Below are 56,798 nucleotides of genomic sequence, written 5' to 3' on the forward strand. Positions count from 1 at the left end.
GCGCAATGTGAACCCAATTCGGTTGCCGATAGCGCCCATTGCAACGGTGTCCCAGTCATCTTCAATGGGGCGTGCAACCGATGCGCTGGCCCCCACGGAGTCTGCTCCACCATCACCCCCTGATCCTGCTCATCTTCCGCACGTAACGCTTCAATCGTCCCCGGCCCATGCTCGATCAACAACCTCGCCGTGCGCGCCAACGACAATCGCGCCGAGCCTCCCGTGCCGTCATTCAACCGCAGCGCCAACAACCTGATCGCACTGGCCGCCATCAAGTACCCGGTAGCGTGATCGAGGGCTTGCACCGGCAGTGGCGTCGGCTTGTCCGCCTGCTTCCAGCGCATGCCCGCTTCGGCAATGCCACTGCTCATCTGCACCAGGCTGTCGAAGCCCCGTCGGTTTTGCCAAGGGCCGCTCCAGCCATAGGCGTTGAGGCAAACATCGATCAGGTCGGGGTTCAGTTGCCGGCGTTCATCCATGCCCAGACCAAGTCGCTCCAGCGCATCGGCGCGATAGCCGTGGAGCAGAATGTCGGCGTCCTTGAGCAGACACTCGAATACAGCGCGATCGGAGCTGTCGTTCAGATCAAGACGCGCGCAACGTTTTCCCAAGGTGACCTCCGGTACCACCCCGGGCTCGTTCCAGGTCGGCGGATCGATGCGCAAGACATCGGCGCCCAGGCCTGCCAGAAAGCGACTGGCGATGGGACCTGCCAGTACTCGGGTCAAGTCCAGCACCTTGATGCCGGCCAGCGGGCGAGCCACTGAACCAGTCCAGGGTTTGCGGCTCTGGATTGGATGGTTGGCGAACAGAACCAAGGGTTCGGCATTCACTGCCTGGCCTTGAGGATGGACCTGCCATTGTTCCCAGGTGCGCATTTCGGCAGCGCAACCACCGGCATTGACCACCGCCTGCTCCAGCTCGCTGTTCGCCCATCGAGCCACTTTGTCGGCCATCGCTGCGCGGTCGATACAGTGGCCGAGCACGCTTTCGGCAGCGGCGCGGTGATGGGGTGCGTTGGTGTGCAGGCGAATCCAGCCATCGCGGGTGGCGTAGTCACCGGCCACCGGGTCCCACAACGGCGGAATGCTCCAGCCAAGCGGACGAATCGAGGTTGCGAACCAGAATGATGCGAGGCGTCGGTCGACCTCAAGGTCGGGCAGGTGCCCGGTTTGCTGGTGCAGCAGTTCGCTGACGGCCTGGCCTGCGGCAGCGATGCCGGCGCAGGCCAGATCCGTAACGGCAAACGCCGAGGGCAGGGCGCCGCTGGACGTGAATGGAATCGGGGTGTGAGGCAAACCGAGTGCGGCTTGAACGGACGTGAGCAGATCAGTCATCGAAGGGCCCTCCGGAGCGAGAGCCCGATCTTAGATCAAATCAGGTGACAAGCCCGCTCCCACATTTATCGGTGGTGCTTCCTAAACGCGGAACTGATCCATCAACTTCATCTGGTGGGTGGTCAGGGCGTTGAGTTGGCTGCTGATCTGCGCCGACTCGGTGGCCTGGCCGGTCAGGGTTTCGGTGACGGTGCGGATCGCCGAGACATTGCGGTTGACCTCTTCGGCGACGGCGCTTTGCTGTTCGGCGGCGCTGGCGATTTGCAGGTTCATGTCGCTGATCACGGTGACCGCGTCGCTGATCTTGCCCAAGGCCTGGACCGCCTGCTGGATCTGTCCGGCGTTGCTGTGGGCCTGGGTCTGGCTTGAGTGCATGGTGGCGACCACGCCGCGGGTGCCGGACTGGATGCGTTCGATCACCAGGCGAATTTCTTCCACCGAGTCCTGGGTACGCTTGGCCAGGTTGCGCACTTCATCGGCGACCACCGCGAATCCCCGGCCGCTTTCACCGGCACGGGCGGCTTCGATGGCGGCGTTGAGCGCCAGCAGGTTGGTTTGTTCGGCGATACTGCGAATCACCTCCAGCACCGAACCGATCTGCTCGCTGTTGACCGCGAGGGCTTCGACTTCGGTCACGGCCTTGCTGACCTCTTCGGCCAGTTGATTGATGTCGCGGGTGCTGCGTTCGATGATCGACATGCCGTCGCGGGCCGACTGGTCGGCACCCTTCGCCGCGTTGGCCGCGTTCGAGGCGCTGTTGGCGACGTCGTGGGCGGTGGCGCTCATTTCGTTGGACGCGGTGGCGACCTGGTCGATTTCGCGGAATTGCACCTGCATGCCTTCACTGGTCTGGCGGGCGATTTCCGAAGACTGGTCGGCGGTGCCTCGGGCATCGGTGATGCTTTGCTTGATCTGTGCGATGGTCGGTTGCAGCTTGTCGAGGAAGCGGTTGAACCAGCTCACCAGTTCGCCCAGTTCGTCTTTCTTGCTGTAGTGCAGGCGCTGGGTCAGGTCGCCGTCGCCGCTGGCAATCGCCTTGAGCATGTCGGCCACGCTGTTGATCGGGCGGGTCACGCCGGACGCGGTGAGCCACATCAGCAACAGCCCGAGCAGACCGGCAATCACTGCCACCGACAGCGCCTTGAGCGTGCCGCTTTGCTGGGCATCGTCGAGTACCGCTTGCAGCTTCACCGAGTCGGCCAGCAGCACTTGCCGGGGCAGGTCGATCACCACGGCCCAGGCCTTGGCGTCGGCAATCGGGCTGACCGGGTACACCGCGCGGATCAACTCGCCTTGCTGGAGAATCTTCGGCGCGCCATTGCCGAGCAATTGCAGGATGTCCTTGCCATCGCCGCCCAGGGTGTCGCCGATGTTCTTGCCGACTTTGCCGGCATCGACACTGTAGGCGGCCAGCACGCCAGTGCCGGAAACGATCAGCATGTGCCCGGCACTGTTGAACAGGTCGCGCTGGGAGTCGACCGCCGCCGCTTGCAGGGCGTCGAGGGCGATGTCGATACCGACCACGCCGATGGACTTGCCATCCACCAGCAGCGGTACGGAAATGGTGGTCATCAACATTTCCTTGTTGCCGACCGTATCGGCATAGGGGTCGAGCAGGCAGATGCGCTTGCTGTCCCGCGGACAGGTGTACCAGACGTTGTACGGCGTACCGCTGAGGTTCAGGGTAGTCTTGGTCATGTCCTCTTCGACCATGATCGTGTTGAGGGCATCACCCCCGGCGCGGCTCCAGTACGTGGCGAAACGTCCGATCTCGTTGGATTGGCGGGCGGCGTCATTGACGAACTCGCTGTCCTTGCCATCCAGGCCGTTGGGTTCGAACGCCAGCCAGATCCCCAGCACCTTGCTGTTGCGCTCGAACGCGGTTTTCAGGCTCTGGTTCAACTCTTCACGCAGGGCGCCGGGTTCGAGGGCGCGCTTGGCGGCCAGGTTGCGCATGTCCTGGATCTGGTCCGCGAGAGCGGTCACCACCGTCAGGGTTTCACCGAAGGTCTTTTGCACCCGCACGGCTTGCTCGGCGGCCTTGGCCTGGAGCAGGTCCTGCACACTGGCGGTGAGCATCCTGCTGCTGGAATCGCTGACCAAGTCATCGTTCTGATTGGTCTGATAGATGTTCATGCCCACTATCAAGGCGACTACGCCCAGCAGGCACAGACCGGACAGCAGGACGATTTTCAGGCGGATGGACAGTGAGTCGAACATAGGGCGAGCTCGCGAATGGATGAAGTGTTGGCTGTGGGCCGTCGCGGCTCACTCGCTAAATCCATTTAGCGCCGATCAATGCACATCGGCGTGGCGATGAGGTTACATGAGGGGCATCCCGACGAACGGTAATGGTTGAACGTTTGCGCAGGAAAATGTGCCGAAAATGGGGGTGAAAAGAGGAAAAAAGCGCGGGAGCGTTCAGGGTGGTTACGCCAAGGATTCCGGCTTCGAGCCGCCCTGAGTGAAACTCTCGAAATACATATGTACCGCTTCTCATTAAGGGCAGACCGCTTAAATACGCGGGCCACCTCGGTGGAACGATTGCGGAAGTTTTCGGATCCGGCATCTGACAGAAAATAATGAGAAGGACTTCATGTGTATGACTTGTTTTAAAGGGATAGGGTTTCGCTCGGTAGCATTGTTTTGGGGGATGTTATTGGCGGCAGGGACGGCACCTGCGATGTCTTTTCTGAACTCGGCCGCAGTTTCGGGTATCGCGTCCCAAATAACCCCGGCGGCCACGGTACTGCCGGACAAACTGAACACCCTCAAGGAAAGTCTGGCTGACGAAGCGGATGTGAAACATTACAGCTTCGTGCCTGTGCGGGGCCAAGATGTGTTGATCCATGCGGGTGACACGAAAGGCGGGCCATTGATGTTGGAATACAATCGCAACGGACGCTGGGCTGCTATTCCTTGGGGGGCACCTTTCACGGTGTCTGGCCTGAAGCCGAATGAGGAAGTTCAGGTTCGCATCTCGAAAAAGCCGTCTGCTCCCTTCGTAGCGGGTGATATCTACAAGCTCGAGTTTGGCTCAGCGCCTTACTACACCGACAGTCGTGTCCAGGGCGATACCGGTGATCTGCGGCACTACTGGGCGACTACGCAGGCCTACCGAGTCTTGAGTTGGTCGGTCCGGTTGAGTGATTCGACAGGGCAGCCGGTCGAAGGTGCTACCGCCACTTTGAAGTTGGACAAAGGGGCGGATGAGACCCCATACGACCTTGTAACGGATGTTACCGGTAATGCCGTGGGTGTCGTTCAGTTGGGCGGGTGTTATGGGCAGCTGAAGTCTGAGCCTTTCTGGACCAGCAGTGGCAAGTACCGATATAAGTGGGAAGTTGAATATAACCTGGGACATTGGTTGATCCAGATTCAAGGCAAAGAGGCGTCGGGGGTGGGAGGACACAACGTACCGAATGTTTCATTCGCACATATATGTTATCAGAATATGTTGCGTAACTAAGCCTGTCAGGTCCCCGGCAAAGCGCACATATATGTTCGCTTTGCCGGGTTCTATCGAACGATCAGGCCTCGATGTGCAGGCCCTGTTTTTTCTCGATCGGATTCTTCTCGGCCTTTTTATGCAATTGATCCAGCCAGGAGTCTGGACTTCCCAAGTCCAGCGCACCTTTATTCATCAGTAATCCATAGTCAATCATCTTGTGGAAGTTGCTCAGGTCCAGTTTTACCTTGCCCTCAAACTGTGGCTTATCCAGCTGAGTCAACTCGATTACGGCCTTGGCGTGCTTGAGGGTCAGGGGTTGCAAGCCTTTGGCCTCGTTCAACAGGGTATTCAATATTTCCTCATCCCTGGCAGTCAGGGTGTCGGGGGGCGAAGTGACTTTCAACTGCCCGTCTTCGGCCACGGTGAAGCCCATTACGTTATGGGCCAGACCAGACCATTTGCTTTGCAGGTCTTTTTTGAAGTCGGAGTAAATCCCTTCCATTCTTTTGAGCACCAGATCTGCCTGGAATGCATGATGCCTAATCATTGAATTTCTAAAGCTTTCTATCAGAGGAGGTAGGTCATAGAACCCGCTAAGTGATTCGAGCGAATTCAAAAATTCATCCACCTCATTCAGTTTTTCGCTGCTGAGATTTCTAGCTACACCTTGAGGCGCTCGGAGTTTCTCGATGGTCAACCTTAACCTGTCATCCATTACCGAAATGTCGAATTTCTCAGGCTGGGCTTTTTCCGTGTTCGCTTTCAATGTTTGCGGATACGGAACTTGAAAAGATGCAGCGGCACTTACATTCATGTCAGCTTCTCGTCGTGGGGTTTCATGGTGCTTAACGGCCAACCCCGGAAATGGATGACCTGATAAACACGTAGGAGAAATCCGAACAGGAAGTAGGTACTTTCAAGTGTGCCGTTGTCGGCTGTTACAGGGCGGTTTGAAGAGGCTTCAGGTGACTTGCGGCAGTGATTCCGGCCGTGACCAGATCCACAGGTTGCCCAGCCCCATCCCGGCAATCGCCAGGTAAATCGGCCAGCCGTGATCGAGCATCACCAGCATCAGACCGGCACACAACAGCATGCTGACCGTGGCGCTGACTTTTGCCCGACGCGCGATGATCTTGCCGTTGCGCCAGTTATGGAGGATAGGGCCGAACAGCCGGTGGTTTTCCAGCCAGGCGCTCAGGCGCGGCGAACTGCGGGTCGCGGCCCAGGCGGCCAGCAGGATGAACTCGGTGGTTGGCAGGCCGGGTATGACGATGGCGATCAGGCCGATGCCCAGGCTGACATAGGCCAGCAGGCCGAAGAGGAGGCGGGAGAGTTTTGAAGAGGCAGGCATGGGTTCAAGGCAACACGTGAGGCGAATCGAAATCCTACAGACTTGCTTCGTCCAATGTGGAAGCGGCGGTGCGGCGATCCGACTTGCTCGCGAAGGCGGTCTGACATTCAAAAAACATGTCGACTGATACTCCGCTTTCGTCGGAACGCCGCCCGGAGCAAGCCCGCTCCCATAGGGACAGCGGTGTGTCAGGCGACTTCCGGCGCGCTGGCGTAAGCCTGCTCCAGCAACACGGTAAACCGGTTGAACGCGTCGATGGCGCCTTTTTCCACTTCGGCTTCTTCCTGGGTGCTGAATGCCAGGCCGTCCAGGGTCTGGACGAAGCGCTTCCAACCTTCAGCGCGGCCACCGGCCGGTTCGCCGAGGTGGCGGGCGCCGAAGGTTTCGCTCAGGCCAAGGCCCACGGCACGCTTGATCAGGAACGCCGCACCGAGCTTCGAGCCTTCCGAAACAAAGATCCAGCCGAGGGCTTCAGCCTTGGTCGGGTTCTTCAGTGCGCCGGCCACAGGTGTCGGCACGTCGGTGTCCAGGTCCGCGAGGTCGGCCCTGGCGGCATCGGCACGGCAGCGGGCCGGCAGATCCGGGACGATGGCGGTCAGTTCGGCATCGTTGTACAGCGACACCAGTTCCGACTGGAACAGGTACTGCGCTACCACGAAGCGGGCGAAATTGGCCGGGGTTTCAAACGGGGAGTGGGCCTTGACCAGGGCATCGAGCTTGCTGTGCGGCTCGTTGGTGATCTGGTTCAATCGCTGTGAGCGCAGGTTGGGGCGTTGTTCGGTGGCCTGGGTAGTCATGGCAATTCCTTGGAGAAAGAAGAGGCGCTTGGTAACGAGACGAACAGCAAGGCGCCTGACAGTAAAAAAACCTCACCGGGCGGCTTGATGAAACCGCCCAGCGGGATGTGCGGATCAGATATCCCAGATCAGGTTGACCGCAAAGTTGCGACCCGGCTGGGTCAGGCGATCGAGGTTGGCCGGTTGGGTCACCGAGGCCTCGCCGACGCTGTCGTAGCCGCGCACGTCATCCCACAGCCAGTATTTCTTGTCGGTGAGGTTGTAGACGCCGCCGCTGACGGTCACGTCGTCGGTCACTTTGTAGAACGCGCTCAGGTCCAGAATGCCGAAACCGGGGGTCTTGAACTGGGTGCTGGTGCCGTCCGGGGTCTTGAAGCTGGTGCTGTCGACGCGGTCCTTCTTCTTCACCAGGGTCCAGCTGAGCAAACCGCCGTAGGTATCCTGGTCGTAGCCGAGGCCGAATACACCGGTCAGCGGGTTGACGCTGTTGAGCGGCTCGCCGTTGTCGTCATTGCGACCGTAGGCATAGGCCACCGAGCCCTGGGTGTAGAGGCCTTGCGGCGCGCCGAAGGCGTCGAGGTTCAGGCGGCCCTTGACCTCGGCCCCCTTGATGGTGGCGTGCTTGATGTTGTTGCTCTGGAACGTGGTCTCGGTGTAGCCCGGAGTGATGGCGTTCTCGTTAATGAAGTCGCGGTACTTGTTGTAGAACACCGCCACATCAAACGAGCCCTGCTCGAAGTTGCCGCGCAAACCCGTTTCGTAGCTTTTGCTCTTTTCCGGTTCGAGGTCCGGATTAGGCGCGACCCGATAGCCGCCGGCGATGTTTTCGAAACGACCATACAACGCCTTGGCGGTCGGGGTGCGGAAGCCTTCGGCGTATTGGCCGTACCAGGTGTAGTGATCGTTGAAGCTGTAGGTGGTGCCGAATTTCGGCGACAGGCGATGCCAGGTCTTGGTCTCGTCGCTCACCGTGCCGTTGCCGCTCTGGTCGGCGGTGGCCAGGAACTCGTCGGTGATATGCGGCTTGAGCTGGGTGTAGTCGTAGCGTGCACCGGGCAGGAAGGTCCAGTTGCCCCAGCTGATCTGATCCTGGGCGAACAGGGCGTAGCTATTGATGGTCGGGTCCGGGAAGTCACTGGCGGGTGTCAGCGTGTCGCTGGCGCTAGGGGCGCCAATGACACGGCAGGCACCGGCCACGGTCAGGCAGGTGCCGGTACCGGTACGCAGGCCGGTGACTTTGTCCTGCTTGATGGTGGTGCCATAGGTGACGAAGTGATCGGTATCGGCGATGGCAAACGACTTGTCAGCCTGGGCATCGAATACCCATTGGCGATCCTTGTAAGTCGTATCACGGTTACGCAGCACGGTCCGCGACGGCGGCGCGTAGATCTCTTCGGTGCTCTGGTCGGTCTTGGCGATCTGGTAGTTCAGCGTCCACTTGATGTTGTCAGCCAGAGTGCTGTCCAGACCGAAGCTGTGTTCCAGGCCAAAGCGTTCGCGGGTGATCGTGTCGTTACCGGTACGGGACTTGTAGTAGCCGAACCCGCGTCCGGCATTGAACGGGCCGCCCACTGCGCTCAATTGATTGGTGTCGCGGTCGTCCTTGTAATGCTCGTAGGTCAGGCCAAAACGCGCGTCGTCGGCGTAATTCCAGCCCAGTTTGGCCAGCACGCTGGTGGTGCGCGCGTCCTGGGGGTTGGCCTCCGTGCGGTTCAGACCAGTGCCGCCGGTATCGCCATAGGACTCTGTTTCATGGCCGTTGCGTTGACTCAGATGCAAAAGGCCATCGAACTCGCCGGTGCGGCCGGCGACGGTGCCGGAAGTCAGCCAGCTGTCGTCGGCGGAGCTGTAGCCGGTTTTCAGGCGCGCGCCGACATCCTTGCCTGGCTTGATGATGTCGTCCGGGTCCAGCGTGTAGTAGCTGACCGCACCGCCAATGGCGCTGCTGCCATACAGCACCGACGCCGGGCCCCGGAGGATTTCCACACGCTTGACGATTTCCGGATCGACATAGTTGCGGTTGGTCTGGGCATAGGGGCCGTTGAAGAAACCGTCGGGTACCTGCACGCCATCGACCTGGGTCAGCACGCGGTCGCCATCGATGCCGCGAATGTTGTAACCCGTGATGCCGGCGCGTTGGCCTGAACCACCCACCGAAACACCGGGCTCGTAACGCACCAGTTCCTTGATGGTGTTGACGTTGTTTCGGTCCAGATCTTCGCGAGTGTAGACAGAGACCGTGCTCGGTACGCTGTTCACATCCTGCTCGTTACGGGTGGCGCTGATGGTCACCTGTTGCAGGTTGAGCGTACTGCTGCCACTGCGCTTTTCCAGGACGATGCTGTTGTTGCCCAGTTTGCGATAGCCCAGGTTGGTCCCCACCAACAGGCGATCCAGGGCGTTCTCCGGCGACAGGGAACCGCGGACTCCCGGCGAGGCCACACCTTGTGCCAGCTCCGACGACACGCCGACCTGCCAGCCCGTCACGGCGGTAAAGGCATTGAGTGCCGACACCAGTGATTGCTGGGGAATGGCGAATGCGTAGTCGCCCATTTTGCGGGTCGACTGCTCGGTAGTGGTGGCGGCCATGAGCGGTGCGGTACCGGCCATCAGGATGGCGGCGGTCAGCAGCGACAGCACGCGGGAAGGTGTAGGGGCTTGGCGGGTAAGGCGAGGGGACATCGATAGCGCTCCGTGTCGCACGAATCTTTATAGGTGCTGATTGGCAGGGTTAGATGCGAATCAATTGCATTGGCTATAACGAGACGTACGGGGTTTGGCTATCGAGTAAAAATAATTCTCATTCAGTTCAGGATGACCAGCGCCGGGAATTCCTGGAGCCGGGCCGAGGTGATATGGGCCAGGGAGCGAACCACGTCCAGCGGCTGATCGAGGCGGTAGTTGCCCGTCACGGTGACATCGGCCAACTGCTCGTTGTTGTTGATGATCCAGCCCGGGTAGTAGCGGCGAAGTTCTGCCAGCACCTGGTTCAACGGGCAGTTTTCGAACACCAGACGTCCCTGGACCCACGCCAGGTCGGTGGCGGCATCCAGCTTGGCCGGGCGGTCGAAGCCGTTGGGGCCGATGCGAATGCTTTCCCCGGCGGACAAGCGCACCCGGGCGTCATTGCGGGTGGCGCGCAAGTCGACATCGCCGCGCTGTACCCGCACCTGTGCCACGCCGTCGAGGTAACGCACGGCAAACGCGGTATCGCGAACGCTGGCCGTGACCGGTCCGGCATCGATTTCCAGGGGTTGGCCGCGATTGGCCTGCACTTCGAAAAACGCTTCGCCCTGATACAGACGGGCAACACGTTGCTGGTCGTTGATGGTGCTTGAAAACGCCGAATTGGTATTGAGCAGGACCCTGGAGCCGTCCTCCAATTGCAGGCGCTGGCGCTCGCCGACCACGGTCAGGTGATCGGCCTGCAGGCGCATCGGCAAACTGCTGAAACTGAACAGCCCGAGCAGCAGCACGGCGGCGGTGGCCAGTGGTTTCCAGTGCGGACGCAGACGGGCAATGGCAGTGACTTTCGCGGGGCGCGCAGCCAGGCTTTGCGCGCACTGCGCCACTTGTGGGCCGTCCCAGATCGCCTGGGCCTTGGCGAACGCCTGGGCATTCAACGGATCGGCGTCAAGCCATGCATGGAATTGGCGGGTCTGCTCCTCGTCGGGACTGTCGAGCACGATCAGCCAGTCCAGGGCCTGGTCCATCGCGCTTGCGGGGTCCTGCGCCGATGAAGGCTCTGGGGAGCGGTGGTTGTCCGTCACGGCGTTTCCTCGGCAGTGTCTGTGCACGGCTGTTTTTTTAGTGAAGCGTAGAAAGTGGGCCAAGGGTAGCAAAGCCCGATGATCAGCGCAGTCGGTCCAGATAAGCGCAGGGCCTTGGCGCTCAGTTGGCGTTCATGCGATCGGCAACCCCGATGCAGATCGACATGATCAGTTTGAGTTCTTTCTGCACAGTACTGAGGGACACGTTCAGCTCCTCGGCGATTTCCTGGTAGCTGTGCCCGTGCAGGCGGCTGAGGATGAAAATTCGCTGTTGGCGGGCGCTGAGTTGACCGAGGCTCACGTTCAGGCGCTCCAGCAATTGTTCGGCATGGGCGGCGTCTTCGGCGCTGCTGGTGGGGGCGGCGATGCTGTGCACCAACTCCTGCGGCACGTCATCGACCATGGTGCGCGAATGGATGCGCCGCGCGCGCAAATGGTCCAGCGCCAGGTTGCGTGCCGTCTGGAAGACAAAGGGCTCAAGATGATCGATGGCCCGTTCGCTCAATGCACGGGTCACCCGCAGGTAGGTTTCCTGCAAGAGGTCTTCAGCAGTGCTGTGATTGTTGACCATCCGTTCCAGCGTGCGCAGCAGGGAGGTGCGCTGGGTGAGGAAAACGTGGTTGAAGCGCGACTGACTCACGGGAGAACCTGATCCATTTCGAGTAGATGATAATGCTTATCATCTACTCGAGTGGTCAAGTCCTGATTTGTGAAGCTTTATGCGCGGCCCTGCAAGTAGGTGGCGTAATCGGGAATCCGATGGGGGTGCGCCTGATCCATCAGCGGGCTGCTGAGCAGGTAGTCTGCGCTGCATTCGTTGCACGCCACCGGGATGTTCCACACCGCCGCGACCCGCAGCAACGCCTTGATGTCCGGGTCGTGGGGCTGGGGTTCGAACGGGTCCCAGAAAAACACCAGCATGTCGACCCGCTGCTCGGCGATTTGCGCGCCGAGCTGTTGGTCGCCGCCCAACGGCCCGCTGATCATGCTTTGCACCGGCAGGTCGAGGCGTTGTTGCAACAACAACCCCGTGGTGCCGGTGGCGACCAGATCATGCCGGGCCAGCCTGTCTTTTTGCCGTTCGGCCCAGTCCAGCAAGAACACCTTGCAGTGGTCATGGGCGACCAGGGCGATACGCTTGCGCGCCGCCATGGTCTTTTGCGTAAAGCTGATGCCGATCATGGGGGGCTCCAGGACATGAATACGATGCTGTGCATTGCACACATCTGTAGGAGCTGCCGGAGGCTGCGATCTTTTGATCTTGTTCTTAAAAAGCAAAATCAAAAGATCGCAGCCTCCGGCAGCTCCTACAGTCGTAAGCTTCGCTTACTCGGCGTTGCACAGCGCCAGGCAGTTATCGAGCATGCGGTTGGAGAAACCCCATTCGTTGTCGTACCAGGCCAGTACCTTGAGCAGCTTGCCGCTGGACTTGGTGTGGTTGGCATCGAAGATCGACGACAGCGGGTTGTGGTTGAAGTCGCTGGAAACCAGCGGCAGGGTGTTATAGCCAAGGATCTTAGAGTGCTGGCTGGCTTGCTTGAGCAGCGCGTTGACTTCCTCTGCGCTGGCTTCTTTTTTCAGTTGCACGGTCAGGTCCACCAGCGACACGTTGATCACCGGGACGCGCACCGCCATGCCGGTCAGTTTGCCTGCCAGTTCCGGCAGCACCAGGCCGACCGCTTCGGCGGCACCGGTCTTGCTCGGGATCATGTTCTGGGTGGCCGAACGGGCACGGTACGGGTCAGTGTGGTAGACGTCGGTCAGGTTCTGGTCGTTGGTGTAGGCGTGAATGGTGGTCATCAGACCGCTTTCGATGCCCAACTCGCGATGCAACACCTGGGCCACCGGAGCCAGGCAGTTGGTGGTGCACGACGCGTTGGAAATGATCTGGTGCGATTGGCGCAGAATGTCGTGGTTCACCCCGTAAACGACGGTGGCGTCGGCGCCTTTGGCCGGGGCCGAGATGATCACTTTGCGCGCGCCCGCCGTAATATGCGCGGCGGCCTTGGCCCGGTCGGTGAACAGACCGGTGCATTCGAACACTACATCAATCTTTTCCGCGGCCCAGGGCAGGTCGGCCGGGTTGCGGATGGCACTGACCGAAATGCGGTCGCCGTTGACCGTCAGGCTCTCCTGGTCATGCTGGACATCGGCATCGAACGTGCCGTGAACGGTGTCGTACTTGAGCAGATGAGCATTGATCGCGCTGTCGCCCAGGTCGTTGATGGCGACGATCTGCAGATCCTGACGGTAGCCCTGGGTATAGAGTGCTCGCAGGACATTACGGCCGATGCGGCCAAAACCATTGATTGCGATTCGAAGAGTCATAGTGCGGCGCTACCGTCGTTTTGTTGTTGGAATTACAAGATTATTCGCAAAAAAATAGAAAACAAGCCTTTTTAATGGCAATATTTTGTTCAATCTACAACGAGTGACCTGAATCAACTGGTCCAACCGATCAAGAAAACCGTCTGTCATCCCATCGACACCGGGCTTTGATCAGCATAGACAATCAGGTCGCCACATCCGTTAGCCTGGAGTTCTACACATGCATCCCCGCGTCCTTGAGGTCACCGAACGGCTTATCGCCCGCAGCCGCGCCACGCGTGAGGCTTACCTTGCATTGATTCGCGGTGCGGCCAGCGACGGTCCGATGCGCGGCAAGCTGCAATGCGCCAACTTCGCCCACGGCGTGGCCGGATGCGGCAGCGACGACAAGCACAGCCTGCGGATGATGAACTCCGCCAACATTGCGATTGTTTCGTCATATAACGACATGCTCTCGGCGCACCAGCCGTACGAAGTCTTTCCGGAGATGATCAAAAAGGCTCTGCGCGAGATCGGCTCCGTCGGCCAGTTCGCCGGCGGCACCCCGGCCATGTGCGATGGCGTGACCCAGGGCGAGCCGGGCATGGAACTGAGCCTGCCGAGCCGCGAAGTGATCGCGTTGTCCACGGCCGTGGCGCTGTCCCACAACATGTTCGACGGCGCACTGCTGCTTGGCATCTGCGACAAGATCGTGCCGGGCCTGATGATGGGCGCCCTGCGCTTTGGCCATCTGCCGATGATTTTCGTGCCGGGTGGGCCGATGGTCTCGGGCATTTCCAACAAGCAGAAAGCCGACGTGCGCCAGAAGTACGCCGAAGGCAAGGCAACTCGCGAAGAGTTGCTGGAATCGGAAATGAAGTCCTACCACAGCCCTGGCACTTGCACCTTCTACGGCACCGCCAACACCAACCAGTTGCTGATGGAAGTCATGGGCCTGCACCTGCCGGGCGCGTCCTTCGTCAACCCGAACACGCCGTTGCGCGATGCCTTGACCCGCGAAGCGGCGCATCAGGTCACGCGTTTGACCAAGCAGAACGGTGACTACATCCCGATCGGTGAAATCGTCGATGAGCGTTCGCTGGTCAACTCGATTGTCGCGCTGCACGCCACCGGCGGCTCGACCAACCACACCCTGCACATGCCGGCCATCGCCATGGCAGCGGGCATTCAATTGACCTGGCAGGACATGGCCGACCTCTCCGAAGTCGTGCCGACCCTCAGCCACGTCTACCCGAACGGTAAAGCCGACATCAACCACTTCCAGGCCGCGGGGGGCATGTCGTTCCTGATCCGTGAGCTGCTGGAAGCCGGGTTGCTCCATGAAAACGTCAATACCGTGATGGGCCATGGCCTGAGCCGCTACACCCAGGAGCCGTTCCTCGACAATGGCCAACTGGTCTGGCGCGAAGGCGTGACCGACAGCCTCGATGAAAGCATCCTGCGTCCGGTCGCCCGTGCATTCTCGGCCGAAGGTGGCTTGCGGGTGATGGAAGGTAACCTCGGTCGTGGCGTGATGAAAGTCTCCGCCGTGGCCGTGGAAAACCAGATCGTCGAAGCGCCGGCCATGGTGTTCCAGGATCAGCAGGACCTGGCCGATGCGTTCAAGGCCGGTTTGCTGGAGAAGGATTTTGTCGCGGTGATGCGCTTCCAGGGCCCGCGCTCCAACGGCATGCCGGAGCTGCACAAGATGACGCCGTTCCTCGGCGTGCTGCAGGATCGCGGCTTCAAAGTCGCGCTGGTGACCGACGGGCGCATGTCCGGTGCGTCGGGGAAAATCCCGGCGGCCATTCATGTCAGCCCCGAAGCTTATGTCGGTGGCGCTTTGGCGCGGGTGCAAGAGGGCGATATCATCCGCGTCGATGGCGTCAAAGGCACCCTGGAGCTTATGGTGGACGCCGAAGAATTCGCAGCGCGCACGCCGGCCAAAGGCCTGTTGGGCAACAACATCGGCACCGGTCGCGAGCTGTTCGGTTTCATGCGCATGGCCTTCAGCTCGGCGGAGCAGGGCGCCAGCGCCTTCACTTCTGCCCTGGAGACGCTTAATTGAAACTGGCTTTGGTCGGTGACATCGGTGGGACCAACGCACGTTTCGCGTTGTGGAAAAACCAGCAACTGGAATCGGTCCAGGTACTGGCAACGGCAGATTTCCCCAGCCCTATCGATGCGATCAGCTTCTATTTGAATGGCCTGGGGCTGGCGCCGGGTGCGATCGGTTCGGTGTGCCTGTCGGTGGCAGGCCCGGTGAGCGGTGATGAATTCAAATTCACCAACAATCACTGGCGCCTGAGCCGCAAGGGCTTTTGCCAGACCTTGCAGGTGGATCAGCTGTTGCTGGTCAACGACTTCTCGGCCATGGCCCTGGGCATGACCCGTTTGCAGCCCGGCGAATTCCGCGTGGTCTGCGCGGGCACGCCCGAGCCGTTGCGCCCGGCGGTGGTGATTGGCCCGGGCACCGGCCTGGGCGTCGGCACCTTGCTCGATCTGGGCGAGGGCCGTTTTGCCGCATTGCCGGGGGAGGGTGGTCACGTCGATCTGCCATTGAGCAGTGCACGTGAAACCCAGCTCTGGCAGCACATCTTCAACGAAATCGGCCATGTCAGTGCGGAAACAGCCCTGAGCGGTGGCGGCTTGCCCCGTGTCTATCGGGCGATCTGTGCGGTGGACGGGCACACGCCTGTGCTCGATACGCCGGAAGCGATTACTGCTGCCGGGCTGGCGGGCGACCCGATTGCCGTGGAAGTGCTTGAGCAGTTCTGCTGCTGGCTCGGTCGCGTGGCCGGCAACAACGTGCTGACCACCGGTGGACGCGGTGGCGTGTACATCGTGGGCGGGGTGATTCCGCGGTTTGCCGATTTCTTCCTCGAAAGCGGTTTCGCCCGCTGCTTCGCCGACAAGGGTTGCATGAGCGATTACTTCAAGGGGATTCCGGTGTGGCTGGTGACGGCGCCGTATTCGGGATTGATGGGTGCGGGTGTGGCTTTGGAGCAATCTCTCCCAGCCTGAAATACGATCAAAATGTGGGAGCGGGCTTGCTCGCGAAAGCAGTGTGTCAGTCAACCAATATGTTGAATGTTACGACGCCTTCGCGAGCAAGCCCGCTCCCACAGTTGTTTCTGTGGTGTTTGTAAAATCAGTGCTTAAGGCATAATCCGCCCAATTCAAACAACAAGGACGCCTTCCTGTGAGCTCAGTCAACAAGTCGATTTTGTTGGTCGATGACGATCAAGAGATACGCGAGTTGCTGGATACCTACCTGACCCGCGCCGGATTTCAGGTCCGTACCACGCCCGACGGTGCCGGCTTTCGCCAGGCGCTGAACGAGGCGCCGAGTGATCTGGTGATCCTTGATGTGATGTTGCCCGACGAAGACGGCTTCAGCCTGTGCCGCTGGATTCGCCAGCATCCGCGTCAGGCGCAGGTGCCAATCATCATGCTCACCGCCAGTTCCGATGAAGCCGATCGCGTCATCGGCCTGGAACTGGGTGCCGACGATTACCTCGGCAAGCCCTTCAGCCCACGGGAATTGCAGGCGCGGATCAAGGCGTTGCTGCGCCGCGCGCAGTTCGGTCAGGAGCGCAGTGGCGGTGAGGTGCTGGCCTTCGATGACTGGCGGCTGGACATGGTCAGCCATCGGCTGTTCCACATCGACGGCGAAGAGGTGATTCTCTCGGGCGCCGACTTTGCGCTGCTGAAGTTGTTTCTCGATCACCCGCAGGAAATCCTCGACCGCGACACCATCGGCAACGCCACCCGTGGCCGTGATCTGATGCCCCTGGATCGCATCGTCGACATGGCGGTCAGCCGGTTGCGCCAGCGCCTGCGTGACACCGAGAAACCGCCGCGGCTGATCCGCACCGTGCGTGGCAGCGGTTACCAACTGGCAGCCAACGTGGTTGCCAGCAATGGTCACTGAGACTTTACGCAAGCTCGCCGACAAGGTGCCGATGCCGCGTTCGCTGCTCGGGCGGATGTTGCTGTTGACCCTGCTGGCGGTGTTGTTCGCCCAAGCACTGTCGAGTGTGATCTGGGTGTCGCAACTGCGTGCCACGCAACTCGAGGGCCTGGTCACCAGCGCCCGTAGCCTGGCCCATTCAATGACCGCCAGCGTCAGTTATTTCCGTTCGTTGCCGGTGGCGTTTCGCCCCTTGGTGCTCGATCAGTTGCGCAGCATGGGCGGCACCCGGTTCGTGGTGACGCTCAACGACAAGCCGCTGGGCATGGAAGTGTTACCCATTACTCCACGCAAAGAGGCGGTGCTCAAGGCGGTGGACGAAGTGCTGCGCCAGTCTCTCGGCCAGGACACCGACATCTCGGTGACTTTCGTCAGCCCGCAAGACCTGCGCATCTTCAATGGCGGCCTCAAGCTTGATGAGTTGCCACGCTCCTGGGCGCACTACGCGCTGACCCTGGAGCCGGTGAATCCGCCGGTGCTGGTCACACAGATCCAGATGGCGCCGGGCGAATGGCTGTACATCGCCTCGCTGTTGCCCGAGCCCTACACCAGCCTTGAAGAGCAGGGCCTGCCGGCGCAGCAGGTGTGGTTCATTGTCCTGACCAGCAGCTTTTTGCTGTTGTTCATCGGCCTGCTGGTGCACTGGCAGAGTCGTCCGCTCAAGCGCCTGGCGCGGGCGGCGCGGGACCTGTCGCTGGGGGCCGATGTGGAACCGGTGGCCGAGGGCGGTGGCAGCGAAGTGGTCGAGGTCGGGCGCGCCTTCAACACCATGCGCGAGCGCATCAGTCGTTACCTGACCGAGCGCAGCCAGTTGTTCAGCGCCATTTCCCACGACCTGCGCACGCCGATCACCCGCTTGCGCCTGCGGGTTGAATTGCTCGAAGACGAAACACTGCAAGCCAAGTTCGGGCGCGACCTGGACGAGCTCGAATTGCTGGTCAAGGGTGCGCTGCAATGCGTGAAAGACACCGACATCCACGAGAACATCGAGCCGGTGGACCTCAACCATGTGCTCGATTGCCTGGTGGAACCCTATCTCGCGCCGAACGGCAACGGCCGCGTTACCCAGCAGGGGCGGGCGCTGGCGTCCTATCCGGGCAAGCCGCTGGCGCTCAAGCGCTGCATCGGCAACCTGATCGACAATGCGTTGAAGTACGGGCAGAACGCGCACCTGCACATCGATGACGATGAAAGCGCGTTCATCCTGCATGTCGATGATGAGGGGCCGGGCGTGCCGGAGCAGCGCCTGGAGCAGGTGTTCGAACCGCACTTCCGCCTGGCCGGGCAGCAGCAGGGTTATGGCTTGGGCTTGGGGATTGCCCGCAACATTGCCCATAGCCATGGCGGTGAGGTCAGCTTGCAGAATTTGCGTGAGGGCGGGTTGCGGGTGACCCTGCAGTTACCCCGCTCGATGGATTGAAAGTCAAAAGATCGCAGCCTTCGGCAGCTCCTACATGGATCCCTGTAGGAGCTGCCGAAGGCTGCGATCTTTTGATCTTGCTATGCAATTGTCACAGCCTGGTGACATAACCCACCCCCTTCGTTACAAGCCCGCCTTCGTCCGTTGTTTATGCTGCCCCTCAGTCATAACAACAAAAAAGGTACGCCATGGACACCTTCCAACCGGCCTTCAGCAGTTGGCTGAATGCACCTGCCCATCAGCAATGGCTCGCCACCGAAGGCTTGCGCCTGCTGGCCTTTGCCAAGGCTTCGAAACTGCCTGAAGGCTTCGGCAACCTCGATGAAAAAGGCCGTCTCCCAGCTGATGCGCAAGCCCACACCATGAACACCGCGCGCATGACCCATAGCTTTGCCATGGCCCATATTCAGGGCTTGCCGGGTTTTGCCGAGCTGGTGGATCACGGTGTTGCCGCCCTGCGCGGACCATTGCGTGATGCGCTGCATGGCGGCTGGTTCGCGACTGCCGAACACCGCGACGGCAATACCGGCAAGAATGCCTACCTGCACGCTTTCGTCGCGCTGGCCGCCAGTTCTGCGGTGGTCGCGCAGCGTCCCGGTGCGCAAGCCTTGCTCGATGACTCGATCGATATCATCGACACTTATTTCTGGTGCGAAGAAGAAGGCGCGATGCGCGAGTCTTTCAGGCGCGACTGGAGCGAAGAGGAGGCGTACCGGGGCGCCAACAGCAACATGCACGCCACCGAAGCCTTCCTCGCCCTGGCCGATGTCACCGATGACAACCGCTGGCTGAGCCGCGCCCAACGGATTGTCGAACGAGTGATCCATGGCCACGCCGCCGCCAACGATTACCTGGTGATCGAGCATTTCGACCGCGCCTGGCAGCCACTGCGGGACTACAACCACGACAATCCGGCCGACGGCTTCCGCCCTTACGGCACCACGCCTGGCCATGGTTTCGAGTGGGCGCGGCTGTTGCTGCACCTCGAAGCTTCGCGGGTGAGAGCGGGGATGCTCACGCCGGGCTGGCTGGTCACCGATGCGCAAAAATTGTTCGAGCACAATTGCCTCCACGGCTGGGATATCGATGGCGCGCCGGGCATCGTCTACACCCTGGACTGGGACAACAAAGCGGTGGTCCGCCATCGCCTGCACTGGACCCATTGCGAAGCCAGCGCCGCCGCCAGTGCCTTGCTCAAGCGCACCGGCGATGAACAATACGAACACTGGTACCGACTGTTCTGGGAATTCTCTGACAGTCATTTCATCGACCGCGAAGGCGGCAGCTGGCATCACGAACTCGATCCGCTGAACCGCCCGAGTGCCGATATCTGGCCCGGCAAGCCTGACCTTTACCACGCCTGGCAAGCCGTGCTGATTCCGCGCCTGGCGTTGGCGCCAAGCATGGCTACGGCGCTGGCGCAGTTGTCCCAGAGCGGTTCTATGTAACCATGCGGTGACATTCGCGCATCCCTTCGTTACCTGCGAAGGGATATCCCCTGTTTAGAATCCTATGCAGCGCAAGCAACAGACTTGCATGCATAACAACAAGAAAGGTGCTCCTAGATGAATGCGATTTCTCGCCTCGCTACTGTCATTTCTCTCGCTTCCCTGTCTGCACTTCCCCTCAGTGTCCTGGCCGCCGAATCCAAAGGTTCCGTTGAAGTCGTTCACTGGTGGACTTCCGGTGGTGAAAAAGCAGCGGTCGATGTCCTGAAGGCTCAAGTCGAAAAAGACGGCTTCACCTGGAAGGACGGCGCAGTCGCCGGCGGTGGCGGTTCCACGGCCATGACCGTACTCAAGAGTCGCGCCGTAGCCGGCAACCCGCCGGGCGTTGCACAGATCAAGGGCCCGGATATCCAGGAGTGGGGCAGCACCGGCCTGCTCAGCACCGACGCGTTGAAAGAAGTATCCAAGTCCGAAAACTGGGATGGCCTGCTGTCGAAGAAAGTCTCCGACACCGTGAAGTACGAAGGTGACTACGTCGCCGTGCCGGTGAACATCCACCGCGTCAACTGGCTGTGGATCAACCCGCAGGTGTTCAAGAAAGCCGGGATCGAAAAAGCCCCGACCACCCTCGAAGAATTCTATGCCGCCGGCGACAAGCTCAAGGCCGCCGGCTTCATCGCGCTCGCCCACGGCGGTCAGCCTTGGCAGGACAGCACCGTGTTCGAAGACATCGTGCTCTCGGTCATGGGTGCTGACGGCTACAAGAAAGCCCTGGTGGACCTGGACCAGAAAACCCTGTCCGGCCCGGAGATGACCAAGTCGTTCGCCGAGCTGAAAAAGATCACCGGCTACATGGACCCGAACCGCGCCGGTCGTGACTGGAACATCGCCGCCGCCGACGTCATCAACGGCAAGGCCGGCATGCAGATGATGGGCGACTGGGCGAAAAGCGAGTGGACGGCGGCGAAGAAAGTCGCGGGCAAGGACTACCTGTGCGTAGCGTTCCCGGGCACTGAAAAAGCCTTCACCTACAACATCGACTCCCTGGCGGTGTTCAAGCTCAAGGCCGATCGCAAGGGCGACATCGCTGCCCAGCAAGACCTGGCCAAGGTCGCCTTGGGTACCGATTTCCAGAAAGTCTTCAGCATGAACAAGGGCTCGATCCCGGTGCGTAACGACATGCTGAACGAAATGGACAAGCTCGGCTTCGACGAGTGCGCCCAGAAGTCGGCCAAGGACTTCATCGCGGACGACAAGACCGGCGGCCTGCAACCGAGCATGGCGCACAACATGGCCACTTCCCTGGCGGTGCAAGGCGCGATCTTCGACGTGGTCACCAACTTCATGAACGACAAGGATGCTGACCCGGCCAAGGCCAGCGCCCAACTGGCCTCGGCTGTCAAAGCTGCCCAGTAATTCCCTGGCATCCCCCCTGTAGGAACTGCCGCAGGCTGCGATCTTTTGATTTTGTTTTTTAAAATCAAGATCAAAAGATCGCAGCCTGCGGCAGCTCCTACAAGGGATCGCACTCCGATCCTTACATCTAAACCTGGATTATCCCGATGAGCTCTGTGGCGGTTTTCAGCAAAGCCTCACCGTTCGATGCGCTGCAACGCTGGCTACCCAAGTTGGTACTCGCGCCGAGCATGCTGATCGTGTTGGTTGGTTTCTACGGTTACATCATCTGGACGTTCATTCTGTCCTTCACCAACTCCAGCTTCATGCCGAGCTACAAGTGGGTCGGCCTGCAGCAATACATGCGCTTGATGGACAACGACCGCTGGTGGGTCGCGAGCAAGAACCTCGCGCTGTTCGGCGGCATGTTCATCGGCATCAGCCTGGTGCTGGGCGTGTTCCTCGCGGTGCTGCTGGACCAGCGCATTCGCAAGGAAGGCTTCATCCGCACCGTCTACCTGTACCCGATGGCGCTGTCGATGATCGTCACCGGTACCGCGTGGAAATGGCTGCTCAACCCAGGCCTGGGCCTGGACAAGATGCTGCGTGACTGGGGCTGGGAGGGCTTTCGTCTCGACTGGCTGGTGGATCAGGATCGCGTCGTTTACTGCCTGGTGATCGCCGCCGTGTGGCAAGCCTCCGGGTTTGTCATGGCTATGTTCCTTGCCGGTCTGCGCGGTGTCGATCAATCGATCATCCGTGCCGCGCAAGTCGACGGTGCGAGCCTGCCGACCATCTACCTGAAGATCGTCCTGCCGAGCCTGCGCCCGGTGTTCTTCAGTGCCTTCATGATCCTGGCGCACATCGCGATCAAGAGCTTCGACCTGGTCGCGGCGATGACCGCGGGCGGTCCGGGTTACTCCTCCGACCTGCCGGCAATGTTCATGTATTCCTTCACCTTCAGCCGTGGCCAGATGGGCATCGGTTCGGCCAGCGCCATGCTGATGCTCGGTGCCGTGCTGACCATCCTCGTGCCGTACCTGTACTCCGAGCTGCGAGGCAAACGCCATGACTAATCAACTCGGCAAACCAGCATTGAGCTTCAGCCGCATCGCGATCTACGCCACCCTGCTGTTGGCAGCGGCGGTGTACCTGATTCCGTTGGTGGTGATGCTGCTGACCAGTTTCAAATCCCCGGAAGACATCCGTACCGGCAACCTGTTGAGCTGGCCGACCGTGATCGACGGCATCGGCTGGATCAAGGCCTGGGACGTGGTCGGTGGCTACTTCTGGAACTCGGTGAAGATCACCGTGCCAGCGGTGCTGATTTCCACGTTTATTGGTGCGATGAATGGCTACGTGCTGTCGATGTGGCGCTTCCGTGGTTCACAGCTGTTCTTCGGCCTGCTGCTGTTCGGCTGCTTCCTGCCGTTCCAGACCGTGCTGCTGCCGGCCTCGTTCACCCTCGGCAAGTTCGGCCTGGCCAACACCACCACCGGCCTGGTGCTGGTGCACGTGGTCTACGGCCTGGCGTTCACCACGCTGTTCTTCCGCAACTACTACGTGAGCATTCCGGATGCGCTGGTCAAGGCCGCAAGGCTCGATGGCGCGGGCTTCTTCACGATCTTCCTGAAGATCCTGCTGCCGATGTCGATCCCGATCGTGATGGTCTGCCTGATCTGGCAGTTCACCCAGATCTGGAACGACTTCCTGTTCGGCGTGGTGTTCGCCAGTGGCGACGCCCAGCCAATTACCGTGGCCCTGAACAACCTGGTCAACACCAGCACCGGGGCCAAGGAATACAACGTTGATATGGCCGCCGCGATGATCGCCGGGCTGCCGACACTGCTGGTCTACATATTCGCTGGCAAGTATTTCCTGCGTGGGCTGACGTCCGGCGCGGTCAAGGGGTAGAAACATGGCAACTCTCGAATTACGCAACGTCAACAAGACCTACGGCCCCGGCTTGCCGGACACCCTGAAAAACATCGAACTGAAGATCGATGACGGTGAGTTCCTGATCCTGGTCGGCCCGTCGGGCTGCGGCAAGTCGACCTTGATGAACTGCATCGCCGGCCTGGAAACCATCAGCGGCGGCGCGATCCTGGTGGACGATGCCGATATCAGCGGCATGAGCCCCAAGGATCGCGACATTGCCATGGTGTTCCAGTCCTACGCGCTGTACCCGACCATGAGCGTGCGCGACAACATCGCCTTCGGCCTGAAGATCCGCAAAATGCCGATCGCCGAAATCGACGAAGAAGTCGCTCGGGTTTCCAAGCTGTTGCAGATCGAACACCTGCTCAGCCGCAAGCCCGGCCAGCTCTCCGGCGGCCAGCAACAGCGCGTGGCGATGGGCCGTGCCCTGGCGCGGCGGCCGAAGATCTATCTGTTCGACGAGCCGCTGTCCAACCTCGACGCCAAGCTGCGGGTCGAGATGCGCACCGAAATGAAACTGATGCACCAGCGCCTGAAAACCACCACGGTCTACGTGACCCACGACCAGATCGAAGCCATGACCCTGGGCGACAAAGTGGCGGTGATGAAGGACGGGATCATCCAGCAGTTCGGTACGCCGAAGGACATCTACAACAACCCGGCCAACCTGTTCGTGGCGAGCTTCATCGGTTCGCCGCCGATGAACTTCATCCCACTGCGCCTGCAGCGCAAGGACGGTCGCCTGCTGGCGCTGCTCGACAGCGGCCAGGCCCGTTGCGAGCTGCCGCTGGGCATGCAGGACGCCGGTCTTGAGGACCGCGAAGTGATCCTCGGCATGCGCCCTGAGCAGATCATCCTGGCCAATGGCGAAGCGAATGGCTTGCCGACCATTCGCGCCGAAGTCCAGGTCACCGAACCGACCGGGCCGGACACCCTGGTCTTCGTCAACCTCAACGACACCAAGGTCTGCTGCCGCCTGGCACCGGATGTGGCGCCAGCGGTGGGCGAGACCCTGACCCTGCAATTCGATCCGGCGAAAGTGCTGCTGTTCGATGCGAAAACGGGTGAGCGACTGGGGGTCGCTGGCGTAGCGAAAACCGAATCACACGCTGCCAACGTCGCACAGTTCAAAGGCCGCTGAAGATCAAGAAATGTGGGAGCGGGCTTGCTCGCGAAAGCGGTGGATCAGTCGACATCTGCGTTGAATGGCACACCGCATTCGCGAGCAAGCCCGCTCCCACAGGGGAATCCGTGGTGCGCGGCCTGTCGTGCATCGCAACTGATGTAACCGCGTTAAAGAAGAAAAGTTAATAACAATAAAACGAGGAAGTAGGGATGAAGATGAAGAACAAGGCCCGGTTGATCTGCCAGGTTTCAGCAGCGGCAGCACTGGTTCTGGCCGGCAATGCGATGGCCGATGAAGCGTTCAGCTCAGACTCCAAATGGATGACGGGCGACTGGGGTGGCGAGCGTACCAAGCTGATCGAGCAGGGTATCGACATAAAGATGGACTACGTTGGTGAAGTCGGTGGCAACCTGCATGGCGGGTTCAACGATGACAAGACCGCGCGCTATGCCGACCAGTTTGGCCTGGGCGCGGCGCTGGACCTGGAGAAACTGTTCGGCTGGGATAACACCCAGGCCAAGATCCAGCTCACCAACCGTAACGGTGAAAACATCTCCAACGACCGTATTGGCGATCCACGTGCCGGCACCTTGAGTTCCTCCCAGGAAGTCTATGGTCGCGGCCACATGGTCCGTCTGACCCAGCTGTGGATTCAGCACCAGTTCTTCGACAACAAGCTGGACGTCAAGGCCGGTTACTTCGGTGAAGGTGAAGACTTCAACACCTTCCCGTGCGAATTCCAGAACCTGGCGTTCTGCGGATCCCAGGTCGGTAACTGGGCCACCAACATCTGGTACAACTGGCCGGTCAGCCAGGCGGCGATCCGCGTGAAGTACAACATCAATGACGAGCTCTACGCTCAGATTGGTGCGTACAACCAGAACCCGACGCAACTGGAACACGGTAACGGTTTCAAACTCAGCGGCAGTGGCACTGAGGGCACCGTGTTGCCGGTCGAACTGGTCTGGTCGCCGAGGGTCAACAACCTGCCGGGCGAGTACCGTGTCGGTTACTACAAAAGCACAGCCCCGGCAGACGACGTTCTCGAAGACGACAACGGCCAGAACGCAGCGACCAGCGGCAACCCTTATCGCGTCCACGATAGCAAGCACGGCTACTGGTTCGTCGCGCAGCAGCAACTCACCAGCCACAATGGCGATGCTTCCCGTGGTCTGAACATCGCGGCCAACGCCACGTTCCACGACAAGGACACCAACTTCATCGACAACTACCAGTCGCTGATGTTCGTGTACAAGGGCCCGTTCGACGCGCGTCCGAAGGATGACGTGGGCATCGGTTTCGCCCGTATCCATGTCAACGATGATGTGAAGAAAAACGCCGAGCTGACCAACGTGGCCAACGGTGTTTCGGAATACGACAATCCGCTGTTCTCGCCGATTCGTGAAACCGAATACAACTACGAGATCAACTACGGCTTCCACGTCACCAACTGGCTGACCGTACGTCCCAACCTGCAATACGTCACGCACCCGGGTGGTGTGGATGAAGTCGACAACGCGCTGGTGGCCGGCCTGAAAATTCAGTCGGTGTTCTAACGCGTCTGCGATAAGCTTCTCTCCATGTGCGCATATTTGCGGACAGCCATGGCTGTCCGCTTTTTTTTGCGGGCCGCGCACCCCGGTGACAGTTGATTTCAGGACCGTGGCACATGCTTGAGCATCCGCTACAACGCTTCTTCAAATCCTTGCGCGAACGTCCGGTGTTCGCGTGGGAGCGCTATCAGACGCGCGACGTGCTGGTGATCGACCATCCGCTGTGTCAGGCGGTGTTCAGCCGTCAGGGCGCGCAGTTGCTGCACTTCCAGCCCAAGGGCCAGAAACCCTGGCTGTGGTGCGCGGCAAAGTGGCCGCAGGTCGGCGCCATTCGTGGCGGCGTGCCGGTGTGTTGGCCCTGGTATGGCCGGCATCCGAGCGAGAACGCCTGGCCGTCCCATGGCTGGGCGCGGTTGCTCGACTGGAAGCTGCTCGACAGCAACAGTGACGACGATGGCGTGCGATTGCACTGGCAACTGAAGCTGTGCGACTGGCAGGTGGACCTGCACGCGCACCTGGGTGAACGCATGGAACTGCGCCTGAGCACCGAGCATCAGGACGACATGCCGTGCCAGTTGAGCCAGGCTTTGCACGCTTACTGGCGTATTGGCGATGTCAGTGAGATAGCGCTGTCTGGGCTCGAAGGCGCGCAGGGTTACGACCAGCTGAGCCGGCAGGTTTGTCAGCAGGAAGGCGAGTTACGCGTGGACGGCGGATGCCAGCGGGTGTTCCAGCACGACGGCGAATTGCAGTTGAACGACCATGCCTGGGACCGGGCGTTGTGCATCGATACCGGGGATACGGCCGACACCGTGGTGTGGCATCCCGGTTCACGTCCGCTGCTCGGCGTGACCTGGAACGAGATATCCGAATTTGTCTGTGTGGAAGCGGCGAGTGGAGGCACCGACAGCCTGTGCCTGAAACCGGGGGAGCGGGCGCATTTGAGTTTGCAGGCGCGGGTGGGGGGGTGTAAAGAAGATCAAAAGATCGCAGCCTTCGGCAGCTCCTACACAAGCGCGTATACCTGTAGGAGCTGACGAGTGAAACGAGGCTGCGATCTTTTGCGCGAAGCGTCCTAATTAAACTCGTCACCCACCGGATACCGGCTGGCGTTCAAGCTCTCCTTGATCTTGCGCAAATGCGGCTGGAAATCCACCCCGCGACGCAAGGTCATGCCCGTGGCGAGCACGTCGAGCACGGTCAGCTGGATGATCCGCGACGTCATCGGCATGTAGATGTCGGTGTCTTCCGGCAGCGGGATATTCAGGCTCAGGGTACTGGCCTTGGCCAGTGGTGAGTTCTCGGCGGTTAGCCCAAGCACCGAGGCGCCGTTTTCCCGGGCGATGCGCGCCACTTCCACCAGTTCGCGGGTGCGGCCGGTGTAGGAAATGATCACGAACAACTCGCCGGTATGGGCCACCGAGGCAATCATGCGCTGCATCAGCACATCCGCGTGGGCCGTGACGGCGAGGTTGAAACGGAAGAACTTGTGCTGCGCATCCAGTGCCACCGGGGCCGAGGCGCCGAGGCCGAAGAAGTGGATTTGCCGCGCCTGGATCAGCAGGTCGACGGCACGGCTGATCAGGTTCGGGTCCAGTGCCTGGCAGGCGCTGTCCAGGGAGGCGATGGCGCTGCCGAAGATCTTCTGGGTGTAGGCCTCCGGATTGTCATCGGCCTCCACCGCGCGGCTGACATAGGCGGCGCCACTGGCCAGGCTCTGGGCCAGTTGCAGTTTGAGCTCGGGGTAGCCGCTGACGCCGAACGAACGGCAGAAACGGTTGACCGTCGGTTCGCTGACCGAAGCGGCCTGGGCGAGGGCGGCGATGCTGAAGCGGGTGGCCTGCTGCGGGTTGAGCAGGATCACCTCGGCGACTTTGCGTTCGGCCTTGTTCAGCTCTTCAAGGCGATTCTGGATTTGCTCCAGTAAATTTCGCACGCGGTCCATATAAGTTTCCTTGATTCACCGGCGCCGATAAGCGCGCGGCTAATGCAAAAAGGGCCTTTGGTGAGGCCCGTAACGGTGGCCTATCCTACTGATGGCTCCGACCGACCACCACTCGGAATCTGTATTTTGCGAAAATGTTGTGGTTATTACTACATTTTCCCTTGAGTGATGCCTTGAAAAAAGGTATTTGTAGCTTAACTTGATAAAAGAACAAACATCATGCTCTCGATTACGGTTGAACCGTGCACCTTTGCCTTGTTCGGCGCTCTTGGCGATCTCGCCCTGCGCAAGCTGTTTCCTGCCCTCTATCAACTCGATGGTGCAGGCCTCCTGCACGAGGATACGCGGATCATCGCGCTGGCCCGTGAGCCGGGCAGCGAGCAGGAACACCTGGCGTTCATCACCTCCGAGCTGCGCCGCTATGTGGGCGCCAAAGAGCTGGACGAAGCCGTGGTCGAGCGTTTTCTGGCGCGCCTGAGCTACCTGCACGTCGACTTCCTCAATCCCGATGATTATGTGGCCCTGGCCGAATCCGCCGGCAGTTCGCAGCGGGTCATCGCCTACTTTGCGACCCCGGCCGCCGTGTACGGCGCAATTTGCGAGAACCTGGCCAAGGTCGGCCTGGCGGAAAACACCCGCGTGGTGTTGGAAAAACCCATCGGTTCGGACCTGGAATCCTCGCGCAAGGTCAACGACGCCGTGGCACAGTTCTTCCCGGAGAACCGCACCTATCGCATCGACCACTATCTGGGTAAAGAGACCGTCCAGAACCTGATCGCCTTGCGTTTCGCCAACAGTCTGTTCGAAACCCAGTGGAACCAGAACTACATCTCCCACGTGGAAATCACTGTGGCCGAGAAGGTCGGTATTGAAGGCCGCTGGGGTTACTTCGACAAGGCCGGCCAGCTGCGGGACATGATCCAGAACCACCTGCTGCAACTGCTCTGCCTGATCGCCATGGACCCGCCGGCCGACCTGTCCGCCGACAGCATCCGCGACGAGAAGGTCAAAGTGCTCAAGGCCCTGGCGCCGATCAGCCCGGAAGGCCTGACCACCCAGGTGGTGCGCGGCCAATACATCGCTGGCTACAGCGAAGGCAAAGCGGTGCCGGGGTACCTGGAAGAACCCAATTCCAACACCCAGAGCGACACCGAAACCTTTGTCGCCCTGCGTGCCGACATCCGCAACTGGCGCTGGGCCGGCGTGCCGTTTTACCTGCGTACCGGCAAGCGCATGCCGCAGAAGCTGTCGCAGATCGTCATCCATTTCAAGGAACCGTCGCACTACATCTTCGCTCCCGAGCAGCGCCTGCAAATCAGCAACAAGCTGATTATCCGCCTGCAGCCGGACGAAGGCATTTCCTTGCGTGTCATGACCAAAGACCAAGGCCTGGACAAGGGCATGCAGCTGCGCAGCGGTCCGTTGCAGCTGAATTTTTCCGACACCTGGAGCAGCGCACGGATTCCCGATGCCTACGAGCGGTTGTTGCTGGAAGTGATGCGCGGCAATCAGAACCTGTTTGTCCGTAAAGATGAAATCGAAGCCGCGTGGAAGTGGTGTGACCAGTTGATCGCCGGGTGGAAAAAATCCGGTGATGCGCCCAAGCCGTACGCGGCCGGGTCCTGGGGGCCGATGAGCTCCATTGCTCTGATCACGCGGGACGGGAGGTCGTGGTATGGCGATATCTGATTTGAAACTGCCCCAGGGCGTCAGCGCCCATGGGTTCAAGAGCCCGGTGCTGCTGGCTGAAAGCCTGGCACTGAACGTGGCGAAACAACTGAGCGATGCGATCGACGCCCAGGGCACTGCGACCCTGGTGGTGTCCGGTGGCCGCAGCCCGGTGGCGTTTTTCCAGCACCTGGCCAAGCAGACGCTGGACTGGTCGAACGTGGTGATCAGCCTGGCCGACGAGCGCTGGGTACCGGTGGAGCACGCCGACAGCAACGCCGGCCTGATCAAGCGCTATCTGTTGCAAGGCCCGGCGGCCAAGGCGCAGTTCCTGAGCCTGTACAGCGCCAGTGCCAACCTGGAACAGGCGGCCGAGCAGGCCGACCGCTTGCTGTCGGAGTTGCCGGTGATCGACGTGCTGATTCTCGGCATGGGCGATGACGGCCACACCGCGTCGCTGTTCCCCAACAGCCCGAACCTTGCCGAGGCATTGCAGGCCGATGGCGTTCGTCGCTGCTGGCCGATGCTGGCGCCGACCGTGCCGCATCAGCGCCTGACCATGAGCCGCGCGCTGCTGGCCTCGGCCAAGCACAAGGTTCTATCGATTTCCGGTCAGTCCAAGCTGACCACCCTGAGTACCGCACTGGCCGGTGATGATGTCGCCGCAATGCCGATTCGCGCGTTTCTGCAACCCACGTTAGAGATTTACTGGTGCCCATGAGCCAAGGAACAGCCGCTATGACAAACCCATCCCCGACCGTTTCCATGGCGGATAAAGTTGCCCTGATCGACAGCATCTGTGCGAAAGCGCGGATCCTGCCGGTGATCACCATCGCCCGCGAGCAAGACGTTCTGCCGCTGGCCGACGCCCTTGCGGCCGGTGGCCTGACAGCCCTGGAAGTGACCCTGCGTTCGCAATTGGGCCTCAAGGCCATCCAGATTCTGCGCGAGCAGCGTCCGGAGCTGGTGACCGGTGCCGGCACCGTGCTGGATCGCCATATGCTGGTGGCGGCGGAAGCGGCCGGCTCGCAATTCATCGTCACCCCAGGCATCACCCGTGACCTGCTGGAAGCCAGCGTCGCCAGCCCGATTCCACTGTTGCCAGGCATCAGCAATGCCTCGGGCATCATGGAAGGCTACGGCCTGGGTTATCGCCGCTTCAAGCTGTTCCCGGCGGAAGTCAGCGGCGGCGTCGCGGCCATCAAGGCTTTGGGCGGTCCGTTCGGCGAAGTGAAATTCTGCCCGACCGGCGGCGTCGGACCTGCCAACATCAAGAGCTACATGGCGTTGAAAAACGTCATGTGCGTGGGCGGTAGCTGGATGCTTGATCCGGAGTGGATCAAGAACGGCGACTGGGCCCGCATTCAGGAGTGCACCGCCGAGGCTTTGGCGCTGCTGGACTGATCGCTTCACCCTACACCTCGTTGTGTGTTCTACGGCTTTACGGTGCGCTTGGTCGGTGCACCGTTTTTTTTTGCCTGAAGAAAGTTGCCTGGATCGACTCATATCCCCACAGGGACAAGGACATCCTGCGATACATAGTTACCGCATAACGAAAATTGACCGGTGCTAGCCTGCGTTCATCTTATGGAAGAGAGAACGTCATGGACGCCAACACCTCAGTTGCACCCCCGGCACCGGTCTGCCTGCTGTCTCCCGAGCAGATTGCCGGCCCGTATTTCCGCAACCCCAAACTGATCCGCAGGAACATCAGCGAAGGCGCCGAAGGCGTTCCGTTGGTATTGCGGTTGACCATTGTCGATGCCATGACCGGTGAGCCGGTCCCCGATGCGTTGGTGGACATCTGGCACTGCAATGCCCGCGGTGCCTATTCGGGCTGGAGCAAGATCAACCCGGACGTCGAGGTCGATACCGGAGACATCGGCGCCGTGCCGCGCACCGATGACGATACCTACCTGCGCGGCGGGCAGTTCACCGACAAGTCGGGCATCGTGCGCTTCATCACGATCTATCCGGGTTTTTACGCCGGCCGCGCCTTGCACATTCACGTCGCCGTGCGCATCACGGCCGGCAACAACTATCTGCAAGAACGGCATGTCGCCTGGGTCGGGCAGCTTTACCTGCCTGAGGTAGCCTCGCGCTCGGTACTCGGCAGTCGCCCGTACAGCGGCCGAACGGTGCCGGTCCTGGCCAACGACCAGGACTTTATCTATACAACCATGGGCGGTGAAAAATCGACCTTGAGCGTGCACACCCTGGGGCGGGATTCGGCTGAAGACGGCTACTTCGGGCAGATGACCATCGGCATCGACACGTTCGCCGTGTCGACACAGATCAGGCCCGAGGACTTTGACAAATACACCGTCTGACGTCAGCCCAGTTCGGTCAGTGCCCTGGCCAGCACATCCATGTCAGATGCGGTGGTGGTAAGCCCCGGTGTAATGCGGATGCACGGACCGCATGCGGCGCCACTGCGGGCCACGGTGAACAGGTTGTATTCATTGAGCAGGCGCTCGACCATGAGTTGCTGGTCGGCATGCCGGGTAAAACGCATCGAAGTGATGCCGCAATACAGGCGCGGATCATCCGGTGTCAGGACTTCGACACCCGGCAACTGCCGCGCCGCCGCGACCCAGCGGTTGCGCAGATAGTTAAGCCGCGCGCCCTTGGCCGCGGCACCCCCCATCGCCCAATGTTCTTCAAGCACCAGCGGTAGAGTCATCAGCGCCGGGATATTGGGGGTGCTGTACGAGGTACGGGCGCGAATGTCAGTGGGCGGAAAATGCATCTCGCCCATGTCCGGATCGATGTCGGCCAGGCGTTCGGGGGCGATGTAGATAAAACCCAGGGTCAGCGGTGCGCCGATCCACTTGTGCAGATTGAAGCCGGCGAAGGCGATACCGAGCTCGGTCAGGTCGAATTCAAGCTGGCCGAGGGCATGGGCACCGTCGAGGATGACGTCGATGCCATGCTCCTTCGCAGCCGCTGCAATCGCCTGCACCGGCATCACCAGGCCCGTGCGATGGGTGACGTGGGTCAGGGCCATCAGCTTGAGCCGCGGATACCGCGCGAAGGCTTGCCGATAGGTATCGAGCAGGCTGTCGAAGGTGGCCGGGTGTGCGTGTTCGATCTCGATCACTTCAACGCCGCGACTACGCGCCAGCCAGCGCATGGCGCCTTTGACCGTGTCGTATTCCAGATCGCAAATCAGTACCTGATCGCCGGGCTGCAGCCGGTTGTAGTTGCGGATCAGTGACTGCAAACCTTCCGAGGCGTTACGGGTCAGGGCGATGCTGTCGGCGGGGACGCCAATCAACCTGGCCAGTTGCGCACGGATCTTCAGGCTGTCGCCTTGTTCGAAACGCTGGCGCACGTACACCGAATTGCTGCGGTTGATCAGCTCGATGTTGCGCTGGTATTCCTCGACCACCGTGCGCGACATGCGTGCGAAGTAACCGTTCTCCAGGTTGAGCGGGCCGGGTTCGACATCGTAGCGGTCGGCAAAGGTTTGCCAGAAGGCTTCATCACGGGCGCGGCGGGTGTTGTCGGGCATGGGGGACTCGGTAGGTGTTCAGTGGCGCGGGGCAGGTTTGCCGTGTTTGGCGCGCAGCGGTTCGAGCAAGTCCGACAAACCGTTGTGGTCGATCTCCTGCATCAGGGCCAGCAGGCCACCCAGCTCGCCATGGGGAAAGCCTTCCCGGGCGAACCAGTTCAGGTAAGGGCCGGGCAGGTCGGCAATGATTCGACCCTTGTACTTGCCAAAGGGCATTTCGCGGGTGATCAGCAGTTCGAGCTTTTCAGGATTCATCAATCGGTCGTCTTGATTCAGTCAGTCTGGAAAATACAGGCATTCTGCATGCAGGCCAAATGACAGATCATGCAAATAAAACGGATACAGATTTTCTGATAATGGCTAACTGATTGAAAAATAATGAATAAGTAAACAGTTCCAGGCTGGCATGCAGGGTGCACGACTCATTGCATCTTTCATCAACCGCGAGGAACTGAAAATGACCGACATGAATAAAGAAGCGATTTCTGTACTCAACGACCTGATTGAAACCAGCAAGGACGGTCAGGCCGGTTTCAAGACTTGCGCTGAAGACATCAAGCACCCTGAACTCAAGAGCCTGTTCATCAAGCGTTCGGCCGATTGTGCGACAGCCGCTGCGGAATTGCAGTCTGCCGTACGCTCGATGGGTGGCGATCCGGAAACCTCCACCAGTGTCAGCGGTGACCTGCATCGTCGTTGGGTCGACGTGAAGTCGATGTTCACCGGCAAGGGCGAGGAGGCTGTACTCAATGAAGCCGAGCGCGGTGAAGACCATGCGCTGAAGGCTTACCGGGACGCCATGGAGAAAATCAACAAGCACAACCTGGTGGGCATTCGCGATCTGGTTGAGCGTCAGTACCACGGCGCGCAACGAAATCACGATCAGGTCAAGGCTCTGCGTAACCAGGCGCGTGCGCGTTCGTAATGCCTGGTTGAAACAACTGTAGGAGCGAGCTTGCTTGCGATAGCGCCAGTTCAGTCAACATCAATGTTGAATGTCAGGCCCTCATCGCGAGCAAGCTCGCTCCCACAGTGTTTGTTTTTGCCCCGTCAATCAGCCGATGCTGATGGCCGGCAGTTCCGTCAACGTCACGCTCTGTTGCTTGCGTGGCGCGAGGATCTCCGCCTCGCCATCGACCACCAGTTCATCTCGCTGGTTGAACACGCGAGTGGCAATGCGCACGCGAAACTTCGGCAGTTTTTCGAGGATCTCCAGGCGCACGGTCAGGGTGTCGCCGATCTTCACCGGCTTCTGAAAGCTCATTTGCTGGCCGATATAGATGGTCCCCGGCCCAGGCAATTCGCAGGCGACCGCAGCGCTGATCAACGCACCGCTGAACATGCCGTGGGCGATGCGCTCCTTGAACATGGTGCTGGCGGCGTAATCGGCATCCAGGTGTACCGGGTTGTGGTCGCCGGACATCGCAGCGAACAACTGGATGTCGCGCTCTTCGACCGTCTTGCTGAAACTGGCGGTCTGGCCGACTTCGAGGGCTTCGTAAGGGGTGTTGGTAACCTGGGTCATCTGTCTCAATTCCTGTGACGAATTAAAAAATCCACAAAAAAACTATTCGGACCGGTGCGGCCGGGGAGCGCTCAAGGCCTGTGCGATCCAGTTCAGCACATCGGCGATGATTTCATCGCGATTGCTCTCATTGAACAGTTCGTGCCGCGCCTGCGGGTAAACGGTCAGTTGCAGGTGCTGGCTGCCGGCCGCCCGCAACGCGTCGGCCAGATCCTTGAGACGTTTGCCTTCGCTCACCGGATCACATTCGCCGCCAATCACCAGCAACGGCAGGCCCGGGTCGATCTGCGCGAGATTGGACGCTTTGCTGATTTGCTGCAAGCCGCCGAGCAAATCGATCCACAGTTGATTGGTGCAGCGAAAGCCGCAGAGCGGGTCGTTGACGTACAGATCGACCTGCGCCGGATCACGGCTGAGCCAGTCGAACGGCGTGCGTACCGGTTTGAATTTGTTGTTGAACGAGCCGAACGACAGCCATTCGATCAAGGCGCTGCGTCCTTTGCGGCCCTGGCGCAGGCGTTCGAGACGGGCGATCTGCCTTGCCGCACGATAAAGCGCCACAGGCTGGAAGTTCGAGCCGCTGAGAATTGCCCCATGCAGGCTGGCACTGTGGTGCAGCAGATAGGCCTGGGCGATGTAACTGCCCATGCTGTGACCGAGCAGCACGATCGGGACGCCAGGGTGCTGCTGGCCGATGTGCTGGTTGAGGCTGGCCAGGTCGCTCACGACCTTGCACCAGCCATCGTCATCGGCGAAATGTCCGAGTGTCCCGTTTTCGGCAGTTTTGCCATGTCCCCGCAGGTCAGGGGCACACACGCCATAGCCCTGCTCACAGAGTTTTTCCGCCAGGGGACCATAGCGACCGCTGTGTTCGGCCATGCCGTGGGCCAGCAGAATCATTGCCTTGAGGCTGCCGTCGGGGAGCCACTGGTTGACGAAGAGGCGGCTGTGGTCGCTCGTGGTCAGCCAGAAAGTGTCATGGATCATGGCGGTTCCTTTGCATGAGGCTGCTTGGTCTGAAACAGCTCGTTGCAGTTTATAGCGCATCCTTGGCCGGGCGTCTGATCAGCCTACGCCACGGCGAGTAGATTCATGCGGTCAATGACGGCCGTGGGCATATTTGCCTGCTACGTCATAACTGCTAGTGTCCGTGAAGCTCCGCTTTTTGCATTTTTTTTGAAAAGTGACAGAGAAGTGGCCCCGGATAGATTCAGGTAAAGAGGACAACAACAATGCAACCTGATTTCTGGAATGACAAACGCCCGGCCGGCGTCCCCCTGGATATCGATCTGGGAGCCTACAAGTCGGTAATCGAGGTGTTCGAGCGTTCCTGCAAGAAGTTTGCTGACCGCCCTGCGTTCAGCAACATGGGCGTGACCCTGACCTACGCCGAGCTGGAACGCCAGAGCGCAGCCTTCGCCGGCTACCTGCAAGCCCACACAGACCTGGTACCGGGTGACCGCATTGCGGTGCAGATGCCCAACGTCCTGCATTACCCGATTGCCGTGTTCGGAGCCTTGCGCTCCGGATTGATCGTGGTCAACACCAACCCGCTGTACACCGCGCGGGAAATGCGTCATCAGTTCAAGGATTCAGGTGCCCGGGCGCTGGTGTACCTGAACATGTTCGGCCAGAAAGTCCAGGAAGTGCTGCCCGACACCGATATCCAGTTCCTGATCGAAGCGAAGATGGGCGACCTGATGCCCACCGCCAAGGGGTGGCTGGTCAACACGGTGGTGAGCAAAGTCAAGAAGATGGTCCCGGACTACTCCTTGCCCCAGGCCGTTTCCTTCAAGAGTGCGCTGCGCATGGGCCGTGGCCTGGGTATCAAGCCACTGAAGGTCGGCCTCGACGACATCGCCGTGCTGCAATACACCGGCGGCACCACGGGCCTGGCCAAGGGCGCGATGCTGACCCACGGCAACCTGGTGGCGAACATGCAACAGGCACGGGCCTGCCTCAGTCAGTCGGCCAGCGACGGGCAACCGCTGCTGCGCGAAGGCCAGGAGGTGATGATCGCGCCGCTGCCGCTGTACCACATCTATGCCTTCACAGCGAACTGCATGTGCATGATGGTGACCGGCAACCACAACGTGCTGATCACCAATCCGCGGGACATCGCCGGCTTCATCAAGGAACTGAAGAACTGGCGGTTCTCGGCGTTGCTGGGGCTGAACACACTGTTCGTCGCGCTGATGGATCATCCGGACTTCAAGACCCTGGACTTCTCCAGCCTCAAGCTCACCAACTCCGGTGGCACTGCGCTGGTCAAGGCCACCGCCGAGCGTTGGGAGCAACTGACCGGTTGCCGCATCACCGAAGGTTACGGCCTGACCGAAACTTCCCCGGTGGCCTGCACCAACCCCTATGGCGACCAGTCGCGGATCGGCACGGTCGGCCTGCCAGTGCCGGGCACCACGCTGAAAGTCATCAATGATGACGGTGTCGAGCAACCTTTGGGCGAACGCGGCGAGTTGTGCATCAAGGGCCCGCAGATCATGAAGGGCTACTGGCAGAAACCCGATGCCACGGCCGAAGTGCTGGATGCCGAGGGCTGGTTCAAGTCCGGTGACATTGCGGTGATCGACCCGGACGGTTTCGTGCGCATCGTTGACCGCAAGAAGGACATGATCATTGTCTCGGGCTTCAACGTGTACCCGAACGAGATCGAAGACGTGGTGATGGCTCACCCGAATGTCGCCAACTGTGCGGTCATCGGTGTGCCCGACGAGCGGTCGGGGGAGGCGGTGAAGTTGTTCGTGGTGGCCCGTGAAGCAGGGGTCAGCCTTGAAGAGCTGAAGGCTTACTGCAAGGAAAACTTCACGGCGTACAAAGTCCCGAAGCACATCGTGCTGCGTGAGTCGCTGCCGATGACGCCGGTGGGCAAGATTTTGCGGCGGGAGTTGCGTGATATCGCGTAGCAGGTCGTAGAGACCGGCGCGGCTCCAAAAGATCGCAGCCTTCGGCAGCTCCTACAGGGAACGCATTTCTTTGTAGGAGCTGTCGAAGTCTGCGATCTTTTGCTTTGAGCCCCGGTTTTAGCGGGCTACAGGGCTTTATAGGTTTTTTGCTCTAAAATGACTGCTTGCAAGTCTTGAGTCACAATTGTGACCGTAGAGGCCGCTTTTGGCTCTAGTCGACCCTTGGCAAAGCTGCTACTCTCGGCGCGCTTTGTGACTTCTCGGCCTTCTATCAGCCAGATTCACCAATGACCAAACACCAATAATAATCGCATCAAATGCGGTGCTGAATTCGCGTTGCTGAGGAGTGGGCTTCCATGATCGAAGACTTTTGGAAGGATAAGTACCCAGCTGGGATTGCTTCCGACATCAATCCAGACGAGTATCCGAATATTCAGGCAGTGTTGAAGCAATCCTGCCAACGCTTCGCCAACAAGCCGGCATTCAGCAACCTGGGCAAGACACTCACCTACGGTGAACTGTACGAATTGTCCGGTGCGTTTGCCGCTTATCTGCAACAGCATACCGATTTGCAGCCTGGCGATCGAATCGCCGTGCAACTGCCCAACGTGTTGCAGTACCCGGTAGCCGTCTTCGGTGCAATCCGCGCCGGGCTGATCGTGGTCAACACCAACCCGCTCTACACCGCGCGGGAAATGGAACACCAATTCAACGACTCCGGTGCCAAGGCCCTGGTCTGCCTGGCCAACATGGCGCACCTGGCGGAAACCGTGGTGCCGAAAACCGGCGTCAAGCACGTGATCGTCACCGAAGTCGCCGACCTGTTGCCACCGCTCAAGCGTCTGCTGATCAACAGCGTCATCAAGTACGTGAAGAAGATGGTGCCGGCTTATCACTTGCCCAAGGCCGTCAAGTTCAACGACGTGCTCAGCAAAGGCATGGGCCAGCCAGTGGCGGAAGCCAGTCCGGCCAGTGGCGATGTCGCGGTACTGCAATACACCGGCGGCACTACCGGCGTGGCCAAGGGCGCGATGCTGACCCACCGCAACCTGGTGGCGAACATGCTGCAGTGCAAGGCGCTGATGGGCTCCAACCTCAATGAAGGTTGCGAGATCCTGATCACGCCACTGCCGCTGTACCACATCTATGCCTTCACCTTTCATTGCATGGCGATGATGCTGATCGGCAACCACAACATCCTGATCAGCAACCCGCGCGACCTGCCGGCGATGGTCAAGGAACTGTCAAAGTGGAAGTTCAGCGGCTTCGTCGGCCTGAACACGCTCTTCGTGGCCCTGTGCAACAACGAAGGCTTCCGCAAGCTGGATTTCTCCGCGCTGAAAGTCACCTTGTCGGGCGGTATGGCCCTGCAACTGGCCGCGGCCGAACGCTGGAAAGCGGTGACCGGTTGCGCTATCTGCGAAGGCTACGGCATGACCGAAACCAGCCCGGTGGCGACGGTGAACCCGATCCAGCACATCCAGATCGGCACCATCGGCATTCCAGTGCCGTCGACCCTGTGCAAAGTCATCAACGATGCCGGTGTCGAGCAGCCGCTGGGCGAAATCGGCGAGCTGTGCGTGAAGGGGCCGCAAGTCATGAAGGGTTACTGGCAGCGCCAGGAAGCCACGGATGAAATCCTCGACAGCGAAGGCTGGTTGAAGACCGGTGACATCGCCCTGATCCAGACCGATGGCTACATGCGCATTGTCGATCGCAAGAAAGACATGATCCTGGTGTCCGGCTTCAACGTGTACCCGAACGAACTCGAAGACGTGCTGGCGACACTGCCGGGCGTGCTGCAATGCGCGGCCATCGGTGTACCGGACGAGAAGTCGGGCGAGGCGATCAAGATTTTCATCGTCGCCAAGCCGGGCGTTACCCTGACCAAGGAACAGGTGATGGAGCATATGCGCGCCAACGTCACCGGCTACAAGGTCCCGCGCTCCGTGGAGTTCCGCGATGCACTGCCGACCACCAACGTCGGCAAGATCCTGCGTCGTGAATTGCGCGATGAAGAGCTGAAGAAGATCAACGCGAAGAAAGCCACCGCGTAATCAACAAAAAGCCCCGCAGATGCGGGGCTTTTTTTGGATGCCTGATAAGTCATTGGTGCCTGTCAGGCCGTCTTCGTCGGAACGCCGCCCGGAGCAAGCTTTTAGCTTTTTGGGTTACTGGCGAAACGGTGCAAAGTTGACGTTGGTGCCCGCCGGGCGCATGTCCTGCAGGAAGGAGTCCTTGTCGGCGCTCAGTTCCAGGCTCAATGCCGCCTTGCGCTTGCCTTCATTGCGCACCACCAGGCCTTCGAGCTTCTCGCGCAGGAACACTGTCGGCACTTTCAGGTGCAGCAGTTCGTCGGTGGCCGGCGTGTGCATCAGCAGGTGAATCCACTCGTACTGACCGATTGCAAGGCGCGTCACCGGGAGGTCGAACCACCAGATGTTGCGGTTACGGTTCAGTTCGGCGAAGTGGCAGTTGTTGACGCCAAGCACAGCACCGCCGAGTTCCTGGTTTCTGCGGGCAATGGCCTGCTTTTTATCGAGTTTCATAACGTTCCTACGGGATTGGATCTTCAGCGCCAAGGCCTGAATGTGTTGCGCATTCTCAGGGGTTGGCCCGCAAACATAAAGCGCAACCTGCATTGAACGATGAAATGTCGTGGTGAAATAAATGAAACTCCCCGCAAAAGCCCTCGGTCAACCTTGTGTAACGACTTTCCTGCATTGAAATGTCTTAAATGAAAAGAAGACGCGGCCATCTTCAGATGGCCGTTTTTGTGTCAGCCTGAACTTGCACGCTGAATTTGTTTCAAAGTCGCCAACTGGGCTACCTTGATGAAAGAAAACAGCCCCTGAGTCGCCACGACTTCAACCCCAATCCGTATGCGGCGAATGGAGACGCGAATGATTTTTCCGGACATGAGAGGCTTGCCCCTGCACCGTGTGATGATGCGCACGGTCACCGAGTTCATGGCCGACGAGATGTCGACCTATGCCTCGGCGCTGGCCTATCAAATGCTCTTTTCGCTGTTTCCGTTCATTCTGTTTCTGATCGCCCTGATCGGCTTCCTGCATCTGCCCGACTTTTTCTCCTGGCTGCGCCTGCAATCGGAACTCGTATTGCCGCCCCAGGCGCTGGAGCAGGTCAACCCGGTAATTGACCAGCTTCAGCAGTCCAAGGGGGGGCTGCTGTCGGTGGGTATCGTGATTGCGCTGTACACCGCCTCCGCCGGCGTGCGGCTGATGATGAGCGCGATGAACGCTGCCTACGACGTGGTTGAAGGGCGCCCGCTGTGGAAACGCTTTCCGTTGTCGATCATCTACACCGTCGGCATTGCCGGCATGCTGCTGATCGCCGCCGCGCTGATGGTGCTCGGGCCACAGGTGATGAGCTGGATCGCTGCGCAGGTCGGCCTTGAGTACTTCATCGTCACCCTCTGGACCATCGCGCGCTGGCCGGTGATCGTGATCCTGCTGATGGTCGCGGTGGCGTTGATCTACTACGTCATGCCGGACGTCAAACAGGAATTCCGCTTCATCACCCCAGGCTCAGTGCTGGCGGTGGTGGTATGGATCATCGCGTCCCTGGGCTTCGGTTTGTACGTCAAGGAGTTCGCCAACTACAACGCCATGTATGGCAGTATCGGTGCGATCATCGTGCTGTTGCTGTACTTCTACATTTCCGCCGCAGTGCTGCTGCTGGGCGCGGAAATGAATGCCGTGATCGAGCACATGTCGCGAGAGGGCAAGGACCCTGGCGAAAAAGTGGCTGGCGAGCATGGTCCCATCCATGAGGAAAAGCACCATGTATCGGGGTTGGGCCGCGATCACTCACACAAACCGACCATTGATGAAACCTGATCATGATTCGTGAAATTCTGAAAATGGGCGATGAGCGCCTGCTGCGCATTGCCCCGCCAGTGCCGGTCGAAATGTTCGACAGCCCCGAGCTGTGGCAACTGATCGATGACATGTTCCAGACCATGGAAAGCGTGGGGGGCGTTGGCCTGGCGGCTCCGCAGATCGGCGTCGACCTGCAACTGGTGATCTTCGGCTTCGAGCACAGCGAGCGTTATCCGGATGCCGAGGCCGTGCCGCAGACGATCCTGATCAACCCGTTGATTACACCGCTGAGCCCGGTCCTGGAAGAGGGCTTCGAAGGCTGCCTGTCCGTGCCTGGCCTGCGTGGCGCGGTGCAGCGTTATCAGCAGATTCGCTACGAAGGCGTCGACCCCAAGGGTGAACCCATCGTGCGCTTTGCCTCGGGGTTTCATGCACGGGTGGTGCAGCATGAGTGCGATCACCTGATCGGCCGACTGTACCCGTCGCGCATTACCGACTTCAGCAAGTTTGGCTTCACCGAGGTGATGTTCCCGGACCTGGATCCCAACGCGGACGATTAAATCGCCGCAAAACCCTGTGGGAGCGGGCTTGCTCGCGAAGAGGTCCGGTCAGTCAACATTGTTGGCGACTGATACACCGCCTTCGCGAGCAAGCCCGCTCCCACATTTTTGATCCCGGTTACTTCGGCGCCAACCCCATCGCAATCATCGGCTTGCTGCGCGCATAGCGGCTCAACCGTTCAACCATCGCGTATGGCATCGGCGGATCGAACGTAAACCCGCGTCGCTCATAAAACCCCCGCAAGTCCGGATGGCAGAACAGCCATACCGGCAGTTCGCACTCCTTCACCGCGGCCGCAATCAACCCGGCGGCAAGCCCTTGCTCGCGACAGGCCGGATCGACCAGCAATCCGGTCAGCCAATGCCCGCCGGACACCGGACGCAAACACAGCACGGCAACAATCCGGTCACGTCGGGCCACCCACAACTGCGCGTCGCGCACCGCTTTCATCGATGACTGGTGAGCGCGATAGAACTTGTTCATCAATGGCCATAACGGCTCGTCGAGCAGGGCGTATTGGGTGTCGGGCATGGTCTTTGGCTGTCGGTGTGCAAAGCGGGCGATTATAAAAGAACGCGCGCGCCGGGATAGGTGTATACCTGATCTCACATCCCCATGAGTGGAGTACGCATCATGTCCAAAGGTATGGATTCAAAGAAAGCGGCGAAAAAGAAACCAGCGAAAACCGCCATTGAAAAGCGCGCGGACAAGAAAGCCAAGAAGGTCGGCGTGTTCGGTCACTGATCCCGCATTGATTGATCGCTCCCATGCAACATGGGAGCGATCCTCCTGAAAATAATCTGCAAGATTTCCCAAGGTCATTGCACAGAAGGGGACTGGTCCCCGATCTGAGCAACGCCATGCCCCATTACTTTGATAGCGCCCACCAAGCAGAAATCGAAACCCTGCGCCGTCGCTTCACCGCCCGCACCGAATGGCCGACCTGGTTGCTGTTGATCAGTGTGTATGGCGTCTGGTTTGGCATCGTATTGAACAGCCATCGATTGGGTTTGTGGTGGAGCACGCTGTTGCTGATTCCATTGCTGGTGCTGTGGTTATCCGTGCAACACGAACTGCTGCACGGCCATCCCACGCGCTGGCCAACCCTGAACAAAATCCTGGGCTACGCGCCATTTGCCGTCTGGTATCCGTACACCTTGTACCGCGATAGCCATTTGCTGCATCACCGCGACGAGGACCTGACGATTCCCGGTCGAGATCCGGAAAGCCGTTACCTGAGCGCCGGGCAGTGGCAGGGCAGTTCACCGCTGGTGCGCAGCCTGTGCTGGCTGAACAAAACCGTGCTCGGCCGCTTTGCCCTGGGTGCACCGCTGGCCTTGCTGGCGCTGGCCCGGGAAGAGCTGCAACGCCTGAGAGCGGGCGAGCGACAGGCCTGGCTGATGTGGTTGAGTCACGGCTTGATGACCGGGTTGATGTTGCTGTTTATCGCAAGCTTCAGTGTATTGCCGGTTTGGCATTACCTGTTTTTGATCAGTGTGCCGGCGCTGTCGATCGCCATGATTCGTTCCTACTATGAACATCGGCCTCATGCCGCGCCGGAGCAACGCACGGTGCTCAATGAAGCGGCGTGGCCGTGGCGCTGGCTGTTCCTCAACCTCAATTTTCATCTGGTGCATCACGAGTTGCCGGGGTTGCCCTGGTACGACTTGCCCCACGCTTACCGGGCCCGCCGCGAGCAATGGCTGGCGCGCAGTGGTGGATTCCTGGTGCAGGGTTATGGGCAGTTGTGGCGTGAGCATGGAGTGAAGGCCATCGACAGCCCGAGGCATCCGTTTTACTGATTTTTTTGTTGGACACCTTCCCTCTGTGGGAACGGGCTTGCTCGCGAATACGGTGTGCCAGCCCACTTAAATGCTGGATGTCCAATCGCCTTCGCGAGCAAGCCCGCTCCCACAGGGGATTTTCATTGCATGGGACTATTTCGATGACCCAACACATTGCCGAACTGCTGATGTACACCGCCCCCGACCCCATCCATCAGGCCAACGCACGCTGGCTGGCGCGAATCTTCGAGCATCTGGGCGGCACCCGCCGTGATACCGAAGGCCTGTCCCTGATGCAGATGTGGTTGTCGCCGCACTTGCTGCTGACACAAACCTGTGGTTATCCGCTGATGACGGCATTGCGCGGCAAGGTCCGGGTGCTGGGGCGGCCTCGTTATGAACTGCCGGACAGCAGCGGCGGTAATCATTGCAGCCTGATTCTGGGGCGCCTTGATGATGCACGGCGAACCCTGGCGGATTTTCGCGGCAGCCGAGGCGTGATCAATGGCCTGGACTCCAACAGCGGCATGAACCTGCTGCGCCACCGGTTGGCGCCACTGCAACGTGACGGGCGTTTTTTTGCCCGGGTCGGAATCAGCGGCAGCCATCGAGAAAGCCTGCGCTGGTTGCGCGAAGATCTTGCCGATCTGGCGGCCATCGACAGCGTTACCTTTGCCTATCTGGCACGCCATGCCGCAGAGGAAGTGGCTGGATTGCGGGTGATCGCCCGCAGTGCGTCCAGTCCCGCCTTACCGTTCATTACTGCCGCGACGGTCAGCGATGAACTGGCTGAAGAGCTGCTGAAGCTGATGAACCTGGCGTTGCGCGAACTGCCAGAGGTTGCCGAAACCCTCGGTTTGCCAGAGGTGCTGCCGGCCAACGAAAGCGACTATCAGGTTGTGCTCGACTATCAGCGTGAGGCTGAGACGTTGGGGTATGGGGATTTGCGATAGAGGCTTGTCAGGAGTTATTTTTAATTCCATAAGTGAATATAAAGATAAGTTTTAAATATTATTAATGAATAAGGCTCCTTGCTAGGATTCGCCTCACCGGACCACCGGACATTCAGCGACCCCTAACCCAGGAGCCCCTATGTCCGGCGCCGATATTCTTCATCGCAAGTACGTGGACGGATTGTTCCGCGCCCACTACCACTGGCTCTGCACGCGACTGCGTCAGTCCCTGAACGATGCCGCCGCTGTCGAAGACATTGTCGGCGAAACCTTCGTGCAACTGCTCCAGGCCCCAAGCCTGACGGCAATCCGTGAACCCCGTGCCTTGCTCACCACCATCGCCCGGCGCCTGCTTTATCAGCGTTGGCGTCGAGGTGACCTGGAGCGCCAGTACCTTCAGCAACTGCAACAGGCCGAGCCGGTCCACGCCGAATCGCCGGAGGCACTGGCTCAGTTGTCCCAGACCCTGACCCGTGTGGAGCGCAGTCTTCAGCGGCTGCCAGGCAAAGTCCGCTCGACCTTCCTGCTGTCGCGGATCGACGGCCTGACCTATCCGCAAATTGCCGCTGCGCTGGGCATCTCCCTGCGTTCAGTCAGCGACTACATGACCCGTTCCCAGGCCCTGTGCGACCGGCACAGCGCCAACCAATCCCTGAACCGTCCCCTCCAGAACAAGAGGTCCGCATGAGATCGATCAAAACCCTGCTCGGCAGTTCGCTGCTGGCCCTGAGCCTGTTGTCCCACCCCGCATCGGCCACGGAAAAAACGGCACCTATCCACTTTGGCGACATCACTTGGGAAAGCGGCAGCCTCATCACCGAAATCCTGCGCCTGATCGTTGAAAAAGGTTACGGCTACCCGACCGACACGCTGCCGGGCAGCACCGTCAGCCTTGAAGCGGCGCTGGCGAAAAACGATATCCAGGTCATCGGTGAAGAGTGGGCAGGGCGCAGCCCCGCCTGGGTCAAGGCGGCGGCGGAGGGCAAGGTGTTTGGCCTCGGCGATACGGTCAAGGGCGCCACCGAAGGGTGGTGGGTGCCGGAGTACGTGATCAAGGGCGATCCCGAGCGCGGCATCAAGCCGTTGGCCCCGGAGTTGAAGTCCGTTGCTGACCTGGCGAAATACAAAGACGTATTCCGCGACCCTGAAGACCCGAGCCGCGGACGCTTCCTCAACAGCCCGACCGGCTGGACTTCGGAAATCGTCAACAGCCAGAAACTCAAGGCCTATGACCTGACCGCCAGCTACGTCAACTTCCGCACCGGTTCCGGTGCAGCTCTGGACGCAGAAGTAGCGTCGTCGATCCGCCGAGGCAAACCAGTGCTCTTCTACTACTGGTCGCCGACACCGCTGCTGGGACGCTTCAAACTGGTGAAACTCGACGAGCCACCGTTCGACGCCGAAGCCTGGAAAACCCTGGCCGACGCCAACAACCCGAACCCCAAAGGCACGCGCTCGATGCCAGCCAGCCTGGCCATTGGCGTGTCGGCACCGTTCAAGGCGCAGTATCCGGATCTGGTGACGTTTTTCGAAAAGGTCGACCTGCCGATTGATCTGTTGAACCAGACCCTGGGCCAGATGAGTGAAAAACGGCAGAAACCCCGTGAAGTCGCCGAAGCGTTTTTGCGTGAGCAGCCGCAGGTGTGGAAGGGCTGGGTGCCGGGGGAGGTGGCCACCAGGGTGAGTACCAGCTTGTAGTGCTTTCTGACGTTTCTGCAGTGTTTGAGCTGCCGTCTTCGCGAGCAAGTCTTACGCCAATTTGCTGGCCTGTGCCGTTCTCATGCTCGACGGGCGGCAACCCCCAACAAGCAGCTGAATCGTTTTTGTCCTCAATGCTGGCCGACTAGTGGCCTTGCAAGCCCAAGGTTGCTGTCTATGATCAGCTGTAACTAACCATATCGGCCGTGATGGGGCGGTTGATGGCTTGGCGAAAGAGTGCGCAATCGAACGCACCAACACTTGGTGACAGGGAGTTGTCCGTTAAATGGAATTTGTTGTGAACCTGTTAGGGCTGGCCCGCATGCGGGCTATCAAGAGAAGGATGTCTTGATGAGCGCGTCGCTGTAAGGACCCTCCGATTGATCATCAATTATCACCTGACTAGTCCTTCTTTTTTGGAGGGATGCGTGTGCCTGTTCCGTGGAACGTAGTGGTGGATGTGAAAGACCTGCAACTTTCATCAATCAAAAACCGCGCTGAAGGTGATACAACCATGTTCAACCTACATCACAAGGCTGACCTGCTGGAAATCGAACGCTTCAGCTGTGCGCTGACTGAGGCCAATGCCAAGTTGGCGGCGATCAGTCGTTCGATGGCGATGATTGAGTTCACCCCGGATGGCACCGTCATCGATGCCAACGAAAACTTTTGCAATGCCATGGGCTACAGCGCCGACGAAGTGCGCGGCAAGCATCACCGGGTCTTTTGCGAGGAGCAGTATTACCGCAGCGACGAGTACACCAGGTTGTGGCGTGACCTGGCGCGGGGCGAGCCGCTGAGCGGGACCTTTTTGCGCTTGCACAAGAGTGGCCGGGAGATCTGGCTCGAAGCCAGCTACATGCCGGTGCTGGGCCCTGACCGGCAGGTGAAAAGTGTGATCAAGGTAGCCACCGACATCACCGCACGGATCAACAAGGAACACGAAAACGAAAGCAGGCTCGCCGCGATCGGTCGTTCAATGGCCGTGATCGAGTTCACGCCCGAAGGCAAGGTCATCAGCGCCAACGAGAACTTCCTGAAAACCATGCAGTACTCGCTCAATGAAGTGGTGGGGCAGCATCACAGCCTGTTCTGCCACCGTGCCGAATCCGAGTCCCAGGGTTACCGGAATTTCTGGGCTTCGCTTAACCGTGGCGAATATCACTCCCACCGTTTCGAACGCAGGAACAAGCAGGGTCAGACGGTATTCCTGGAGGCGTCCTACAACCCGTTGTTCGACGCCAAGGGGCGGTTATACAAAGTGGTCAAGTTCGCCAGCGATATCACCCACCAGATGACCACCCTGCAAACCGCCGCAGAATCGGCCCACAGCACTTCAGTGCAAAACGACGTCTGCGCGCGCAAGGGTTCCGAAGTGGTGCAGCAGACGGTGCAGATCATCCAGGATATTTCCCGGGATTTGAACGAGGCGGCACTGAGTATCGACGCCGTGAGCAAACAGTCCGACATCATCGGCACCATCGTGCAGACCATTCGCGGCATTGCCGATCAGACCAACCTGCTGGCGCTCAACGCGGCAATCGAAGCGGCCCGCGCTGGTGAGCACGGGCGCGGGTTTGCGGTGGTGGCCGATGAAGTGCGCAGCCTCGCGGCGCGCACCAGTCAGGCGACGCTGGAGATTGTCGAGGTGGTGCGCAAGAACCACGATTTGTCGCTCAGCGCGGTGTCGAGCATGCAATCGAGCCTGAGTCGAACCGGGCTCGGCGTTGAATTGGCGAATGAGGCAGGGGAGGTGATTCTGGAAATCCAACAGGGTTCGCGGCATGTGGTGGATGCGATCAGTCAGTTCAATTCGACATTGCAATTGAACTAGTCGCGGCAAATGAAAGAGGGTCCCGGTAGAGGGACCCTTTTTTTATTGTGTGTGGCGGCAACCTGTGGCCATTCAGGGTAAGCCGTTGCAGCAATGCTTCAGGAAACCGGGGTGTTGCGCCAGGCGTTTGAAATACTCATCGACGGCGGGGTAGTCGGGTCGGTCGATCGGCGTCATCAGCCAGCGGTTGACCGACAAACCGATGACAACGTCGGCCAGGGTAAAGCGTGGCCCGGCGACATACGCCTTGGTGGTCGCGAGTTGATGCTCGAGGATGCCCATTTTCTGGTTCCAGCCGCGGATGCCGACTTCCAGGCGATGGGCGTCCTGGAACTCCGGGTCCTTGCGCACCAGCGCCATGAACGCATAGCTCCAGGACGGATTGAGCTCGGTGGCTTGCCAGTCCATCCACTGCTCAACCCGGGCGCGTGCCGCCGGTTCGACGGGCAGCAGATCGTGCTGGTGTTGGTGTTTGCCGGCCAGATAGCGGCAGATGGTATTGGATTCCCACAACACGCCGGCCTCATCGATGATCACCGGCACCTGTGCGTTGGGATTGAAGCGCAGGAACTCGGGGCTGTGGGTGGATGCAAAACCACTGCCCCAGTCCTCGCGTTCGTAGGTTATGCCCAGCTCCTCACAGGTCCACAGCACTTTTCGGACGTTGATGGACGAGGCTTTGCCGAGAATCTTCAATGTATGTTCCATTTGAGCTGCTCCATCGCGAAAGGCGTATATGCAATTGTAGGAGCTGCCGAAGGCTGCGATCTTTTGATCTTGATTTTCAGAGATCGCAGCTTTCGGCAGCTCCTACACTTGGCGAGACGGGAAACTATGTACTCTCGCGCACCTTCAACTCAAACCCCATGTCCTGCACCGGCTTGGCCACGGTGTTGCCGGCCATCAGCGTCAGCATCTGCTCCGCCGCGCGGCGGCCGATGGCTTCGCGTGGGGTGTTGATGCTACTCAGGCGCGGAACCATGTGTTCGGACATGGGCAAGTCGTTGAAGCCGAGGATCGCCACTTGTTCCGGGATCTTGATCCCGCAGCGCATGGCTTCAAGCAGGGCGCCCTGGGCCAGGTCATCGTTGCCGAAGAAGATCGCATCGACATCCGGATGACTGGCCAGCAGTTGCAGGAACAACTCGCCGCCGAGGCCGACGGAGGAGGAGCGGGGCGTCAGCACTTCCAGGTCCGGGTCATACCGACCGGCCTTTTGCAGGGCCTTGCGGAAACCTTCGCCGCGCAGCAAGGTGCGCTGGTCCAGCTGCGCGCCGATGTACGCCAGGCGCTTGCGGCCGCGGGACAGCAAGTGTTCGGCCGCCGTTTCGCCGGCGGCCAGTTGCGAAAAACCAACGCAATTGAGCCCGGCGGCGCTGTCCAGTTCCATCATGTACACGCACGGGATGTTGCTGGCTTCGATCATCCGCCGCGAACTTTCAGTGCGGTCGAAACCCGTCAGCAACAAGCCGCGGGGTTGATAGGCCATGTAGTTGCGCAGCAGGTTTTCTTCTTCATCGCGCGAATAATGGAAGTTGCCGATCAGCACTTCGAAGCCCTTGGGGCGCAAAATCTGATGAATGGCTTCCAGGGTATCGATGAACAGCAAATTGGATAATGAAGGCACCAACACCACCACCGAATGGCTCTGGGCCGAGGCCAGGGCGCGGGCGGCGGGGTTGACCACATAGTTGAGTTCCAGCGCCGCTTTCTGCACCTTTTCCACCAGTTCGGTGGCCACGGTGCTGACGCCACGCAAGGCACGGGAGGCGGTGATCGGGCTGACGCCGGCCAGTCGGGCAACTTCGTTCAGGGTAGGGCGGCCAGTGGTGCGGGTATTTTTATCGTTCTTGGTTGTGTTCATCGACGGCTTGCCAAACAAAATTCAAGGCACTAAGGTAGCGCTGTCTCGATGCAGCTGCAAATGCGTGAGCAAGGGTTCGCCTGATCCTTGCTTTTTGGTGTCGGGACCTAACCTGCTGCAACCCATAAAATGACAAGAAAGGCGTCGGCAACTTCTGCTTTTGGTCTAGTGTCATAACTGGCAAAGGTAGCGCTGTCTGCGCGCTGAGGTGTTACATGAATCATCCCATCACCGCCCTGGTCATCATGGGCGTTGCCGGTTGCGGCAAGACGTGCGTCAGCGAGGCCCTGTGCCATTTGAGCGGCGCCACTGCCATTGAAGGCGACTCTTTTCACCCTGCCGCCAATATCGAAAAGATGAGCGCGGGTATTCCCCTGAACGATGAAGACCGTGCCGGCTGGCTCGACAGCCTGTGCGATGAACTGCGCCGTGTCGACGCCAAGGGCCAGCGCCCGGTGCTGACCTGTTCGGCGCTCAAGCATATCTATCGCGAACGTCTGCGCAGTGCCTTGCCGGGCCTGGGCTTCGTGTTCCTTGAGTTGACTCCCGAAGTCGCCGCCGACCGTGTCTCCCATCGGCCAGGCCACTTCATGCCGTCGACCCTGATCGACAGCCAGTTCGCCACCCTCGAATCGCCCGTCGGCGAGCCATTGACCCTGGCGCTGGATGCTTCGACCCATAGCGTCGAGCAACTGGCGGCGCAGGCTCATGCCTGGTGGCAGGCGAACGGCCTGAAGCAGGCGGTATGACTGTGTTTGCAAAGACAGCGCTGTCCTCACGACTTCTGATCAACCCGCTTTAATAACAACAACAACCAGGAGACACCCCTAATGTTTGGCATGTCCCACGAGACGTTCCTGCTGCTCGATGCAGTGGTCACGGTGATCGGGCTTATCGTCCTGATCACCAAGTTCAAGTTGCACCCATTCCTCGCACTGATCATCGCCGCAGCCTTCCTCGGGCTGACCTCCGGCATGCCGATCGGCACGATCATCAAGGCGTTCCAGGACGGCTTCGGTGGCGTGCTTGGTTTTGTCGGCATCATCCTCGCGCTGGGCACGATGCTCGGCAAAATGATGGCCGAATCAGGCGGTGCGGATCAGATTGCGCAGACATTGATCCGCGCCTTCGGCAAGGACAAGGTGCAGTGGGCGATGATGTTCGCCGCGTTCCTGGTCGGCATTCCGCTGTTCTTCGAAATCGGCTTCGTGTTGCTGATTCCGCTGGTGTTCATCGTGGCCCGCCGCACCGGCGTGTCGATCATCAAGATCGGTATCCCGCTGCTGGCTGGTCTGTCCGCAGTGCACGGCCTGGTGCCACCGCACCCGGGCCCGTTGCTGGCCATCGGCGTGTTCGGTGCCGACATCGGCAAGACCATTCTGTACGGCCTGATCGTTGCGCTGCCAACCGCCATCATTGCCGGCCCGATCTTCGGTACGTTCATTGCCAAGCACATTCCCGGTCATCCGAACCAGGAGCTGGTGGATCAACTGGCGCGCGAAACCGATTCGGCTGAACTGCCGAGCTTCGGCATCACGCTGGTGACCGTGCTGCTGCCGGTGTTCCTGATGTTGCTCAAGACGTTTGCCGACGTGGTGCTGCCCGATGGCAACATCTTCCGCGCTTTCATGGACCTGATCGGTCACCCGATTTCGGCATTGCTGCTGGCATTGCTGCTGTCGCTGTATACCTTCGGCTACAAGCAGGGCATCGGTTCCAGCCAAATGATGAAATGGCTGGATGCGAGCCTCGCGCCGACCGCCGCGATCATCCTGATCATCGGTGCCGGTGGCGGCTTCAAGCAGATGCTGGTGACCAGCGGCGTGGGTGACGTGATCGGCCACATGGCGGTGAACGCACAGATCTCGCCGATCCTGCTGGCCTGGCTGGTGGCGGCGGTGATCCGTATCGCCACCGGTTCGGCGACCGTGGCGACCATCACTGGCGCCGGCATCGTGGTGCCGGTGGTGGGGATGATCCCGGGTGTGAACCGTGAACTGCTGGTGCTGGCCACCGGTGCAGGCTCCCTGATCCTGTCCCACGTCAATGACGCCGGTTTCTGGCTGGTCAAGCAGTACTTCAACATGACCGTGGCCGAAACCTTCAAGACCTGGACCGCGATGGAAACCATCCTCTCCGTGGTTGGCCTGGGCTTTATCCTGTTGTTGTCGCTGTTCGTCTAAGCGAATCGACAGACACAAAAAAACCGCAGCGATGCGGTTTTTTTGTGGGTGACCTGTAGGAGCTGCCGAGTGTAACGAGGCTGCGATCTTTTGACTCTACACGGCAAGATCAAAAGATCGCAGCCTGCGGCAGCTCCTACAGGTCATCGTGTTACTTAGTGACTAGGCCATCCGCTCTGAACATCCCGCGAATCCCGCGTACGGCCTGACGAATCCGGTCCTGGTTTTCGATCAGCGCAAAGCGCACGTGATCATCGCCATACTCACCAAACCCGACGCCCGGCGAGACACACACCTTGGCTTCGGCCAGCAGTTTCTTGGCGAATTCCAGTGAGCCCAGGTGCGCATACGCCTCGGGAATCTTGGCCCAGACGTACATCGAGGCTTTCGGGTTTTCCACCATCCAGCCCAGTTCATGCAGGCCCTTGACCAGCACGTTGCGCCGCTGCCGATACTGCTCGGCGATGTCGCGCACGCATTGCTGATCGCCTTCAAGCGCAGCGATGGCCGCCACTTGCAGCGGGGTGAAGGTGCCGTAGTCGTGGTAGCTCTTGATCCGCGCCAGGGCGTTGACCAGTTCCGGGTTGCCGACCATGAAGCCAATGCGCCAGCCGGCCATGTTGTAGCTCTTGGACAGGGTGAAAAACTCCACCGCAATGTCCTTGGCACCGGGTACCTGCATGATCGACGGGGCTTTCCAGCCGTCATAGACGATGTCGGCGTAGGCCAGGTCGTGCACCACCAGTACGTCGTACTGCTTGGCGAGGGCGATCACCCGCTCGAAGAAATCCAGCTCCACGCACTGGGCGGTAGGGTTGGACGGGAAGCCGAGGATCATCATCTTCGGCTTGGGGATCGAACCGCGAATGGCCCGCTCCAGTTCAGCGAAGAAATCCACGCCCGGCACCAGCGGCACCGACCGCACCTGGGCGCCGGCAATCACGGCACCGTAGATGTGAATCGGGTAGCTCGGGTTCGGCACCAGCACGGTGTCGCCCTGGTCGAGGGTAGCCAGCATCAGGTGCGCCAGGCCTTCCTTGGAACCGATAGTGACAATGGCTTCGCTTTCCGGGTCGATGTCGACCTCGTAACGGTCCTTGTACCAGTTGGAAATCGCCCGGCGCAGGCGCGGAATGCCCTTGGAGGTGGAGTAACCGTGGGTGTCTTCGCGCTGGGCGACCTGCACAAGTTTTTCGACGATGTGCGGCGGCGTGGCGCCGTCGGGGTTGCCCATGCTCAAGTCGATGATGTCTTCGCCACGACGACGGGCGGCCATCTTCAGCTCGGCGGTGATGTTGAAAACGTAAGGGGGGAGTCGATCTATGCGCGCAAAGCGGCGCGGCGAACCTTGTTCGGCCATTGTTGCCTCGGATAACGTAAGCGCCCGGAACCGTCCGAGCGACGTAGGTCAGTGGTGACCTGTGGCGGAATGTACGGGCAGCTGTGGCAGACTGTCCAGCCTGTATGTAAACAAATTTGTCCGAAGGATAGGGTTGATGGAATTTACCAGCGGCTTCTTGCTGAGCCTTTCGCTGTGCCTGGATATCGGCGTGGCCAACATCGCAATGATCACCCTGGCCATGCAGCGCGGCTATTTCCAGGGCTTTGCCCTGGGGTTGGGGACCTGTGTCGGCGACCTGATCTACGCAGTACTGGCACTGGCCGGCATGACCGTGTTGCTGCAATACGAAACCGTGCGCTGGGTGTTGTGGATCGGTGGCTCGGCGCTGCTGGTGTACTTCGCGGCCAAGATGATCTATTCGGCGATTCACCACGAAGCGCTGCTGGCCGAGACGGCAGAGGTCGGGAACAACTCCCACCGCAAGGAATTTTTCCGCGGCATTTTCCTGGCCATGTCCTCACCCAGCGCGATCCTCTGGTTCGCGGCAGTTGGCGGTACCCTGATCGCCCGTTCCGGTGGCGGTGGCCCGCTCAGCTCGGCACTGTTTCTCGGCGGTTTCCTCTGTGCCGGGCTGCTCTGGTCGGCCGGCTTGTGCTTTGCCGCGAGCCATGGCGGCAAGTTGCTGGGGGACAAGTTGCTGCGTTATTCCTACATGGCATCGGCGGCGATCTTCTGTTATTTCGCGGTCTACGTGATCCTATCGGGTTACAACGAGTTTGTTGGCGCCGCTGCCGTCGAGCAATTGCACGCACTGTAATTGGGCGAATCGGGTTTGGCTTCTATACTCCCAGCCGAACCCATTTTTATGCGTCAGGAGTCGAGCCATGGATGAGCAAACACGCGTCGAAGTGACGGAACCACGCGTTGAACACGGACACTTCCTGCTGATCGCAGGGCTTGGCGGACGGTTTACCCAAGAGACCACTAAAGACATTCCCGATCTCTGGGAAAAGCTCGAGCCCCACATTGGGAACATTCCGGGCCAAAAAGGCGAAGTGACCTACGGCGTCTGCTGCAATTTCGACGGCAAGGGCGGCTTCGATTACGTCGCCGGAGTCGAGATCAGCAAGCTCGACGACTTGCCGGAAACCTACCGCTGGGTAGAAGTTCAGCCACAACAGTACGTGGTATTTGAACACAAGGGATCGCTGGACACCCTGCCGCAAACCTTCCAGTACATCCATGGCACTTGGCTGCCGCAGTCCGGCCACGAGCTATTGGCGGCCCCGGAGTTCGAGCGCTACAGCGAAGACTTCAACCCCAAGCTCAACACCGGCAAGCTGGAAATCTGGCTGCCGATCAAGGCATGACACCTGCACGAGAGGCGGATCGGCCGATTCGTCTCTCGATGTCCCACAGCGGCTGATTTATCATCCCCAGCCTTTCCCATGCTGATTCCGAGCTGCCATGAACACCGTCATCCGCAACGTCACTCCCGCCGATCTGGACCGCTGCTTTGCCATCGAAACCCTTGCCTATGAAGGTGACGAGGCCGCGACCCGCGAGAAGATCGCCACCCGCATCGCGACCTGGCCCGAGGGCTTTATCGTTGCGGAAGTGGACGGGGTAGTCGCCGGATTCATCAATTCCGGTGCGGCGTTCCAGGTGGAAATGTCGGACGAAGCGTTCAAGGAACTGATCGGTCACGACCCGGCCGGACCGCACGTGGTGATCATGTCGGTGGTAGTGCGCCCGGATTATCAGGGGCGAGGCTTGGCCAAGCGACTGATGGGCGAGTTCATCGAGCGCATGCGTGGGATGGGCAAGGTCACCATCAACCTGATGTGCAAGGAGCGGCACATTCCGTTGTATGCCGGTTTCGGCTTTGCCTATATCAAGCCTTCGGCGTCCGACCATGGCGGCATGGCGTGGCATGAGATGGTGCTGACGTTGTAAGCCACATTGTAGATCCCCTGTGGGAGCGGGCTTGCTCGCGAAGAGGCCGGTACATTCGACATCTCTATTGACTGACACACCGCTTTCGCGAGCAAGCCCGCTCCCACAGGGTCGGTGTTGTGTCAGCAATATCAGTAGTGACTATCGAGCCGTCAAAACACCAACCCCATCCGCCGCTCATAGCCGATCCGGCCCTTGTACGCCTCGCCGCTGTCGACAAAGCCAAACCTGGCATACAGAGCGATGGCGGCTTCGTTATCGGCATCCACCGACAACTCTAGCCCCCTGATTTCCGGCCAGGCCAGGCGCGCAGCCTCGGGCAGCGCCTGCAGGCAGGCCTTGCCGTAGCCCTTGCCCTGGGCGCGTTGATCGACTTGCAGCGCATGCAGGGTGGCACTGTGTTCATCGGCCCAGGCCGGCAACACCGGCGGGCGCTTGAGCAGCAGGAACGCGATGGGCACATCCTCGGCCAGCAGGGCGAAGCCCTTGACGCCAGGCCCGGGCCTGGACAGCAGCGTGTGCAAGGCGCCGTGGATGTCACCCGAGAACTTGATTTGCTCCGGATGCACTTCGATGGCCTCGACCTGTTGGCGCTGCAGCGTGTTCAGGCTTTCATAAGGCACGAGTCGGGCTGTCACTGGCGTGTCCTGTTTCCAACTGAAAATGAGTCTCGGATTCTAGCGAGTCTGGCGTTATGGATTATTTTTATTTCTTCTGTCGATTCGCCGGATCGCCAGACGACTAAGGGTGTCTTCCAATAAAAACCACGGAGAACCACCATGAACTCGCAAACCCAGATCCAGAACCTGATCGAAACCTATCGTCAGGCCGTAATGGCCAAGGACGTGGATAAAGTCATGACCCTGTATGCCGACGACATCGTCTCCTTCGACGCGGTCAAGGCCCTGCAATTCAAGGGCAAGGAGGCGTACCGCGCGCATTGGGAGGACTGCATGAAAATGTGCCCCGGCCCGCATATTTTCGAGTTCCAGGACATCCGTATCGAGGCATCCCAGGAGATCGCCTTCGCCCATTGGCTGGCCCATTGCGGCGGCACCAACGACAAGGGCGAGACCCAGTCCTGCTGGATGCGCGGCAGTGCGTGCTATCGCCAGGAAGACGGGTTGTGGCAGATCGTCCATGAGCACTGGTCGGCGCCGTTCGACATGATGAGCGGCACCGTCCTGTTCGACCTGAAACCCTGATCGATGTTATTTGTCGGGGCGCCGCGCCAAATGGCCGATCCACGGCCATAGTTGATCCGTTCGAGTCAGGAGACGTTCATGAAGTATTTATGCCTGGTCTACAGCGATGAGCGCCTGCTGCATTCGCTGCCGGAAAG

Annotated in this window: 53 protein-coding genes and 3 pseudogenes (1 of these 56 running past the window's edge); 34 read left to right on the plus strand and 22 right to left on the minus strand. The window is 59.9% G+C overall.

Annotated features, from left to right (window positions below; genetic code table 11):
- The 3 genes and pseudogenes from ACM6G4_RS04735 to ACM6G4_RS04745 form a co-directional block, all read right to left on the minus strand.
- A partial coding sequence (locus tag ACM6G4_RS04735; protein ID WP_414913151.1) for a CoA transferase occupies positions 1-1,337 on the minus strand: 1,337 nt, incomplete at its 3' end.
- Positions 1,338-1,418: 81 nt separating this feature from the next.
- Positions 1,419-2,174, minus strand: coding sequence for a methyl-accepting chemotaxis protein (locus tag ACM6G4_RS04740; RefSeq protein ID WP_411741798.1), 756 nt, complete (start codon positions 2,172-2,174; stop codon positions 1,419-1,421).
- A gap of 150 nt (positions 2,175-2,324) precedes the next feature.
- A pseudogene (locus ACM6G4_RS04745) lies at positions 2,325-3,557 on the minus strand (chemotaxis protein); the annotation flags it as partial.
- Between the two features lie 382 nt (positions 3,558-3,939).
- Here ACM6G4_RS04745 and ACM6G4_RS04750 point away from each other — a divergent pair.
- On the plus strand, positions 3,940-4,806 hold the full coding sequence (locus tag ACM6G4_RS04750; protein WP_414913152.1) for a hypothetical protein: 867 nt from the start codon (positions 3,940-3,942) through the stop codon (positions 4,804-4,806).
- A gap of 61 nt (positions 4,807-4,867) precedes the next feature.
- On the opposite strand, the gene ACM6G4_RS04755 is transcribed toward ACM6G4_RS04750, so the two are convergent.
- From ACM6G4_RS04755 to gap, 8 genes are all read right to left on the minus strand, one after another.
- Positions 4,868-5,602: a hypothetical protein gene (locus ACM6G4_RS04755; protein ID WP_414913153.1), complete on the minus strand. Its 735-nt coding sequence runs from the start codon at positions 5,600-5,602 to the stop codon at positions 4,868-4,870.
- A gap of 147 nt (positions 5,603-5,749) precedes the next feature.
- A complete protein-coding gene (locus ACM6G4_RS04760) occupies positions 5,750-6,139 on the minus strand; it encodes a YbaN family protein (protein ID WP_056725980.1) in 390 nt (129 codons plus the stop codon).
- Between the two features lie 188 nt (positions 6,140-6,327).
- Entirely contained in the window at positions 6,328-6,936 is a 609-nt protein-coding gene (locus tag ACM6G4_RS04765) for a biliverdin-producing heme oxygenase (RefSeq protein WP_056725978.1), read from the minus strand.
- A 114-nt stretch (positions 6,937-7,050) separates the two neighbouring features.
- Positions 7,051-9,618, minus strand: coding sequence for a TonB-dependent receptor (locus ACM6G4_RS04770; protein ID WP_414913154.1), 2,568 nt, complete (start codon positions 9,616-9,618; stop codon positions 7,051-7,053).
- Between the two features lie 122 nt (positions 9,619-9,740).
- Positions 9,741-10,706 (minus strand): FecR family protein, encoded by a 966-nt coding sequence (locus ACM6G4_RS04775; protein WP_414913155.1) that lies wholly within the window; start codon positions 10,704-10,706, stop codon positions 9,741-9,743.
- 121 nt (positions 10,707-10,827) lie between these two features.
- The gene (locus tag ACM6G4_RS04780; protein WP_414913156.1) at positions 10,828-11,346 is read right to left on the minus strand and encodes an RNA polymerase sigma factor; all 519 of its coding nucleotides are present in this window, start codon (positions 11,344-11,346) and stop codon (positions 10,828-10,830) included.
- 77 nt (positions 11,347-11,423) lie between these two features.
- Positions 11,424-11,888, minus strand: coding sequence for a methylglyoxal synthase (locus ACM6G4_RS04785; protein ID WP_056725971.1), 465 nt, complete (start codon positions 11,886-11,888; stop codon positions 11,424-11,426).
- 144 nt (positions 11,889-12,032) lie between these two features.
- On the minus strand, positions 12,033-13,034 hold the full coding sequence (gene gap / locus ACM6G4_RS04790; protein WP_056725969.1) for a type I glyceraldehyde-3-phosphate dehydrogenase: 1,002 nt from the start codon (positions 13,032-13,034) through the stop codon (positions 12,033-12,035).
- 220 nt (positions 13,035-13,254) lie between these two features.
- Between gap and edd the strand changes: the two genes are divergently transcribed.
- The 11 genes from edd (at position 13,255) to ACM6G4_RS04845 (ending at position 26,903) form a co-directional block, all read left to right on the plus strand.
- Complete coding sequence (edd, locus tag ACM6G4_RS04795) at positions 13,255-15,081, plus strand: phosphogluconate dehydratase (protein ID WP_056725966.1); 1,827 nt, start codon at positions 13,255-13,257, stop codon at positions 15,079-15,081.
- Positions 15,078-16,037 (plus strand): glucokinase, encoded by a 960-nt coding sequence (locus tag ACM6G4_RS04800; RefSeq protein ID WP_056725964.1) that lies wholly within the window; start codon positions 15,078-15,080, stop codon positions 16,035-16,037. The genes edd and ACM6G4_RS04800 overlap by 4 nt, the downstream gene beginning before the upstream one ends.
- A 178-nt stretch (positions 16,038-16,215) precedes the next feature.
- Positions 16,216-16,947: a response regulator gene (locus tag ACM6G4_RS04805; RefSeq protein ID WP_056725962.1), complete on the plus strand. Its 732-nt coding sequence runs from the start codon at positions 16,216-16,218 to the stop codon at positions 16,945-16,947.
- A gap of 31 nt (positions 16,948-16,978) precedes the next feature.
- Positions 16,979-18,406: an ATP-binding protein gene (locus tag ACM6G4_RS04810; RefSeq protein WP_201783892.1), complete on the plus strand. Its 1,428-nt coding sequence runs from the start codon at positions 16,979-16,981 to the stop codon at positions 18,404-18,406.
- Positions 18,407-18,594: 188 nt separating this feature from the next.
- On the plus strand, positions 18,595-19,854 hold the full coding sequence (locus ACM6G4_RS04815) for an AGE family epimerase/isomerase (RefSeq protein ID WP_414913157.1): 1,260 nt from the start codon (positions 18,595-18,597) through the stop codon (positions 19,852-19,854).
- A gap of 117 nt (positions 19,855-19,971) precedes the next feature.
- A complete protein-coding gene (locus ACM6G4_RS04820) occupies positions 19,972-21,270 on the plus strand; it encodes an ABC transporter substrate-binding protein (protein WP_056725956.1) in 1,299 nt (432 codons plus the stop codon).
- Positions 21,271-21,416: 146 nt separating this feature from the next.
- On the plus strand, positions 21,417-22,325 hold the full coding sequence (locus tag ACM6G4_RS04825; RefSeq protein ID WP_008032969.1) for a carbohydrate ABC transporter permease: 909 nt from the start codon (positions 21,417-21,419) through the stop codon (positions 22,323-22,325).
- Positions 22,318-23,163, plus strand: a complete 846-nt coding sequence (locus tag ACM6G4_RS04830) for a carbohydrate ABC transporter permease (protein ID WP_007995997.1) — start codon at positions 22,318-22,320, stop codon at positions 23,161-23,163. Before ACM6G4_RS04825 ends, ACM6G4_RS04830 begins: the two co-directional genes overlap by 8 nt.
- Positions 23,164-23,167: 4 nt before the next feature.
- Positions 23,168-24,328, plus strand: coding sequence for an ABC transporter ATP-binding protein (locus ACM6G4_RS04835; RefSeq protein WP_056725954.1), 1,161 nt, complete (start codon positions 23,168-23,170; stop codon positions 24,326-24,328).
- Positions 24,329-24,522: 194 nt separating this feature from the next.
- Positions 24,523-25,869, plus strand: a complete 1,347-nt coding sequence (locus tag ACM6G4_RS04840; RefSeq protein WP_414913158.1) for a carbohydrate porin — start codon at positions 24,523-24,525, stop codon at positions 25,867-25,869.
- Positions 25,870-25,982: 113 nt separating this feature from the next.
- Complete coding sequence (locus ACM6G4_RS04845) at positions 25,983-26,903, plus strand: D-hexose-6-phosphate mutarotase (protein WP_414913159.1); 921 nt, start codon at positions 25,983-25,985, stop codon at positions 26,901-26,903.
- Between the two features lie 38 nt (positions 26,904-26,941).
- Here ACM6G4_RS04845 and ACM6G4_RS04850 read toward each other — a convergent pair whose 3' ends face one another.
- Positions 26,942-27,802 carry a MurR/RpiR family transcriptional regulator gene (locus ACM6G4_RS04850; RefSeq protein WP_170948639.1) on the minus strand — a complete coding sequence of 287 codons (861 nt, stop codon included), beginning with the start codon at positions 27,800-27,802 and terminating at the stop codon, positions 26,942-26,944.
- Between the two features lie 228 nt (positions 27,803-28,030).
- Between ACM6G4_RS04850 and zwf the strand changes: the two genes are divergently transcribed.
- The 4 genes from zwf (at position 28,031) to ACM6G4_RS04870 (ending at position 31,809) form a co-directional block, all read left to right on the plus strand.
- Complete coding sequence (zwf, locus tag ACM6G4_RS04855) at positions 28,031-29,500, plus strand: glucose-6-phosphate dehydrogenase (RefSeq protein WP_056725950.1); 1,470 nt, start codon at positions 28,031-28,033, stop codon at positions 29,498-29,500.
- On the plus strand, positions 29,487-30,200 hold the full coding sequence (pgl, locus tag ACM6G4_RS04860) for a 6-phosphogluconolactonase (protein WP_414913160.1): 714 nt from the start codon (positions 29,487-29,489) through the stop codon (positions 30,198-30,200). The genes zwf and pgl overlap by 14 nt, the downstream gene beginning before the upstream one ends.
- 17 nt (positions 30,201-30,217) lie before the next feature.
- A complete protein-coding gene (locus ACM6G4_RS04865) occupies positions 30,218-30,883 on the plus strand; it encodes a bifunctional 4-hydroxy-2-oxoglutarate aldolase/2-dehydro-3-deoxy-phosphogluconate aldolase (RefSeq protein WP_056725947.1) in 666 nt (221 codons plus the stop codon).
- A 200-nt stretch (positions 30,884-31,083) separates the two neighbouring features.
- Positions 31,084-31,809: an intradiol ring-cleavage dioxygenase gene (locus ACM6G4_RS04870; RefSeq protein ID WP_414913161.1), complete on the plus strand. Its 726-nt coding sequence runs from the start codon at positions 31,084-31,086 to the stop codon at positions 31,807-31,809.
- Between the two features lie 2 nt (positions 31,810-31,811).
- Here the strand turns inward: ACM6G4_RS04870 and ACM6G4_RS04875 are convergent, their stop codons facing one another.
- On the minus strand, positions 31,812-32,993 hold the full coding sequence (locus ACM6G4_RS04875) for an aminotransferase class V-fold PLP-dependent enzyme (RefSeq protein ID WP_414913162.1): 1,182 nt from the start codon (positions 32,991-32,993) through the stop codon (positions 31,812-31,814).
- Between the two features lie 18 nt (positions 32,994-33,011).
- Positions 33,012-33,248: a DUF3820 family protein gene (locus tag ACM6G4_RS04880; RefSeq protein ID WP_003227425.1), complete on the minus strand. Its 237-nt coding sequence runs from the start codon at positions 33,246-33,248 to the stop codon at positions 33,012-33,014.
- Positions 33,249-33,450: 202 nt separating this feature from the next.
- On the opposite strand from ACM6G4_RS04880, the gene ACM6G4_RS04885 reads away from it, so the two are divergent.
- Positions 33,451-33,918: a ferritin-like domain-containing protein gene (locus ACM6G4_RS04885; RefSeq protein ID WP_056726325.1), complete on the plus strand. Its 468-nt coding sequence runs from the start codon at positions 33,451-33,453 to the stop codon at positions 33,916-33,918.
- Between the two features lie 129 nt (positions 33,919-34,047).
- Here the strand turns inward: ACM6G4_RS04885 and ACM6G4_RS04890 are convergent, their stop codons facing one another.
- Complete coding sequence (locus ACM6G4_RS04890) at positions 34,048-34,518, minus strand: MaoC family dehydratase (RefSeq protein ID WP_056725943.1); 471 nt, start codon at positions 34,516-34,518, stop codon at positions 34,048-34,050.
- A gap of 42 nt (positions 34,519-34,560) precedes the next feature.
- Positions 34,561-35,505 (minus strand): lysophospholipase, encoded by a 945-nt coding sequence (locus ACM6G4_RS04895; protein ID WP_414913163.1) that lies wholly within the window; start codon positions 35,503-35,505, stop codon positions 34,561-34,563.
- A 245-nt stretch (positions 35,506-35,750) separates the two neighbouring features.
- On the opposite strand from ACM6G4_RS04895, the gene fadD2 reads away from it, so the two are divergent.
- Both fadD2 and fadD1 read left to right on the plus strand, forming a co-directional pair.
- Positions 35,751-37,439, plus strand: coding sequence for a long-chain-fatty-acid--CoA ligase FadD2 (fadD2, locus tag ACM6G4_RS04900; RefSeq protein WP_056725939.1), 1,689 nt, complete (start codon positions 35,751-35,753; stop codon positions 37,437-37,439).
- Between the two features lie 356 nt (positions 37,440-37,795).
- Positions 37,796-39,496, plus strand: a complete 1,701-nt coding sequence (fadD1, locus tag ACM6G4_RS04905) for a long-chain-fatty-acid--CoA ligase FadD1 (RefSeq protein ID WP_056725937.1) — start codon at positions 37,796-37,798, stop codon at positions 39,494-39,496.
- Positions 39,497-39,610: 114 nt separating this feature from the next.
- Here the strand turns inward: fadD1 and ACM6G4_RS04910 are convergent, their stop codons facing one another.
- Positions 39,611-39,988: a hypothetical protein gene (locus tag ACM6G4_RS04910; RefSeq protein WP_008054262.1), complete on the minus strand. Its 378-nt coding sequence runs from the start codon at positions 39,986-39,988 to the stop codon at positions 39,611-39,613.
- A gap of 354 nt (positions 39,989-40,342) precedes the next feature.
- Between ACM6G4_RS04910 and ACM6G4_RS04915 the strand changes: the two genes are divergently transcribed.
- Complete coding sequence (locus ACM6G4_RS04915; protein ID WP_414913164.1) at positions 40,343-41,299, plus strand: YihY/virulence factor BrkB family protein; 957 nt, start codon at positions 40,343-40,345, stop codon at positions 41,297-41,299.
- Positions 41,300-41,301: 2 nt separating this feature from the next.
- Positions 41,302-41,841 carry a peptide deformylase gene (def, locus tag ACM6G4_RS04920; RefSeq protein ID WP_414913165.1) on the plus strand — a complete coding sequence of 180 codons (540 nt, stop codon included), beginning with the start codon at positions 41,302-41,304 and terminating at the stop codon, positions 41,839-41,841.
- Between the two features lie 118 nt (positions 41,842-41,959).
- Here def and ACM6G4_RS04925 read toward each other — a convergent pair whose 3' ends face one another.
- The gene (locus ACM6G4_RS04925) at positions 41,960-42,373 is read right to left on the minus strand and encodes a GNAT family N-acetyltransferase (RefSeq protein ID WP_409078372.1); all 414 of its coding nucleotides are present in this window, start codon (positions 42,371-42,373) and stop codon (positions 41,960-41,962) included.
- Positions 42,374-42,702: 329 nt separating this feature from the next.
- Here ACM6G4_RS04925 and ACM6G4_RS04930 point away from each other — a divergent pair, with 329 nt between their 5' ends.
- From ACM6G4_RS04930 to ACM6G4_RS04955, 6 genes and pseudogenes are all read left to right on the plus strand, one after another.
- Positions 42,703-43,644 (plus strand): fatty acid desaturase, encoded by a 942-nt coding sequence (locus ACM6G4_RS04930; protein ID WP_056725930.1) that lies wholly within the window; start codon positions 42,703-42,705, stop codon positions 43,642-43,644.
- Positions 43,645-43,787: 143 nt separating this feature from the next.
- Entirely contained in the window at positions 43,788-44,579 is a 792-nt protein-coding gene (locus ACM6G4_RS04935; RefSeq protein WP_414913166.1) for a phosphate/phosphite/phosphonate ABC transporter substrate-binding protein, read from the plus strand.
- 139 nt (positions 44,580-44,718) lie between these two features.
- Positions 44,719-45,267: a sigma-70 family RNA polymerase sigma factor gene (locus tag ACM6G4_RS04940; RefSeq protein ID WP_414913167.1), complete on the plus strand. Its 549-nt coding sequence runs from the start codon at positions 44,719-44,721 to the stop codon at positions 45,265-45,267.
- Positions 45,264-46,277 (plus strand): ABC transporter substrate-binding protein, encoded by a 1,014-nt coding sequence (locus tag ACM6G4_RS04945; protein WP_056725924.1) that lies wholly within the window; start codon positions 45,264-45,266, stop codon positions 46,275-46,277. The genes ACM6G4_RS04940 and ACM6G4_RS04945 overlap by 4 nt, the downstream gene beginning before the upstream one ends.
- Positions 46,278-46,791: 514 nt before the next feature.
- A pseudogene (locus ACM6G4_RS04950) lies at positions 46,792-47,562 on the plus strand (PAS domain-containing protein); the annotation flags it as partial.
- A 132-nt stretch (positions 47,563-47,694) separates the two neighbouring features.
- Positions 47,695-48,111 (plus strand): annotated as a pseudogene (locus tag ACM6G4_RS04955) (methyl-accepting chemotaxis protein); the annotation flags it as partial.
- A 72-nt stretch (positions 48,112-48,183) separates the two neighbouring features.
- Here ACM6G4_RS04955 and ACM6G4_RS04960 read toward each other — a convergent pair.
- A complete protein-coding gene (locus ACM6G4_RS04960; RefSeq protein ID WP_409078369.1) occupies positions 48,184-48,819 on the minus strand; it encodes a glutathione S-transferase family protein in 636 nt (211 codons plus the stop codon).
- A 124-nt stretch (positions 48,820-48,943) separates the two neighbouring features.
- Positions 48,944-49,975: a LacI family DNA-binding transcriptional regulator gene (locus tag ACM6G4_RS04965; protein ID WP_414913168.1), complete on the minus strand. Its 1,032-nt coding sequence runs from the start codon at positions 49,973-49,975 to the stop codon at positions 48,944-48,946.
- Between the two features lie 215 nt (positions 49,976-50,190).
- On the opposite strand from ACM6G4_RS04965, the gene ACM6G4_RS04970 reads away from it, so the two are divergent.
- Both ACM6G4_RS04970 and ACM6G4_RS04975 read left to right on the plus strand, forming a co-directional pair.
- On the plus strand, positions 50,191-50,724 hold the full coding sequence (locus ACM6G4_RS04970; protein WP_414913169.1) for a gluconokinase: 534 nt from the start codon (positions 50,191-50,193) through the stop codon (positions 50,722-50,724).
- Positions 50,725-50,805: 81 nt separating this feature from the next.
- Positions 50,806-52,158, plus strand: coding sequence for a GntP family permease (locus tag ACM6G4_RS04975; RefSeq protein WP_007974485.1), 1,353 nt, complete (start codon positions 50,806-50,808; stop codon positions 52,156-52,158).
- Positions 52,159-52,309: 151 nt separating this feature from the next.
- Here the strand turns inward: ACM6G4_RS04975 and alaC are convergent, their stop codons facing one another.
- Positions 52,310-53,518: an alanine transaminase gene (gene alaC, locus ACM6G4_RS04980; protein ID WP_056725916.1), complete on the minus strand. Its 1,209-nt coding sequence runs from the start codon at positions 53,516-53,518 to the stop codon at positions 52,310-52,312.
- A 136-nt stretch (positions 53,519-53,654) separates the two neighbouring features.
- Between alaC and ACM6G4_RS04985 the strand changes: the two genes are divergently transcribed.
- The 3 genes from ACM6G4_RS04985 (at position 53,655) to ACM6G4_RS04995 (ending at position 55,456) form a co-directional block, all read left to right on the plus strand.
- A complete protein-coding gene (locus ACM6G4_RS04985; protein ID WP_056725914.1) occupies positions 53,655-54,317 on the plus strand; it encodes a LysE family translocator in 663 nt (220 codons plus the stop codon).
- A 67-nt stretch (positions 54,318-54,384) separates the two neighbouring features.
- Positions 54,385-54,870, plus strand: coding sequence for a GyrI-like domain-containing protein (locus tag ACM6G4_RS04990; RefSeq protein WP_414913170.1), 486 nt, complete (start codon positions 54,385-54,387; stop codon positions 54,868-54,870).
- A gap of 97 nt (positions 54,871-54,967) precedes the next feature.
- Complete coding sequence (locus tag ACM6G4_RS04995; protein ID WP_414913171.1) at positions 54,968-55,456, plus strand: GNAT family N-acetyltransferase; 489 nt, start codon at positions 54,968-54,970, stop codon at positions 55,454-55,456.
- A gap of 152 nt (positions 55,457-55,608) precedes the next feature.
- Here the strand turns inward: ACM6G4_RS04995 and ACM6G4_RS05000 are convergent, their stop codons facing one another.
- Complete coding sequence (locus ACM6G4_RS05000) at positions 55,609-56,094, minus strand: GNAT family N-acetyltransferase (RefSeq protein WP_414913172.1); 486 nt, start codon at positions 56,092-56,094, stop codon at positions 55,609-55,611.
- A gap of 141 nt (positions 56,095-56,235) precedes the next feature.
- Here ACM6G4_RS05000 and ACM6G4_RS05005 point away from each other — a divergent pair, with 141 nt between their 5' ends.
- Together ACM6G4_RS05005 and ACM6G4_RS05010 are read left to right on the plus strand one after the other, a co-directional pair.
- Positions 56,236-56,661 carry a YybH family protein gene (locus ACM6G4_RS05005; protein WP_056725906.1) on the plus strand — a complete coding sequence of 142 codons (426 nt, stop codon included), beginning with the start codon at positions 56,236-56,238 and terminating at the stop codon, positions 56,659-56,661.
- 78 nt (positions 56,662-56,739) lie between these two features.
- A protein-coding gene (locus tag ACM6G4_RS05010; RefSeq protein WP_057713581.1) for a YciI family protein crosses the window boundary here: on the plus strand, positions 56,740-56,798 show its beginning. The gene runs 286 nt beyond the window's last position; 59 of the gene's 345 nt are visible here — the first part of the coding sequence; the start codon lies at positions 56,740-56,742; the stop codon falls past the right edge of the window.

It is taken from the genome of Pseudomonas sp. IT-P258 (assembly GCF_949767825.1).
GTDB lineage: Bacteria > Pseudomonadota > Gammaproteobacteria > Pseudomonadales > Pseudomonadaceae > Aquipseudomonas > Aquipseudomonas monachiensis.

Excerpts from the sequence above, each read along its gene's own strand:
- ACM6G4_RS04740 (WP_411741798.1), bottom strand. The coding sequence starts at position 2,174 with ATGCAGGTGCAATTCCGCGAAATCGACCAGGTCGCCACCGCGTCCAAC.
- ACM6G4_RS04750 (WP_414913152.1), top strand. The coding sequence starts at position 3,940 with ATGACTTGTTTTAAAGGGATAGGGTTTCGCTCGGTAGCATTGTTTTGG.
- ACM6G4_RS04755 (WP_414913153.1), bottom strand. The coding sequence starts at position 5,602 with ATGAATGTAAGTGCCGCTGCATCTTTTCAAGTTCCGTATCCGCAAACA.
- ACM6G4_RS04760 (WP_056725980.1), bottom strand. The coding sequence starts at position 6,139 with ATGCCTGCCTCTTCAAAACTCTCCCGCCTCCTCTTCGGCCTGCTGGCC.
- ACM6G4_RS04765 (WP_056725978.1), bottom strand. The coding sequence starts at position 6,936 with ATGACTACCCAGGCCACCGAACAACGCCCCAACCTGCGCTCACAGCGA.
- ACM6G4_RS04770 (WP_414913154.1), bottom strand. The coding sequence starts at position 9,618 with ATGTCCCCTCGCCTTACCCGCCAAGCCCCTACACCTTCCCGCGTGCTG.
- ACM6G4_RS04785 (WP_056725971.1), bottom strand. The coding sequence starts at position 11,888 with ATGATCGGCATCAGCTTTACGCAAAAGACCATGGCGGCGCGCAAGCGT.
- gap (WP_056725969.1), bottom strand. The coding sequence starts at position 13,034 with ATGACTCTTCGAATCGCAATCAATGGTTTTGGCCGCATCGGCCGTAAT.
- edd (WP_056725966.1), top strand. The coding sequence starts at position 13,255 with ATGCATCCCCGCGTCCTTGAGGTCACCGAACGGCTTATCGCCCGCAGC.
- ACM6G4_RS04810 (WP_201783892.1), top strand. The coding sequence starts at position 16,979 with ATGCCGCGTTCGCTGCTCGGGCGGATGTTGCTGTTGACCCTGCTGGCG.
- ACM6G4_RS04815 (WP_414913157.1), top strand. The coding sequence starts at position 18,595 with ATGGACACCTTCCAACCGGCCTTCAGCAGTTGGCTGAATGCACCTGCC.
- ACM6G4_RS04820 (WP_056725956.1), top strand. The coding sequence starts at position 19,972 with ATGAATGCGATTTCTCGCCTCGCTACTGTCATTTCTCTCGCTTCCCTG.
- ACM6G4_RS04825 (WP_008032969.1), top strand. The coding sequence starts at position 21,417 with ATGAGCTCTGTGGCGGTTTTCAGCAAAGCCTCACCGTTCGATGCGCTG.
- ACM6G4_RS04830 (WP_007995997.1), top strand. The coding sequence starts at position 22,318 with ATGACTAATCAACTCGGCAAACCAGCATTGAGCTTCAGCCGCATCGCG.
- ACM6G4_RS04835 (WP_056725954.1), top strand. The coding sequence starts at position 23,168 with ATGGCAACTCTCGAATTACGCAACGTCAACAAGACCTACGGCCCCGGC.
- ACM6G4_RS04840 (WP_414913158.1), top strand. The coding sequence starts at position 24,523 with ATGAAGATGAAGAACAAGGCCCGGTTGATCTGCCAGGTTTCAGCAGCG.
- ACM6G4_RS04845 (WP_414913159.1), top strand. The coding sequence starts at position 25,983 with ATGCTTGAGCATCCGCTACAACGCTTCTTCAAATCCTTGCGCGAACGT.
- zwf (WP_056725950.1), top strand. The coding sequence starts at position 28,031 with ATGCTCTCGATTACGGTTGAACCGTGCACCTTTGCCTTGTTCGGCGCT.
- pgl (WP_414913160.1), top strand. The coding sequence starts at position 29,487 with ATGGCGATATCTGATTTGAAACTGCCCCAGGGCGTCAGCGCCCATGGG.
- ACM6G4_RS04865 (WP_056725947.1), top strand. The coding sequence starts at position 30,218 with ATGACAAACCCATCCCCGACCGTTTCCATGGCGGATAAAGTTGCCCTG.
- ACM6G4_RS04870 (WP_414913161.1), top strand. The coding sequence starts at position 31,084 with ATGGACGCCAACACCTCAGTTGCACCCCCGGCACCGGTCTGCCTGCTG.
- ACM6G4_RS04875 (WP_414913162.1), bottom strand. The coding sequence starts at position 32,993 with ATGCCCGACAACACCCGCCGCGCCCGTGATGAAGCCTTCTGGCAAACC.
- ACM6G4_RS04880 (WP_003227425.1), bottom strand. The coding sequence starts at position 33,248 with ATGAATCCTGAAAAGCTCGAACTGCTGATCACCCGCGAAATGCCCTTT.
- ACM6G4_RS04885 (WP_056726325.1), top strand. The coding sequence starts at position 33,451 with ATGACCGACATGAATAAAGAAGCGATTTCTGTACTCAACGACCTGATT.
- ACM6G4_RS04890 (WP_056725943.1), bottom strand. The coding sequence starts at position 34,518 with ATGACCCAGGTTACCAACACCCCTTACGAAGCCCTCGAAGTCGGCCAG.
- ACM6G4_RS04895 (WP_414913163.1), bottom strand. The coding sequence starts at position 35,505 with ATGATCCATGACACTTTCTGGCTGACCACGAGCGACCACAGCCGCCTC.
- fadD2 (WP_056725939.1), top strand. The coding sequence starts at position 35,751 with ATGCAACCTGATTTCTGGAATGACAAACGCCCGGCCGGCGTCCCCCTG.
- fadD1 (WP_056725937.1), top strand. The coding sequence starts at position 37,796 with ATGATCGAAGACTTTTGGAAGGATAAGTACCCAGCTGGGATTGCTTCC.
- ACM6G4_RS04910 (WP_008054262.1), bottom strand. The coding sequence starts at position 39,988 with ATGAAACTCGATAAAAAGCAGGCCATTGCCCGCAGAAACCAGGAACTC.
- ACM6G4_RS04915 (WP_414913164.1), top strand. The coding sequence starts at position 40,343 with ATGATTTTTCCGGACATGAGAGGCTTGCCCCTGCACCGTGTGATGATG.
- def (WP_414913165.1), top strand. The coding sequence starts at position 41,302 with ATGATTCGTGAAATTCTGAAAATGGGCGATGAGCGCCTGCTGCGCATT.
- ACM6G4_RS04925 (WP_409078372.1), bottom strand. The coding sequence starts at position 42,373 with ATGCCCGACACCCAATACGCCCTGCTCGACGAGCCGTTATGGCCATTG.
- ACM6G4_RS04930 (WP_056725930.1), top strand. The coding sequence starts at position 42,703 with ATGCCCCATTACTTTGATAGCGCCCACCAAGCAGAAATCGAAACCCTG.
- ACM6G4_RS04935 (WP_414913166.1), top strand. The coding sequence starts at position 43,788 with ATGACCCAACACATTGCCGAACTGCTGATGTACACCGCCCCCGACCCC.
- ACM6G4_RS04940 (WP_414913167.1), top strand. The coding sequence starts at position 44,719 with ATGTCCGGCGCCGATATTCTTCATCGCAAGTACGTGGACGGATTGTTC.
- ACM6G4_RS04945 (WP_056725924.1), top strand. The coding sequence starts at position 45,264 with ATGAGATCGATCAAAACCCTGCTCGGCAGTTCGCTGCTGGCCCTGAGC.
- ACM6G4_RS04960 (WP_409078369.1), bottom strand. The coding sequence starts at position 48,819 with ATGGAACATACATTGAAGATTCTCGGCAAAGCCTCGTCCATCAACGTC.
- ACM6G4_RS04965 (WP_414913168.1), bottom strand. The coding sequence starts at position 49,975 with ATGAACACAACCAAGAACGATAAAAATACCCGCACCACTGGCCGCCCT.
- ACM6G4_RS04970 (WP_414913169.1), top strand. The coding sequence starts at position 50,191 with ATGAATCATCCCATCACCGCCCTGGTCATCATGGGCGTTGCCGGTTGC.
- ACM6G4_RS04975 (WP_007974485.1), top strand. The coding sequence starts at position 50,806 with ATGTTTGGCATGTCCCACGAGACGTTCCTGCTGCTCGATGCAGTGGTC.
- alaC (WP_056725916.1), bottom strand. The coding sequence starts at position 53,518 with ATGGCCGAACAAGGTTCGCCGCGCCGCTTTGCGCGCATAGATCGACTC.
- ACM6G4_RS04985 (WP_056725914.1), top strand. The coding sequence starts at position 53,655 with ATGGAATTTACCAGCGGCTTCTTGCTGAGCCTTTCGCTGTGCCTGGAT.
- ACM6G4_RS04990 (WP_414913170.1), top strand. The coding sequence starts at position 54,385 with ATGGATGAGCAAACACGCGTCGAAGTGACGGAACCACGCGTTGAACAC.
- ACM6G4_RS04995 (WP_414913171.1), top strand. The coding sequence starts at position 54,968 with ATGAACACCGTCATCCGCAACGTCACTCCCGCCGATCTGGACCGCTGC.
- ACM6G4_RS05005 (WP_056725906.1), top strand. The coding sequence starts at position 56,236 with ATGAACTCGCAAACCCAGATCCAGAACCTGATCGAAACCTATCGTCAG.